Annotated in this window: 43 protein-coding genes and 1 pseudogene; 29 read left to right on the top strand and 15 right to left on the bottom strand. The window is 68.0% G+C overall.

Annotated elements, in window-relative coordinates:
- Together ACQKDV_RS04390 and ACQKDV_RS04385 are read left to right on the top strand one after the other, a co-directional pair.
- Positions 1 to 313, top strand: a 313-nt coding sequence (locus ACQKDV_RS04390) for an integrase core domain-containing protein (protein WP_427782568.1), incomplete at its 5' end; no start/stop codon positions are given.
- A 22-nt stretch (positions 314 to 335) separates the two neighbouring features.
- On the top strand, positions 336 to 581 hold the full coding sequence (locus tag ACQKDV_RS04385) for a hypothetical protein (RefSeq protein ID WP_427782567.1): 246 nt from the start codon (positions 336 to 338) through the stop codon (positions 579 to 581).
- 12 nt (positions 582 to 593) lie between these two features.
- Here the strand turns inward: ACQKDV_RS04385 and ACQKDV_RS04380 are convergent, their stop codons facing one another.
- Complete coding sequence (locus ACQKDV_RS04380; RefSeq protein WP_427782566.1) at positions 594 to 1,001, bottom strand: XVIPCD domain-containing protein; 408 nt, start codon at positions 999 to 1,001, stop codon at positions 594 to 596.
- Positions 1,002 to 1,157: 156 nt separating this feature from the next.
- Here ACQKDV_RS04380 and ACQKDV_RS04375 point away from each other — a divergent pair, with 156 nt between their 5' ends.
- From ACQKDV_RS04375 to ACQKDV_RS04365, 3 genes are all read left to right on the top strand, one after another.
- On the top strand, positions 1,158 to 1,613 hold the full coding sequence (locus tag ACQKDV_RS04375; protein WP_427782565.1) for a hypothetical protein: 456 nt from the start codon (positions 1,158 to 1,160) through the stop codon (positions 1,611 to 1,613).
- A 180-nt stretch (positions 1,614 to 1,793) separates the two neighbouring features.
- A complete protein-coding gene (locus tag ACQKDV_RS04370) occupies positions 1,794 to 2,606 on the top strand; it encodes an alpha/beta fold hydrolase (protein WP_427782564.1) in 813 nt (270 codons plus the stop codon).
- Positions 2,607 to 2,629: 23 nt separating this feature from the next.
- Positions 2,630 to 2,800, top strand: a complete 171-nt coding sequence (locus ACQKDV_RS04365) for a hypothetical protein (RefSeq protein WP_165835693.1) — start codon at positions 2,630 to 2,632, stop codon at positions 2,798 to 2,800.
- Between the two features lie 4 nt (positions 2,801 to 2,804).
- On the opposite strand, the gene ACQKDV_RS04360 is transcribed toward ACQKDV_RS04365, so the two are convergent.
- Positions 2,805 to 3,497 (bottom strand): hypothetical protein, encoded by a 693-nt coding sequence (locus ACQKDV_RS04360; protein ID WP_427782563.1) that lies wholly within the window; start codon positions 3,495 to 3,497, stop codon positions 2,805 to 2,807.
- A 129-nt stretch (positions 3,498 to 3,626) separates the two neighbouring features.
- Here ACQKDV_RS04360 and ACQKDV_RS04355 point away from each other — a divergent pair, with 129 nt between their 5' ends.
- From ACQKDV_RS04355 to ACQKDV_RS04345, 3 genes are all read left to right on the top strand, one after another.
- Positions 3,627 to 4,283, top strand: coding sequence for a hypothetical protein (locus ACQKDV_RS04355; protein WP_427782562.1), 657 nt, complete (start codon positions 3,627 to 3,629; stop codon positions 4,281 to 4,283).
- A gap of 51 nt (positions 4,284 to 4,334) precedes the next feature.
- Positions 4,335 to 4,880: an RNA 2'-phosphotransferase gene (locus ACQKDV_RS04350; protein ID WP_427782561.1), complete on the top strand. Its 546-nt coding sequence runs from the start codon at positions 4,335 to 4,337 to the stop codon at positions 4,878 to 4,880.
- A gap of 81 nt (positions 4,881 to 4,961) precedes the next feature.
- Entirely contained in the window at positions 4,962 to 5,930 is a 969-nt protein-coding gene (locus ACQKDV_RS04345) for a polysaccharide deacetylase family protein (protein ID WP_427782560.1), read from the top strand.
- A 15-nt stretch (positions 5,931 to 5,945) separates the two neighbouring features.
- Here ACQKDV_RS04345 and ACQKDV_RS04340 read toward each other — a convergent pair whose 3' ends face one another.
- The 3 genes from ACQKDV_RS04340 to ACQKDV_RS04330 all read right to left on the bottom strand — a co-directional run bounded on the left by ACQKDV_RS04340 (position 5,946) and on the right by ACQKDV_RS04330 (position 7,634).
- A complete protein-coding gene (locus ACQKDV_RS04340; protein ID WP_427782559.1) occupies positions 5,946 to 6,788 on the bottom strand; it encodes a class I SAM-dependent methyltransferase in 843 nt (280 codons plus the stop codon).
- A 39-nt stretch (positions 6,789 to 6,827) separates the two neighbouring features.
- Positions 6,828 to 7,151, bottom strand: coding sequence for a hypothetical protein (locus tag ACQKDV_RS04335; RefSeq protein ID WP_427782558.1), 324 nt, complete (start codon positions 7,149 to 7,151; stop codon positions 6,828 to 6,830).
- Positions 7,152 to 7,217: 66 nt separating this feature from the next.
- Positions 7,218 to 7,634, bottom strand: a complete 417-nt coding sequence (locus tag ACQKDV_RS04330; RefSeq protein ID WP_427782557.1) for a hypothetical protein — start codon at positions 7,632 to 7,634, stop codon at positions 7,218 to 7,220.
- 88 nt (positions 7,635 to 7,722) lie between these two features.
- On the opposite strand from ACQKDV_RS04330, the gene ACQKDV_RS04325 reads away from it, so the two are divergent.
- The gene (locus ACQKDV_RS04325) at positions 7,723 to 7,998 is read left to right on the top strand and encodes a hypothetical protein (RefSeq protein WP_427782556.1); all 276 of its coding nucleotides are present in this window, start codon (positions 7,723 to 7,725) and stop codon (positions 7,996 to 7,998) included.
- 139 nt (positions 7,999 to 8,137) lie between these two features.
- Here ACQKDV_RS04325 and dmeF read toward each other — a convergent pair whose 3' ends face one another.
- Positions 8,138 to 9,118: a CDF family Co(II)/Ni(II) efflux transporter DmeF gene (gene dmeF, locus ACQKDV_RS04320; protein ID WP_427782555.1), complete on the bottom strand. Its 981-nt coding sequence runs from the start codon at positions 9,116 to 9,118 to the stop codon at positions 8,138 to 8,140.
- Between the two features lie 50 nt (positions 9,119 to 9,168).
- On the opposite strand from dmeF, the gene ACQKDV_RS04315 reads away from it, so the two are divergent.
- Complete coding sequence (locus ACQKDV_RS04315; protein ID WP_079220449.1) at positions 9,169 to 9,453, top strand: metal-sensing transcriptional repressor; 285 nt, start codon at positions 9,169 to 9,171, stop codon at positions 9,451 to 9,453.
- Between the two features lie 103 nt (positions 9,454 to 9,556).
- Positions 9,557 to 10,882, top strand: coding sequence for a GTP-binding protein (locus tag ACQKDV_RS04310; RefSeq protein ID WP_427782554.1), 1,326 nt, complete (start codon positions 9,557 to 9,559; stop codon positions 10,880 to 10,882).
- Positions 10,883 to 11,032: 150 nt separating this feature from the next.
- Here the strand turns inward: ACQKDV_RS04310 and ACQKDV_RS04305 are convergent.
- Both ACQKDV_RS04305 and ACQKDV_RS04300 read right to left on the bottom strand, forming a co-directional pair.
- A pseudogene (locus tag ACQKDV_RS04305) lies at positions 11,033 to 12,677 on the bottom strand (ATP-binding cassette domain-containing protein).
- Between the two features lie 255 nt (positions 12,678 to 12,932).
- On the bottom strand, positions 12,933 to 13,829 hold the full coding sequence (locus tag ACQKDV_RS04300; RefSeq protein ID WP_427782553.1) for a LysR family transcriptional regulator: 897 nt from the start codon (positions 13,827 to 13,829) through the stop codon (positions 12,933 to 12,935).
- Between the two features lie 225 nt (positions 13,830 to 14,054).
- Here ACQKDV_RS04300 and ACQKDV_RS04295 point away from each other — a divergent pair, with 225 nt between their 5' ends.
- On the top strand, positions 14,055 to 15,233 hold the full coding sequence (locus ACQKDV_RS04295) for a serine hydrolase domain-containing protein (RefSeq protein WP_427782552.1): 1,179 nt from the start codon (positions 14,055 to 14,057) through the stop codon (positions 15,231 to 15,233).
- Complete coding sequence (locus ACQKDV_RS04290; RefSeq protein WP_427782551.1) at positions 15,230 to 16,414, top strand: MFS transporter; 1,185 nt, start codon at positions 15,230 to 15,232, stop codon at positions 16,412 to 16,414. Before ACQKDV_RS04295 ends, ACQKDV_RS04290 begins: the two co-directional genes overlap by 4 nt.
- A 169-nt stretch (positions 16,415 to 16,583) precedes the next feature.
- Here the strand turns inward: ACQKDV_RS04290 and ACQKDV_RS04285 are convergent, their stop codons facing one another.
- On the bottom strand, positions 16,584 to 18,203 hold the full coding sequence (locus ACQKDV_RS04285; protein ID WP_427782550.1) for an EAL domain-containing protein: 1,620 nt from the start codon (positions 18,201 to 18,203) through the stop codon (positions 16,584 to 16,586).
- A gap of 229 nt (positions 18,204 to 18,432) precedes the next feature.
- Here ACQKDV_RS04285 and cycA point away from each other — a divergent pair, with 229 nt between their 5' ends.
- Together cycA and ACQKDV_RS04275 are read left to right on the top strand one after the other, a co-directional pair.
- Positions 18,433 to 19,803: a D-serine/D-alanine/glycine transporter gene (gene cycA / locus ACQKDV_RS04280; RefSeq protein ID WP_427782549.1), complete on the top strand. Its 1,371-nt coding sequence runs from the start codon at positions 18,433 to 18,435 to the stop codon at positions 19,801 to 19,803.
- 212 nt (positions 19,804 to 20,015) lie between these two features.
- Positions 20,016 to 20,780 (top strand): lytic transglycosylase domain-containing protein, encoded by a 765-nt coding sequence (locus ACQKDV_RS04275; protein ID WP_427782548.1) that lies wholly within the window; start codon positions 20,016 to 20,018, stop codon positions 20,778 to 20,780.
- Positions 20,781 to 20,787: 7 nt separating this feature from the next.
- On the opposite strand, the gene ACQKDV_RS04270 is transcribed toward ACQKDV_RS04275, so the two are convergent.
- Entirely contained in the window at positions 20,788 to 22,305 is a 1,518-nt protein-coding gene (locus tag ACQKDV_RS04270) for a hypothetical protein (protein WP_427782547.1), read from the bottom strand.
- A 154-nt stretch (positions 22,306 to 22,459) separates the two neighbouring features.
- On the opposite strand from ACQKDV_RS04270, the gene ACQKDV_RS04265 reads away from it, so the two are divergent.
- Positions 22,460 to 24,544 carry a gluconolaconase gene (locus ACQKDV_RS04265; RefSeq protein ID WP_427782546.1) on the top strand — a complete coding sequence of 695 codons (2,085 nt, stop codon included), beginning with the start codon at positions 22,460 to 22,462 and terminating at the stop codon, positions 24,542 to 24,544.
- On the opposite strand, the gene ACQKDV_RS04260 is transcribed toward ACQKDV_RS04265, so the two are convergent.
- Positions 24,522 to 24,929, bottom strand: a complete 408-nt coding sequence (locus ACQKDV_RS04260) for a YciI family protein (protein ID WP_427782545.1) — start codon at positions 24,927 to 24,929, stop codon at positions 24,522 to 24,524. The two genes, ACQKDV_RS04265 and ACQKDV_RS04260, sit on opposite strands and share 23 nt — an antisense overlap.
- A gap of 710 nt (positions 24,930 to 25,639) precedes the next feature.
- Between ACQKDV_RS04260 and ACQKDV_RS04255 the strand changes: the two genes are divergently transcribed.
- The 7 genes from ACQKDV_RS04255 (at position 25,640) to ACQKDV_RS04225 (ending at position 32,358) form a co-directional block, all read left to right on the top strand.
- Complete coding sequence (locus ACQKDV_RS04255) at positions 25,640 to 26,053, top strand: YciI family protein (RefSeq protein ID WP_427782544.1); 414 nt, start codon at positions 25,640 to 25,642, stop codon at positions 26,051 to 26,053.
- 61 nt (positions 26,054 to 26,114) lie between these two features.
- The gene (locus tag ACQKDV_RS04250) at positions 26,115 to 26,537 is read left to right on the top strand and encodes a VOC family protein (RefSeq protein ID WP_427782543.1); all 423 of its coding nucleotides are present in this window, start codon (positions 26,115 to 26,117) and stop codon (positions 26,535 to 26,537) included.
- A 34-nt stretch (positions 26,538 to 26,571) separates the two neighbouring features.
- The gene (locus tag ACQKDV_RS04245; RefSeq protein WP_427782542.1) at positions 26,572 to 26,982 is read left to right on the top strand and encodes a VOC family protein; all 411 of its coding nucleotides are present in this window, start codon (positions 26,572 to 26,574) and stop codon (positions 26,980 to 26,982) included.
- Positions 26,983 to 27,040: 58 nt separating this feature from the next.
- Positions 27,041 to 28,288, top strand: coding sequence for an RNA polymerase sigma factor (locus tag ACQKDV_RS04240; protein WP_427782541.1), 1,248 nt, complete (start codon positions 27,041 to 27,043; stop codon positions 28,286 to 28,288).
- Positions 28,289 to 28,435: 147 nt separating this feature from the next.
- Complete coding sequence (locus ACQKDV_RS04235; RefSeq protein WP_427782540.1) at positions 28,436 to 30,085, top strand: M28 family metallopeptidase; 1,650 nt, start codon at positions 28,436 to 28,438, stop codon at positions 30,083 to 30,085.
- A gap of 253 nt (positions 30,086 to 30,338) precedes the next feature.
- The gene (locus ACQKDV_RS04230) at positions 30,339 to 31,598 is read left to right on the top strand and encodes a sensor histidine kinase (RefSeq protein ID WP_427782539.1); all 1,260 of its coding nucleotides are present in this window, start codon (positions 30,339 to 30,341) and stop codon (positions 31,596 to 31,598) included.
- Positions 31,588 to 32,358, top strand: a complete 771-nt coding sequence (locus ACQKDV_RS04225) for a LytR/AlgR family response regulator transcription factor (protein ID WP_427782538.1) — start codon at positions 31,588 to 31,590, stop codon at positions 32,356 to 32,358. Before ACQKDV_RS04230 ends, ACQKDV_RS04225 begins: the two co-directional genes overlap by 11 nt.
- Positions 32,359 to 32,432: 74 nt before the next feature.
- Here the strand turns inward: ACQKDV_RS04225 and ACQKDV_RS04220 are convergent, their stop codons facing one another.
- Positions 32,433 to 33,047 (bottom strand): hypothetical protein, encoded by a 615-nt coding sequence (locus ACQKDV_RS04220; RefSeq protein ID WP_427782537.1) that lies wholly within the window; start codon positions 33,045 to 33,047, stop codon positions 32,433 to 32,435.
- A gap of 309 nt (positions 33,048 to 33,356) precedes the next feature.
- On the opposite strand from ACQKDV_RS04220, the gene ACQKDV_RS04215 reads away from it, so the two are divergent.
- Positions 33,357 to 34,283, top strand: coding sequence for an oxygenase MpaB family protein (locus ACQKDV_RS04215; protein WP_427782536.1), 927 nt, complete (start codon positions 33,357 to 33,359; stop codon positions 34,281 to 34,283).
- 143 nt (positions 34,284 to 34,426) lie between these two features.
- On the opposite strand, the gene ACQKDV_RS04210 is transcribed toward ACQKDV_RS04215, so the two are convergent.
- The gene (locus tag ACQKDV_RS04210; protein ID WP_427782535.1) at positions 34,427 to 36,538 is read right to left on the bottom strand and encodes a M13 family metallopeptidase; all 2,112 of its coding nucleotides are present in this window, start codon (positions 36,536 to 36,538) and stop codon (positions 34,427 to 34,429) included.
- A gap of 288 nt (positions 36,539 to 36,826) precedes the next feature.
- Between ACQKDV_RS04210 and ACQKDV_RS04205 the strand changes: the two genes are divergently transcribed.
- Complete coding sequence (locus ACQKDV_RS04205; protein ID WP_427782534.1) at positions 36,827 to 39,778, top strand: bifunctional diguanylate cyclase/phosphodiesterase; 2,952 nt, start codon at positions 36,827 to 36,829, stop codon at positions 39,776 to 39,778.
- Between the two features lie 130 nt (positions 39,779 to 39,908).
- Here ACQKDV_RS04205 and ACQKDV_RS04200 read toward each other — a convergent pair whose 3' ends face one another.
- Entirely contained in the window at positions 39,909 to 40,790 is an 882-nt protein-coding gene (locus ACQKDV_RS04200; protein ID WP_427782533.1) for a LysR family transcriptional regulator, read from the bottom strand.
- 95 nt (positions 40,791 to 40,885) lie between these two features.
- Here ACQKDV_RS04200 and ACQKDV_RS04195 point away from each other — a divergent pair, with 95 nt between their 5' ends.
- The 4 genes from ACQKDV_RS04195 (at position 40,886) to ACQKDV_RS04180 (ending at position 44,544) form a co-directional block, all read left to right on the top strand.
- On the top strand, positions 40,886 to 41,296 hold the full coding sequence (locus tag ACQKDV_RS04195) for a DoxX family protein (RefSeq protein ID WP_427782532.1): 411 nt from the start codon (positions 40,886 to 40,888) through the stop codon (positions 41,294 to 41,296).
- 31 nt (positions 41,297 to 41,327) lie between these two features.
- Positions 41,328 to 42,134 (top strand): dioxygenase family protein, encoded by an 807-nt coding sequence (locus tag ACQKDV_RS04190; protein WP_427782531.1) that lies wholly within the window; start codon positions 41,328 to 41,330, stop codon positions 42,132 to 42,134.
- Positions 42,131 to 42,784, top strand: a complete 654-nt coding sequence (locus ACQKDV_RS04185; protein ID WP_427782530.1) for an alpha/beta hydrolase — start codon at positions 42,131 to 42,133, stop codon at positions 42,782 to 42,784. Before ACQKDV_RS04190 ends, ACQKDV_RS04185 begins: the two co-directional genes overlap by 4 nt.
- 110 nt (positions 42,785 to 42,894) lie before the next feature.
- Positions 42,895 to 44,544, top strand: a complete 1,650-nt coding sequence (locus ACQKDV_RS04180) for a Na+/H+ antiporter (RefSeq protein WP_427782529.1) — start codon at positions 42,895 to 42,897, stop codon at positions 44,542 to 44,544.
- A 148-nt stretch (positions 44,545 to 44,692) separates the two neighbouring features.
- On the opposite strand, the gene ACQKDV_RS04175 is transcribed toward ACQKDV_RS04180, so the two are convergent.
- Positions 44,693 to 44,917, bottom strand: a complete 225-nt coding sequence (locus ACQKDV_RS04175) for a DUF3297 family protein (protein ID WP_427782569.1) — start codon at positions 44,915 to 44,917, stop codon at positions 44,693 to 44,695.
- Positions 44,918 to 44,972 lie beyond the last annotated feature (55 nt).

Genomic DNA, 44,972 nt, shown 5'->3' with positions numbered 1-44,972 from the left:
TCGTCCCGAGTTCCCGAACAAGGGCTTTGCCGACCTGGAGGCGGCGCGCCACTGGACGGCCATCTTCGTGCATTGGTACAACCACGATCATCGCCATAGTGGCATCGGTTACGTCAGCCCAGCGCAACGACATGCCGGCCAGGACGTGGCCATCCTCCAGGCACGCCATGTGCTGTATCAGCAGGCCCGCCAGGCCCATCCATCACGCTGGAGCGGCCCGACCCGGAACTGGGAGCGGATCGAAGCGGTTGCCCTGAATCCGGAGAAAGACAGCATCGTGACGGCTGCGACCAAAACTCAAATAGCCGCATGAAACAGGCGACAACTACCTTGACATGCACCGGATCAACCAGGGCGTGGCCCGGCTGGATGCAGAGGCCGGCCGCACGCCGGATGCCGCCAGCGAGCGCAACGACCCCGCGCACCTGCGTGCCAGCATGGCCACCGCGGTGGCGGCGCAGACGCCGGCGGACACTTCGTTCGAACGTGCCGAACAGCTCACGCAGGCGGCGCAGGTGCGTACCCAGGAAGAGCAGCAGCACCGCCAGGTACAGGAGCAGTCCGGGCCGCGCATGGTGTAGCGGCCCGCACGATCAGCCCAGGCGGTGCGCGGGGTTCTGCTGCTGTTCCTGCTCGCGCGCCTGCTGTTCCGGCTGCAGGCCCATGGCCGGCTGCTGCGGGGCGATGCCCAGCTTCTGCAGCGACTGCTCGGCCGGGGTCTGTGCGGCTTCGGCGGTGGGCAGCATCGCGCGCAGGTGGGCCGGATTGGCCGGGTCGCCCTGCACCACGAAGATGTTGTGGCCGGCCGGATGCTGCGCGGTGGCGTTGCTGACCACCACGTGGTCGGCACGTTCCAGGCCCTGTTCGCGCGCCTTCACGGTGAGGCTGGCGGTCATGTTCTCGCTGGTCGTGTCGAAGGCACGGCCGTGCTTCTCGTCCAGCGCCGCCACGCCCTGGCGGATCTGCTGGTGGAGGCTGTATTCGGGATGGTCAGGGGTCATCGCTGTGCTCCGTGCGGCCACGCGTGGGGGCCCCAAGTGTAGAACGGGCGGCGGCTGCGCCGGAAATGCCTTTGTTGCTAGCCTGTAGGGCGGGGGACGCAGGGGATGGCGTCCGTAGTGACCATGAATGGACGAAGGCGGATTGGGGGAATGGGGATGAAACAGAAGGGCAGGACGCTGGCACCTTGGCTGGCGACGTTGCTGATGGCCTGCAGCCAGGGCGTGGCGGCTCAGGACGCGGCGCAAGGCCCGCCGGTGGGCGATGCCGATCCGAGTTGTCCTTCGCGGGATTTCGCGCGGTTCCTGCGCTATTTCACTGATCTGGCCGATGACCGCGTGCGCGTGCGCTACACGAGCGATCCGCTGGAATACGAGGCGCCGGCGTATGGCGCCAGTGGCGAAGGCGAGGCCGTAACCGAACTAAACCGGGAGGCGGGCCCTCGCCGCTTCAGGCGGCTGCGTGCGACCACGCTGCGTGCGACGCCAGCCATTACGCCGCTCGCCGACGGGGGGCAACAGGTGCGCCTGGGCGATGATGCGCAGGCCGAGCAGTACACCTTCGCGCACCGGTATGGCTGCTGGATGCTGACCCGGGTAAGCCGTTCCTGGTAGGTGCCAACCTTGGTTGGCACGAAACGGTCTCTGGCGCGCCATGCCAACCAAGGTTGGCATCTACCAAGGGCAACCTCCGCGCCGCCCGTGCACGCGGTGTCACGGCCGGGGCCGATTCCCTCACGGCGGCTATCGGTGGGCCTGCCCAGGATAGGTGCCTCCTTCCCCACAGGAGCTGCCATGACTGCCCCTTCCATCCGTCTGCACGTTGAAGACACCGGCGGTACCGGCCGCCCGGTCATCCTCATTCATGGCTGGCCGCTGTCGGCCGAAGCATGGAAGGCCCAGGTGCCGATCCTGCGTGATGCCGGTTACCGCGTGATCAGCTACGACCGACGCGGGTTCGGCCGCTCGGAAAAGCCGTCGTCCGGCTATGACTACGACACCCTGGCCGCCGATCTGGCCGCGGTGATCGAAGAGCGCGATCTGAAGGACGTCACCCTGGTTGGTTTCTCGATGGGCGGTGGCGAGGTGGCGCGCTACGTGGCCAACCACGGCGAGGGCCGCCTGCACAGCGTGGTGTTCGCCGCCGCGGTGCCGCCGTACCTGCTGCAGAGCCTGGACAACCCCGAAGGCCCGCTGACCCAGGACAAGGCCGACGAGATGCGCGGTGGCCTGGAAAAGGATCGCGAAGCGTTCTTCGATGGCTTCACCCGCGATTTTTTCAGCGCCAACGGCAAGCTGATGGTGACCGAGGACGAGCGCCAAGCGGCGATCGCGCTGTGCCACCAGTCCGACCAGACCGCCGCGCTGGGCTGCATGAAGGCCTTCGCCACGACGGACTTCCGCGCTGACCTGAAGAAGGTGAGCGTGCCGACCCTGGTGCTGCATGGCGACAGCGATGCCATCGTGCCGTTTGAGGGCTCGGGCGAGCGCACCCATCGCGCGGTGTCGGGCAGCGAGGTGGTGACGCTGAAGGGCGCGCCGCATGGCTGCAACACCAGCCACGCCGATGACTTCAACCTGGCGCTGCTGAACTTCCTGAAGAAGTAAGCCGGCACGGGCATACTGCCGCCATGGCCACCGTACGCACGCCCCCGTGGAAGAAGCCCAACCCGAAGGGGCAGAAGAAGCAGCCCCTGTCGGATGCGCAGAAGGCCGCCGCGCGGCAACGCGCGGAGGAGAACGGGCGGCGCTACCCGAACCTGGTCGACAACATGTGGGCGGCGAAACTGCCGCGCGGCTGAGCCATCACTCAGCCGCGTGCGCTGGTGCCAGCGCTTGCCAACCGGCTTCGCGCCAGGGCGCCACGTGGCGTTCGTGCAGGCTGATCGTCGCCGGTGGCAGCGGCATGCAGTCCTGCAGGGCTTGGCGTAGTGCGCCTGCGTCCAGCGGCTGGGCGGTAGCGATCTGCAGCACTGCTCCGCGCCGACGCACCTGCACCGGCAGCACGTCGCGTACCTCGGTCATGCCCGCCGTGCGCACCACGCGGTAGCGCATGACGATCGGCCGAGCGGTCTGCTGCAGCACCGGTGCCCAGGCCTGCAGCAGCGCCTGCTGGCGTGCTTCGGGTATCTGCACCTCCACGACGGTGGACGGGTAGCCGAGCAGGCTCTCCACCATCACCTGGAACCGCGCGCCGTTGGGCATCAGCAGCGTGCAGGCTACGACGCTGCCGATAAGCACCACGGCGGCCATGGCGACCCAGCTGCGTGGAATCGTTGGTTGCAGCTTGATGCTGCGCAGGTTGGGGCGGCGCTTGCGCAGGCGTCGGTAGCGCCGCTGCGCCGCAGGGCTGGGCAACAGGCTGTATTCGGGCAGCGGCACGTCGCGCGGCGGTAGACGCGAAAGGCGCGTGTTGATGACGCGGGCGACCAGCCAGCCGACGCCTGCAGCTACCAGCAGTGGCAGGGCAAGGTGCACGAACAGGTACAGCTCCAGCACTGGCGGCACTCCTGTGCGCGTTCCGATGGGCTGCACATGATCGCGCATCCACCCGGCGGTGTCGCATCTGCCTGCCGACAGCGCGGCGTGACATCGCTAGGATGCGCAACCTTTGCCGGGATGCACTGCATGACGCCCACGACCGCCCGCCTTCGGCGCTTCTTTGGCGCGGGACTGATGCTGTTCTTGCTGCACGGCCTGGCGCTGGCATCGGTGGCGCTGGCGGTGGGCTACTTCCACCACCGCCTGGACCTGCTGCTGGAGCCCATCGAACTGCCGCTGCTGCTGTCCTGCGGTGGCGGCGACCCGATGGCGCGCATGCAGGCGGCCGAACATCTGCTGGCCCGCGCCGGTGCGCTGGATGACTGGCAGCCGGTGTGCTGGGTCGTGGTGAGTGCACTGCTGTGCTCGCTGCTGGGCACGGTGGTGGTCAGCCTGCATTGGCTGCAGCAGGTGCGGGGCCTGTATCGGCGCAGCGTCTGGGGGCTGCTGGGCCTGCATCTGCTGGCGAGTGCGCTGGCCGTGTTGCTGCTGCGCCTGTACGAGCAGGTATGGGCGGGGCTGGTCAGTGCGTTGCCGACGGTGTGCATGGCCGAGCCAATGGCGCGGGAAGCGGCGGCGATGTTGCCGGCGCACCGCACGCTGCCGCAGATGCTGTCCGATGCCGGCCTGCTGGTACCGCAGGCGCCGGATGCACTGGCCATCGTGCTGTGTGGCGTGCTGCTGGCCGCGACGGTGATTGGCGTGTGGCTGTGGCGCGCGCTGCCGATGCCTGCGCCGGAGTGAGCTCGTGCGTGGGCGCTGGCGTAAGTGGCCCGCGTACGTCACGCTATGCCGATGGAAAAGGACATTTCATTCGTACGGGCCAGCAAGTTCCTGAGCCTGGTGCTGCGGCATGAACCGCAGAAGATCGGCCTGCCGCTGGATGCACAGGGATGGGCCGACATCGATGACCTGCTGGCGAGGTTGCCCGCGCATGGCGTGCGGCTGGACCGCGATGCGCTGCAGCAGCTGGTGCGTGACAACGACAAGCAGCGCTTTGCGATCAGCGACGATGGCCAGCGTATCCGCGCCAGCCAGGGCCACTCGATCGCGGTGGACCTCGGCCTGACGGTGCTGGAGCCGCCGCCGTGGCTGTACCACGGCACCGTGCCGCGTTTCCTCGAAGCGATTGCCAGCGAGGGCCTGCGCCCGGGTGAGCGCCAGCATGTGCACTTGTCGCCGGACCGCGCCACCGCCTTCCAGGTCGGCTCGCGCCGCGGCACGCCGGTGATCCTCAGCGTGGATGCGGGGCGCATGCATGCTGATGGCCTCAGCTTCTACCAGTCGGCCAACGGTGTGTGGCTGACCGCGCACGTGCCGCCGCGCTACATCGCGGGTTGAAGCGGCGCCGGTCGAGGCGGCTGGCTGCATCGGGCCACGGGCAGGTAGAGTGGCCGTTCCTGCCGGAACAAGGATCTGCCGATGCGTTCGTTGCTGCGTGCCGTGCCGCTGCTGCTGCTCTCGCTGGTGGCGCAGGCGGGTGAAGTGGACCGCCGTATTGCGGTGACCATCGATGACCTGCCGTGGGCGCGCCTGGACGAAATCGTGCCGGCCGACCTGCAGGCGCGCCACGAGGCGCTGCTGGCGCAGCTGCACCAGGCCGGTGTGCCGGTGGTCGGCTTCGTCAACGGCAACAAGCTGGAAGTGGACGGCGTGGTGCAGCCGGCGCGCGTGCAGATGCTGCGCGACTGGCGCGATGCCGGCTATGAGCTGGGCAACCACACCTGGTCGCACATGGACCTGAACGCCAAGGGCGTGCCCGCCTTCCAGCAGGATTTCCTGCGCGGCGAAGAAGTGCTGAAGCCGCTGCTGGCTGAGCGTGGCCAGGTGCCGCAGTGGATGCGCCACCCGTACCTGCGCGCCGGCCGCACGCCGCAGGATCGCGCGGTGATGGACGCGTTCTTCGCCGAACACGGCTACCGCATTGCGCCGGTGACCGTCGACAACGGCGAGTGGGTGTGGGCCTTCGCTTACGCCAACGTGATGAACGAGCAGCCGGATTCACCCGAACGCGATGTGACGCTGGCGCGCCTGCGCAAGGGCTATGTGCCGTACATGCTGAACAAGCTGGACTACTACGAACAGCAGTCGCAGGCGTTGCTGGGCTACGCGCTGCCGCAGGTGTGGCTGATGCATGCCAACGAGCTGAATGCAGCGACCTTCGCCGAGCTGGTGGCCGCGACCAAGCGGCGCGGCTACCGCTTCGTTTCGCTGGAGGAGGCAGTGCGCGACCCGGCGTATGCGCGTGGTACCGAGGGCTATGACGGGCGCTATGGCCCCAGCTGGCTGCACCGTTGGGCGATGGCCGAAAAGAAGCCGAAGGAATACTACGGTAAGGAGCCGGAAGTGCCGCAGTGGGTGAAGACGCTGGCCAAGGTGGATTACGAGTAGGCCAGCGCGTGTGCGTCAGCGCTTGACGGCCAGCACGCCGTCCAGCGCCAGCTCGGCCTTGAAGCCGGCCTTTTCCAGCCGCTTGGCTACTTCGCGCGGTACGTCGCGGCCGCTGGTCAGCTTGTTCGGCGCGCCGGTGTAGTGGAACAGGCGGCCGCCCTTACGGATGACGCGGGCCAGATGATCGTAGAACGCCTGCGAGTACAGTTCGCCGGCAATGCCGAAGCGCGGCGGGTCGTGCAGGATGGCATCGACGCTGTTGCTGGGCACCTGTTCGATCTGCTGGGAGACATCGCCCTGGCCGAAGTGCAGCCTGCCACCGGCGGCCGCCGAGTCCGGGTCGGGCGACCACGGGTTGAGCGTACGCAGCCACATCACGTCCGCATTCTTTTCAAAGGAACGGATCTGGCCGACACCCGCTTCCAGCGCGCAGGCAGCGAAGTAGCCCAGGCCGCCACAGGTATCGAGGATGGACTTGCCGGCCGGGGCGACCAGCTCGACCTTGCGGCGCGCGTCCTCGAAGGGTGACAGCTTGGAGGTCGGCAGCATCTTGATGCCATCGATCTCGAAGGTGGGTGCGCCCCATTCGGTAGGCACCAGCTTGATGAGCGAGCCGCTGTAGCGCGAGATCGGTGCGAAGTCCTCGCCGTCCCAGTAATACAGCGTGCGGTCCTTCAGCTTGCCCGGCCAAGGGTAGTGCTGGCTGCGGACGCTGAAGCCCTCGGCGTCCAGCGTGACCGCTTCCTCGCTGCGGCCCAGGTCGAGCGAGCCTTGCCAGTCGGTTGCGCCCTTGTCGTGCGCGCGGCGCAGGGCGTCGGCGCTGTCGCGGGTGAGCAGGGGGCCGGTGTAATGGGGCACGGCGGGTACCGGGGCTGGGCGGGGAAGGCATGGTACCCGCTAGGGCAGGCCGGTGCAGCCGAAGCCGTGCGTGGTGCCCGGGCCGGCCAGGAAACTGACGCCGGTGGAGGGCGTGCCCCCTGCCAGCGCACAGGCCCGGCGATGCACGGCCTGGGTGGCCGGCGGTTGCCGCGCGTACTCATACATCATGCTGCCGTCGTCCAGCAGCAGCCAGTGCACGGTTACCCGGGTGCGCTCCCCGTCCTCTGTTTCCCAGTCGATGGTGCGTAGCACCAGCGTGCGTCCATCGTCGGTCTGTTGGACTTCGTCATAGGCACCGATGGTGGTGACCGGCACAACGGCAAGCAGCAGCGACAGCAGCATGGCGAGGCCCCAAAAGTGGCCAGCCTCGGGTCAGCGGTGGCGCCAAGCAATGAGAAAACTTGCAGATCACTCGCACTTCACCGCATACACCGGCCCGGCGCCGATCAGCAGCAGGGCCATGTAGTCGCTGTCGCCGGCCTTGGCCTTCAACGAAGCGCCTGCCTTGGTGTGAAACAGGCCGAAGCCGCCGGCGCTGCGGATGAGCGCGCTGTCGATCTGGTCGGCATCGTCGCGGAAGTAGCGGGCGATGTCGCTGCGGCTGGCCTGGGTAAGCGCATTGGGTTCGCGCTGCCAACGGCCGTCACGTTCAAAGGAGACGACGTACTGGCCGCCTTCCTTGTCGATGCGGAACTCGGCCGGCTTGCGCGCGCTGGTGGCGAAGCAGCCCTGCAGGGGATCGGAGGAGAACGGCAGATGGGGGCCGCCGGAACAGGCCGCCAGCAGCAGAAGGACACCGGGCAACAGCAGGCGCAGCGCGTGCATGGGATGTCCCGATGGGGCAGGTGCGGCTAGTGTAGGACGCACGCGGGCATGGCCCGTACAGAAATTCGGCAAGAACCGGGGAGTCGGAATGGCACAGGGCAAAGCACCGTGGTGCGGGCTGGCAAGCTGGCTGGGGCTGCTGGCCGGGTGGGGCGCAGGCTGGCTGGCGGCGCTGGCGTCGGGTGGCAGCGCACCGGCCGCCGGGCTGAGCGTGGGGGCGCTGGCCTCGGCGGTGGTGGGGCTGGGACTGGCCGTGGCGGCGCGGGCGCGCGATGAGCGCTACGCGTGGCTGGGCATCGGCGGCGCGGTGTTGAGCGCGCTGCCGTTGAAGCTTTATCTGTTCGGGATGCTGTTGAAGCTGTAGGCGACCGCGGTTGTAGCGCCGAGCCCATGCTCGGCTGCCTGGGCTTTTGGTTTTGTAGAGTCGAGCCATGCTCGACTGCTTCGGCTTCGGGCAGGAGCAGTCGAGCAAGCTCGACTCTACAAAAGCCGGAGCAGCCGCATCACGCCGTTCGGTGAATCTCCAGCGTCACGTGCACCAGTTCCTCGTGCACGGCCAGGGCCTGGCGCAGCTGGTCGGCATCCAGTGCGGCATCGCTGGTGACCACGCTGGCGGCCACCGCGTACTTGCCGCGGCCCACCTGCCACACGTGCAGATCGGCCAGGCGCGCCGGCCACGGGCCCTGTTCGATCACTTCGCGGACCTCGGCCACCACCGGTGCATCCATCTGCGCATCCAGCAGCACGCGGCCACTGTCACGCAGCAGGCCGACCGCCCACACCGTCACCAGCACCGCACCAACCAGGCCCATCACCGGGTCCAGCCAGGCGGCACCCCACAGCTTGCCGCCCAGCAGGGCGACGATGGCCAGCACCGAGGTGGCAGCGTCGGCCAGCACGTGCATGTAGGCCGAGCGCAGATTGAGGTCGTGGCCATGGGAATGACCGTGGTCGTGGTGGTCGTGGTCATGGTCGTGTCCATGCCCATGGCCATGCTCATGGCCGTGATGGTGGTGGGCGTGGCCCGGGCTGTCGTGCAGCCACCAGGCGCACAGCAGGTTCACGCCCAGGCCGACCACGGCGATGAGGATGGCTTCGTCATAGTGGATGGGTGCGGGCACCCACAGCCGTTGCAGCGACTGCACAGCCATCAGCGCGGCCACGCCGAGCAGCGCGATGGCGCTGGTGTAACCGGCCAGGATCTCGATCTTCCAGGTGCCGAAGGCAAAGCGCGGGTCGCGCGCATAGCGCCGGGCGCAGCGGTAGGCGAACACCGAAAGGCCGAGCGCCAGTGCGTGCGAACTCATGTGCCAGCCATCGGCCAGCACCGCCATTGAGTTGAACCACCAGCCACCGAAGATCTCGATGAACATCATGCTGACGGTGAGCCACATGGCGCGGCGGGTATTGCGTTCGGCCAGCGGATTGCCGTCGTCGAAACGGTGGTCGTGGCGGCGCGAGGCGGCGAGGGCGTCCAGGTGCATGGGGGCATTCATGAGTGGAAGGATACCCCCGTAGGGTATACGATATGCCCATGGCACATGTACACAAGAACCGGAAACAGCTGCTGACCCGGGTACGCCGCATCGGCGGCCAGGTGGCGGCATTGGAACAGGCGCTGGACCGCCCCGAGGGCGCAGCGGGGGATTGCGCGGACGTGCTGGTGCAGGTGGCCGCCGTGCGCGGCGCAGCCCACAGCCTGCTGATGGAGCTGCTGCACGAGCACCTGCAGGAGCATGTGGTGGCTGCCGAGGACCCGCAGCAGCGGGCTGCCGAGGCCGAGGTGCTGGTGGAGCTGCTGCGCCGTTACGGCAAGTAACCCGGGCGGTGGTAGTGCCGGCCGCTGGCCGGCATCCCCGCCGCTGCGTCGCGACCGCAGAATGTTATATAGTAACATTTCCATCCGAAGCCCTTCGCCCCGCATGAACCCTGCTTTCCGCGCCGACCGCCGCTTGCCGGTCACTGTGCTGTCCGGCTTCCTCGGCGCCGGCAAGACCACCCTGCTCAACCAGATCCTGCGCAACCGCGAGGGCCTGCGTGTGGCGGTCATCGTCAACGACATGAGCGAGGTCAACATCGATGCGCAGCTGCTGCGCGACGGTGGTGCCGCGCTGCGCCGCACCGAAGAGACCCTGGTGGAGTTCAGCAACGGCTGCATCTGCTGCACGCTGCGCGATGATCTGCTGCAGGAGGTGCGCCGGCTGGCCGACGCCGGGCGCTATGACTACCTGCTGATCGAATCCACCGGGATCGGTGAACCCATGCCGGTGGCGGCGACCTTCGCGGTGCGTGACGAGCAGGGCTTCAGCCTGAGCGACATCGCGCGGTTGGACACCATGGTGACCGTGGTCGACGGCAGCGCGTTCCTGGCCGATTTCGGTTCGACCCTGCGCCTGGCCGAGCGCGGACAGCAGGCCGGCCCGGACGATGACCGCGGCGTGGTCGACCTGCTGTGCGAGCAGGTGGAATTTGCCGATGTGATCGTGGTGAGCAAGGCCGACCAGGCCAACGAGGACGTGCTGCAGGACACGCTGGCGGTGCTGCGTGGGTTGAACCGCGATGCGAAGCTGCTGCTGTCATCGTTTGGCGACGTGCCCCTGCGCGAGCTGCTGGATACCGGCCGCTTTGATTTTGAACGCGCGCAGCAGGCGCCGGGCTGGGTGAAGGAGCTGCGTGGCGAACACACGCCGGAAACCGAGGAATACGGCATCGGCAGCTTCGTCTATCGCTCGCGCCGACCGTTCCACCCGGGGCGATTTGCCCGCGCGCTGCAGCAGGGCATGCCCGGCGTGATACGCAGCAAGGGCTGGTTCTGGCTGGCCAACCGCATGGACTGGGTGGGCGAACTGAGCAGCGTGGGGGCCGCGACGCGTACCCAGGCGGCCGGCTTCTGGTACGCCGCGCGCGAGCGCGTGCGCGCCGGCGATGAGGACACCACGCCGCTGCTGCCGCCGACGCCGCTGCCGTACAGCGATCTGGGCTGGGCGCGGCAGCAGGCCGACTGCTGGAGTGCACCGCTGCCGGGGGTGGAGGAGTTCCCGGATGGTGAGGCGCATGAGGCGATGGCGCGGATCTGGCACCCGGTGTGGGGCGATCGCCGGCAGGAACTGGTGGTGATCGGCGTGCACATGGACGAGCGTGCGGTGCGCGCGACGCTGGATGCGTGCCTGCTCAACAACAGCGAGCTGCGGGCGGGGCCGTTGCTGTGGCAGCAGTTGCCGCAGGCGTTTCCCGTGTGGAAGCGTTGAAGGCAGAAGCATCCACGCGTGGCGTGGCTCTACTGCGCGCCCGTGTATCGCGCGGCTCGACCAGTAGATCCACGCCATGCGTGGATGGCGGGACCCACCTCAACCAGTAGATCCACGCCATGCGTGGATGGCGCGGTCATCGGGCCTGGGTCAGAACCCTTTTGCGTCGCAAAAGGGATCTGACCCCGAGGGTGAATCGCGCCACTGCCAACCGTCAGCACTCACCTGCAGCACCTGTGTCGGCCGCAATGCACGCAGCAGATGGGTGTCATGGCTGACCATCACCAGACCACCTTCCCACGCGCCCAGCAGTGCTTCCAGCGCCTGCAGCGCGCTCAGGTCCAGCGCATTGCCGGGCTCGTCCAGCAGCAACAACTGCGGTGCCGGGTGCGCGTAGAGCACGCTGGCCAGTGCGCCCTTCACCCGTTCGCCGTCGCTGAGGCTGCTGGCGGGCCGCTGGATGCGCTGTGCATCCAGCCCGAGCAGGGCCAGGCGTGTGCGCAGCTCAGCCGGGTCGGCGGTGGGGTTGGCGGCCTGCACGGTGTCGAGAATGCTGCGCTCGCCGGCCAGCGCCAGCAGCTGCTGGTCCAGCAGCGCCAGCGGCACATGCCGCTGTACCTCGCCCGCACGCGCCTGCAGCTGGCCCGCCAGTACGCGCAGCAGGGTGGATTTGCCTGTGCCATTGTCGCCGACCACGGCGATGCGCTGGCCGCGACGGATATCCAGCTGCAGCGGTGTGCTGCAGCCGTGTGGCAACACCAGATCGTGTGCCTGCAGCAGGCGTGCGCTGCCTCGCTCACCATCGCTGGCAAACAGCGCGAGTTCGGGCGTCACCCGCACGGCGGCCGCCGCACTGCGCAGCTGCTGCGCGCTGGCCTGCAGGCGGTCAGCCTGGATCTGCTGGGCGCGGCCCTGGGTGGCCTGCGCACGCTGCTTCTGCCCGCCCAGCAGGATCGGGGCCTGGTTGGCCTGCCTGGCATCGCGGTTGCCACGCGCCTGTCGCTGCTGCTGGCGCTCGTGCTGTTCGCGCGCGTTGCGCTGCTGCTGTCGGTGCTGCGCGCGGGCGTGGTCGAGCTGGTTGGCAGCGGCCTGGCGTTCGGCGGCGCGTGCGTCGGCATAGTGCTGCCACGGTCCGCCGTAACGATGCAGTCCGCGCGCATCCAGCTCCACGATCTGCTGCATGGCGGACAGCAGATCGCGGTCGTGGCTGATCACCAGCAGCCCGCCTGGCCACTGCTGCAGCTGCTGGTACAACTGCTGGCGGCTGCGTGCATCGAGGTGGTTGCTGGGCTCGTCGAGGATGAGCCAATCGGCACCGCTGGCCCATGCACCGGACAGCGCCACACGCATGGCCTGGCCACCACTGAGGCGTGCGGCCGGCTGTGTGGGATCGAGATCCTCTGGCAGGCGCAGTGCCTGCCATTGCTGTTGCAGGCGCTCGCGCAGATCCCAGCGGTCGCCGACGCAGGCGAAGTCCGCTTCGTCGATGCTGCCGGCTTCGATGCGCGCCAGCGCTGCCAGTTCGTCGCCGACGCCGGCCAGTTCGCCGACGGTGCCACGCGGAGGGGGTGCCGGGTGCAGGCAGCAGGAATACGCGGCCGCTGCTGCGCACCTGGCCGCTGTCGGGCGTCAGTCGCCCGGCCAGCAGGCGCGCGAGCACGCTCTTGCCGGCACCATTGGCACCGACCAGGCCGGTGGCCACGGGTTCAAAGGAAAACGACAGTTCGGAAAACAGCGATCGGCCATCGGCCAACCGATGGGAAACGCGATCGAGCGCGAGGGAATGCGTGGTCATGCGACCTCTGTGGGATGCCTGGTTCTCCCCTGCGCACAGGGGCGGGAAGAGTCGGGCCGTCTGGTGGAAAGACGGCGGCATCACTGGCGCATTGGACACGGGCCTCTTGGGGGAATGAGCGGGCAGTATAGCGTTGGTGGATGAAGGGATGCGGTGGTGGGCGCGACATCCACGCATGGCGTCGCGGAGGGTAGTGCCGGCCGCTGGCCGGCAACCAAGGTGATGGTTCATCCACGCATGGCGTGGATCCATGGGTCAGGGGACGGTATCCAGGCGCGCGCTGATGAAATCGATGAACACCCGCAGCTTGGGCAGCACGTGGCGGCCGGAGGGCCACAGCAGGTGGAAGGTGCCGCAGGAATGCACGTGCTCATCGAGCACGGTGACCAGGCGGCCATCGGCGATGGCATCGCGTACTGAATGCACCGGCACGAAGGCCAGGCCGATGTCGCGCAGGGCCAGTGCCACCCGCGCTTCGATGGTATTGGCGACCATGTGCACCGGCAGCTCGTGCACCTGCACGTCCGGCCACTGGATGGGCCAGGGCTCCAGCTTGCCGCTGCTGGGGAACCGGTAGTGCAGCAGCGTGTGCTGCAGCAGGTCGGCCGGGACTCTGGGGATACCACGCCGCTGCAGGTAGGCCGGGGAGGCAACGATGCGCCGCGGGAACACGCCCAGGCGGCGGGCGTTCATGCGCGAATCGCTGGGTTCGCCCACGCGCAGCACGGCATCGAAGCCTTCTTCGATGACATCGACCAGGCGGTCGCTGAAATCCAGATCGAGGCGGATGTCCGGGTAGGCGGCCATGAAATCGGCCAGCAGCGGCAGGGTCAGGTCACCCACCAGTGGCAGGCTGATGCGCAGCGTGCCGCTGGGGGCGGCGTGCGGCTGGGCCAGTTCGGTGCGGGCGGCATCGCGCTCGGCGAGGATGCGGCGGCAGCGCGCCAGCAACAGCTGGCCCTCGGCAGTGAGGGTGATGCTGCGCGTGCTGCGATGGAACAGGCGCACGCCCAGCGCGTGTTCCAGCCGTGCCACGCATTTGCCGGCGGCCGAGGCGGAGATGCCCTGCAGGCGGCCGGTTTCGACGAAGCTGCGGGTATCGGCGGCATGCACGAAGGTCTGCAGGTTGGCGAGGTTGTCGAGGACGGACATGGGGCGGCGCGGCAGCAAAAACGCAGGGTAGGGCCAGATGACGTGGCTGGCGAGGCGGCCGCTGCAACACTGCGGTTCACCTTGCTGGTCCCGCCAGCCGGCCCCTACAGTCCGTGGCGAACGGCCATTGCGGACCGGTGTGTCCACGAAGTGCGGAGCGCTGCCCCGCTTTTTGCCCCGGCGCCGGCTGCCTAAGGTGGCGACCCTCCCCCCGAGGATTGCCCAATGAATGCTCTTTCCGCCGATGCACCCACGCCCACCCTGCCCGATGTAGCCCGCGTGCTGCAGCAGGCCCACCCGCAGCACTTGGTAGGCGCGGTGGTACTGGTGCGCGAACACGGTGTGCTGCGCCATGCCAGCGCCACTGGCCTGGCCGACCGCGAGGCGGGTGCGCCGATGCAGCGCGACCAGTTGTTCCGGCTGGCATCGGTGAGCAAGCCGCTGCTGACCACGGTCATCCTGCGCCTGGTGGCCGATGGCGTGCTCGATCTGGATGCGCCGGTGCAGCGCTGGCTGCCGATGTTCCGCCCGGCGCTGGCCGATGGCAGCGTGCCGCCGATCAGCCTGCGGCAGCTGCTGAGCCATACCAGCGGCCTGGGCTACCGCTTCCTGGAAGCCGATGCGCACGGGCCGTATGCGCGTGCCGGTGTCAGCGATGGCATGGATGCGAACCCGGTGAGCCTGCAGGACAACGTGCAGCGCATCGGCCAGGTGCCGCTGCTGTTCGCGCCGGGCAGCCAGTGGCTGTATTCGCTGGGCGTGGATGTGGCCGGTGCGGTGGCCGAAGCGGCGAGCGGGCAGACGCTGCAGCAGCTGTTCGATGCGCTGCTGGCGCAGCCGCTGGGCCTGCGCGATACCGGCTTCAGCACGACGCAGGCCGCGCGCGTGGCCACGCCCTATGTGAGCGATGCGCCGCAGCCGCACCGGCTGCAGGAAGGCGAGATCGTCGCGCCCTTCGATGGCACCGTGGGCATCGAATACAGCCTGGCGCGAGCGACCGATGCGCGCCGCTATGCCTCGGCCGGTGCTGGCCTGATCGGCACGGCCGATGAGGTGATGACTGTGCTCGAAGCGCTGCGGGACGTGCAGGTGTCCGCCCTGCTGCCGCCCGCACTGGCCGCAGAAATGGGCCGCCTGCAGGCCGGCGAACAGGGGCCGGCCGATCCGCCGGGCTGGGGCTTCGGCCTGGGCTTTGCGGTGCTGCGTGATGCGGCCGCAGCGGGGACGCCGCAGGCGGTGGGCACCTGGCGCTGGGGCGGTGCCTACGGCCACAGCTGGTTTGTCGACCCGGCGCGTGCCCTCAGTGTGGTGGCCCTCACCAACACGCTTTACGAGGGCATGCACGGTGCCTTCGTCGATGCGCTGCGCGATGCGGTGTATCGCGATCTGGCGGCGGCGCGATGAGCGGCCATGCCATCGATGCGTCGTCGCCTGCGGGCGAGGCTACACGGCTGCCGTGGAATGGCCTGCTGGCTTTGGCCGGCGGCAGCTTCATCACGCTCCTCACCGAGACCCTGCCGGCCGGTGTGCTGCGGCCGATGGGGCAGAGCCTGGGCGTGAGCGATGCGGCGGTGGGCCAGTTGGTGAGCGTGTATGCGCTGGGCTCGTTGCTGGCCGCGCTGCCGATGACCGCGCTGACCCAGCGGCTGCCGCGACGACCGCTCCTGCTGGTAGCGATTGCTGGCTTCGTGGTCGCCAATGCGCTGACTGCGCTGACCAGCGACTACACCCTGCTGCTGGTGGTGCGTTTCCTGGCCGGCGTCGGTGCGGGGCTGCTGTGGTCGCTGGTGGCCGGTTATGCCGCGCGCCTGGTGGTGCCGGAACTGCAGGGGCGGGCGATTGCGGTGGCGATGGTGGGCTCGCCGTTGGCGCTGTCGCTGGGCGTGCCCGCAGGCACGCTGCTGGGACAGCAGATCGGCTGGCGCTGGGCGTTCGGCGTGATGGCTTTGCTTGCGATGCTGCTGCTGGCATGGATACGCCTGGCAGTTCCCTCGCTGCCGGCGGCCGGTGGCGGCCAGCGCACGCCGCTGCGAAGCGTCTGGCACCTGCCCGGGGTGCGCAGCGCGCTGCTGGTGATGGCGCTGTACGTGCTGGCGCACAACGTGCTGTACACCTACATCGAACCGCTGGCGATGGTGGCCAACGCACAACACTGGCTGGACCGTGTGCTGCTGGTCTTTGGCGTGGCCGCCATTGCGGGCATCGGCATTGCAGGCTGGGGTGTGGACCGCCATCTGCGCGCGCTGGTGTGGGCCGCGGTGGCCGGCTTCCTGCTGGCGGTGGTGGCGCTGCTGGTGTGGCCGGGCGCGCCGCAGGTGCTGCTGCTGGCCAGCGTGCTGTGGGGCGTGGCGTTTGGTGCGGTGCCTACGTTGTTCCAGGCCGCAGTGGCCCGGCGTGCGGGGTCTGCAGCCGATCTGGCGCAGTCGATGCTGGTGACTGGCTGGAATCTGGCGATTGCCGCCGGTGGCGTGGCCGGCGGCGTGGTGCTGCAGTCGGCAGGCGCGGGGCAGCTGGCGTGGTTGCCGTTGCTGCTGCTGGCGGTGTGCGCGGCGTGTTTGTGGGCGAGGCCGAAGGCGTGGGCGTAGCTGCGGTTGGGTGTGGATGCCGGCCAGCGGCCGGCACTACCTTGGCGGTGCCATCCACGCATGGCGTGGGTCTACCGGGATGGATTCACGGCGTCCCCTGCGCAGCCTACCCGCCCGGCCGACCCGCGGATTGACACCGGCCCACCACGAGGGGCTCCGCCGTTGGCTGTCATTCTTCTGTTGGGGCCTGCTCGACCGGCACGCTGCGCGGGTTCTGCATGTCCTCCCGCGCGGCGCCGTAACGCTGCTGTCGCTGGCGGTGGAAGGCGATGAATTCATCGCGCGGCAATGGCCGTGAGAACAGCCAGCCCTGGCCGAACTGCACCTGCTGGCTGTGCAGGTAGGCCAGCTGCGGTTCGGTTTCCACACCTTCGGCCACCACCCACAGGCCCAGCTCCTTGGCCATGTCGATGATGTGCGGCGTGACCGGGCTGGTCGCGCTTTCGGTGCCGATGGCATCGACGAATGACTTGTCGATCTTCAGGGCATCCAGCGGCAGCTGTTCCAGGTACTGCAGGCTGGAATACCCCACGCCGAAATCGTCGATGGCAATGCTGTGGCCGGCGCGCCGCGCTGCGGCCAGCATGGTGCGCGCGCGGTCGGCATCGAGGAAGCCGCGTTCGGTGGCTTCCAGCCAGATCTGCTGCGGCAGGATGCCACTGCCGGCCATGCGCTGGGTGATCGACTTCAACGCACGGCCACTGATGATGTCACCGGCATCGAGATTGATGGCGATGTGCGCGCTGCGGTCCCCCACCAGCAGTTCCCGCATGTCGGCCACGACGTTCTCGATCACCAGGTCGGTCAGTGCGGTGATCAGGCCATGTTCTTCCGCCAGCGGCACGAAGATGTCCGGCCGCACCTGGGTGCCGTCGGGGCGCTGCCAGCGCACCAGCGCTTCGGCGCCGACGCAGATGCCGGTGTCCAGCTCGATGATGGGCTGGTAGTGCAGGTACAGTTCGCGGCGGCGGATGGCGATGGCCAGCTCGCCCCGCAGCGACAGCCGGCGCCGCGACAGCCAGATGACCAGGCCGGCACCGGCGGCGGCCAGCAGCAGGCCCAGCGGCACGAACAGCCAGGCCTGCTGGCGGAACGTGGCAGCCAGAGCGGTGCGCGGCCCGGTGGCGATGGCCAGCCATTCGTCGTTGCGGGCGGTGGCGTACAGGGTGGTGTTGTCCAGGCCGTCGCCCGGTTGGCGCAGCAGCTGCATCAGCAGGGCCGGGTCGATGCCGCTCTGGCTGGACAGTAGGCGGCCATCGGGGCTGGCCAGGGCCAGGCGTACCTGCGGGTCGGCGATGACATCGACGAAGCGGCGCGGGTCGACCAGAGTGTCGTAGGCGCCGTACTGGATGGACAGTACCTTGCGCTGGTTGGTGGCCTGGGGGCGCACCCCCACTTTGATGCTGGCACCATCGCTGGTGACGTGGTCCGGGATGGGCTGGTCGACATCGCCCTCGAACGTACCCCAAGAGGTGCAGCGCAGCTTGCCGCCCTCGAAGTAGCCCATCTGGTCGACCGAGGGGGTGGTCATCACCAGGGTCTGCATGCGCCGCACGTGCTCGGCGCTGCAGGCGGGAAGGCGCGATGCTGCGGCCGACCTGAGCACGGCCAGCGACTCCTGGTAGGAGACGTCGGCACGGCGCAACGCACGCTCGGCGATCTCATGCAGGCGCTGCTGTTCCAGGCGGACGGCGCGGTCCCAGGTGGCGTAGACCATCACCGCGATCGGCACGATGGCGGCGAGGAGGGCCAGCAGGGTTGCGGTGATGATGACGCTCAGACGGCTCATGGCCGGGCTTCCAGGAGACGGGGCAGGGCGCTGCGCATGGCGGGCCGGTCCTTGGTCGGATGCGCTATCTGAGCATGCTGCGGGCCCGTGGGGAAATGGGCACGGGCGCAGCAGACGCCATCCTGGGGTGAAAGCGATCTGGATTGACGTGTCTACCAACCCTGGCGCTGGCGCTCGGCCCCGCAGAGGACTACCGTCGGGAACTTCACCCGCCCCCCCTTCCAGGCCCATGACCGAGCCCGCCACGCCCCCCGAACACCTGCGCCGCAGCCTGTCCAACCGCCACCTGCAACTGATCGCCATCGGCGGTGCCATCGGCACCGGCCTGTTCATGGGCTCGGGCAAGACCATCAGCCTGGCCGGTCCGTCCATCGTCTTGGTCTACCTCATCATCGGCGCGATGCTGTTCTTCGTGATGCGCGCGATGGGCGAGCTGCTGCTGTCCAACCTGCAGTACAAATCCTTCATCGACTTTTCCACCGATCTGCTCGGGCCCTGGGCTGGATTCTTCTGCGGTTGGACCTATTGGTTCTGCTGGATCGTCACTGCCATCGCCGATGTCATCGCCATCGCCGCGTATGCGCAGTTCTGGTTTCCCGAACTGCAGGCCTGGATACCGGCGCTGCTGTGCGTGATGCTGCTGCTGGGCCTGAACCTGGTGACGGTGAAGCTGTTCGGCGAGATGGAATTCTGGTTCGCGCTGATCAAGATCGTGGCCATCTGCGCGCTGATCATCACCGGCGCGGGGCTGGTGGCCTGGGGCTTCACTTCGCCCAGCGGCCATGCCGCTTCGCTGTCCAACCTGTGGAACGACGGCGGCCTGTTCCCGATGGGCCTGATGGGTTTCTTCGCGGGCTTCCAGATTGCGGTGTTCGCCTTCGTCGGCATCGAGCTGGTGGGCACTACCGCCGCTGAAACCGCCGACCCGGAGCGCAACCTGCCCAAGGCGATCAATTCGATCCCGGTGCGCATCATCATCTTCTACGTGCTGGCCCTGGTGGCGATCATGGCGGTGACGCCGTGGCGGCAGGTGGTGCCGGACAAGAGCCCGTTCGTGCAGTTGTTCGTGCTGGCAGGCATTCCGGCCGCCGCCAGCCTGATCAACTTCGTGGTGCTGACCTCGGCCACGTCCTCGGCCAACAGCGGCATCTTTTCCACCAGCCGCATGCTGTACGGCCTGGCCGAAGAAGGCCATGCACCGCGCGGGCTGTCGCGCCTGTCGCGCGCAGCGGTACCGGCACGAGGCCTGCTGTTCTCCTGCCTGTGCCTGCTGGGTGGCACCTTGTTGATCTACCTGATCCCCAACCTGGTGACCGCCTTCACCCTGGTGACGACGCTGGCCACGGTGCTGTTCATCTTCGTCTGGTCGCTGATCCTGGTCGCCTACATGGTCTACCGCCGCCGCTACCCCGAGCGACACGCCGCATCGATCTTCAAGATGCCCGGTGGCATCGCGATGTGCTGGGCCTGCCTGCTGTTCTTTGCCGGGGTGCTGGTGCTGCTGAGCCTGCAGGCCGACACCCGCCAGGCGCTGGTGGCCAGCCCGGCCTGGTTCGTGCTGCTGGGCGCGGGGTATTGGCTGCGCAGCCGGCGCCGGTAGCGTCGACCGTTGGTCGACCAACGCGCGCGATCTGGATGGTCGGTAGAGTCGACCGTTGGTCGACTATCGCGCGCGAAGCGCGGGGATTTCGCGATCTGGCCGCAGAGCAGTCGACCAACGGTCGACTCTACCCGTTCGCGACCGGGCCCCCGGCAGGTCCACCCCGCCCATTCACCCGGTTTTAGCAGACGCGGCTGGATCATCCGGCCGCCATGATCCTCCGCCTCGTCATCGCTGCGTTGTTGCTGCTGCCGGGCCTGAGCAGCGCCCGCACGGTGTACCGCTGCGTGCAGGGCAACACGGTCAGCCTGGCCACCGCCCCGGAGCCGGGCTCGCGCTGTACGCCGAAGGAAATCGACGACAACGCCATCCAGACCCCCAACCTGTGGGGCAACATGGGGGTGTTCATTGGCGTGCTGTACGAACGCGAGCAGGACGGCGTGCTGGTCTATTCCACCCGTAACCTGCCCGGTTCACGGGTGTTCCTGAAGTTCACCGTGGCCACCCCGCCGGGCGAACCGGCCCACGAGGGGCTGGGCAAGGTCGGCACGCCACAGCTGGCCCAGCACGCCAGGCAGTTCAAGGCGGCGGCCAAGGCAACGGGCGTGGATGACGCCTGGCTGCGCGCGATTGCCCATGCCGAAAGCAACTTCGATCCACAGGCGGTGTCGAGCAAGGGCGCGCAGGGGGTGATGCAGCTGATGCCCGATACCGCGCAGGAATGGGGTGTGCGTGATCCGTTTTCGCCGCAGCAGTCCATCGACGGCGGCGCCCGCTACATGCGCGCGCTGTTGCGTCGCTACAACGGCGACCGCGCGTTGGCAGCGGCGGCCTACAACGCCGGCATCGGCGCGGTCACCCGTTACCGGGGCGTGCCGCCGTATGCCGAAACCCTGGCCTATGTGGACAAGGTGATGGCCCTGTACGCCCGTTATCGGCAAGCACTGGGCGTGGGCGCCGAAGTGCCGGCGAAGTAGTGCGGCGTCAGCGCGAGGTTTCGGGGCTGAACAACGGGTACTGTTCGATGCGGCCGACCCGCGCGATCGCCGCGCGCACGTCGTCACGCTGTTTCAGCGCTCGCCAGTGCCGGTCGCTGGATGCATCGACCGGCAGCGAGGGATACACGCGCAGGTCCTGCAGGCTGAGCAGGGTCTCACCGCGTTCTTCGGGCGATTCCAACTGTGCGATGAGGACAGCGGCCGCGCCGTCCAGGTCACCCTCATCGGTAAGCATTTCGCGGTAGAACAGCGGCGCCTCATCACGCAGGCTGATGATCTTCGCCCGTGCCTGCTCAGCGGCGGCCGTGTCCGCGCTGTCCAGCGCCGTCGTGAACTGCAGGTAGGCGCGCAGCGCCTCGCCGTAGGGCAGAAGCCCTTCCAGGTCGGCAAGCAGCGCCTGTGCCTGCTGCGCGTGACCGGTGACCGAGAGCATCGAGGCCAGGGTCATGGTGTGCGTGACGCTGTCGGAGGTGAGCGTGCCGATCATCTGGGCCATCCGCGCAGCGGTCAGTGACTCGTCCATGCGGTCCAGGCGGCGCAGGGCCATCATGCGATGCTGCAGCAGCCACGCCACCCACTTGGCTTCGGCGGGCGAGGGGCGGTCGCCCTGGTCCACACTCTGCGCCAGCGCATCGGTGAACTGTACGATCTGCTCGTTTTCGCCGGCCAGCAGTTGCGCGAAGGAGAACGCGGCCAGCTCCGCATCGATGCTGCTGTCGAGCAGGCCCGCCAACCGCAGCACATCCCGTTCGCGGCGCGCCGAGGCTTCCGCATCGAAGCGTGCCGAGCTGCGATCGACGTAGCGATCGAAGCGCTTGTCGCTGCGCAGCGTGATCACTTCCAGCGGCGTGTCGATGCGGGCCAGCGTGGCCGGCACCCTGCTGCCCTGGCCATGATCGACCTGCAACCGGGCCAGGGTCAGCCAGAAGCGGGAGGGTTCGGGGCCGTCGCCCTTCCAGCCGTTGTCGAACAGCGCCTGCAGCAACGCCAGCCGCCGCGGTGGCTGTTCGCGCAGGGTCTGGTCCAGGAAACCTGCCGTGTCTTCATCCACCTCCACCGGGGTGCGTGAATGGGTGCAGGCCTGGATCAGCAGATCGATGGCCTGGTCCTGATGGTCGTCCGCCAGTTCCAGATACATCAGTTCCAGCAGGGTCTGGGCATTGTCCGGCTGGGCGGCCCGGCTGCGGTCCAGATAGCGGCGGGCCAGGACGGGCTCGCCCTGCATCCGTGCCACGGTCCCGGCCAACTGCGCGCTTTCGGACTGCTGGGCCGCGGTCAATCGTTCAAAGCGCGGGTCATCCATCAACCGCTCGACCTCGATCATTGCGCCCAGCAGGTTGCCGCTGGCAGCGGTGGAGATGGCCGATTGCCAAGCGGTTTCGTAGTCGGATCGGGCAACGCCTGAGGGGCCTTCGGTCGGCGGCGGCGCCGATGCGGCCCATGCCGGTGCGGTGGCCAGCATGGCCAGCAACAGGGCGGCGGACAGGGTGCAGATACGATGCATGATGAGCAGGTCCATCCATGGGAACACGCCGGATTGAACCCGCAAACGTGCGCGGGAACAAGCACCGGTGCCAAGGGCGTGACCTGCGGGCATGGCGGTATGCCGGGCCAGCGTCTATCGTCGTGCGTCTTTCATGGCACAGCGAACGCGAACGATGGCACGGTGGCAAAGGATGGCAGTGGGTGCAGTGGGGGTGGCAACGGCCGCTGCCTTGGCTGCCACCTGGTGGGAACGCCCCGCGCAGGCACCGGTCGCGCCCGCTGGCCCGCCACCCACGCCGCTGGCCTGGACCGCGCAGATCGAGCCGCTGGCCGGCGATGGCCACCCCGGCGACCGCGACGGTGCCTCGGCCCAGGCGCGCTTTGCCGAACCCTATGCGCTGCTGCGCGCGGCCGATGGCAGTGTGTATTTCACCGATGCCGGCGACAACAACCGCATCCGCCGCCGCCTGCCCGATGGCCAGATGGAAACGGTGGCCGGGCACGGCGAGGGCCTGGCCGATGGGCCGGGGCTGCAGGCGCGCTTCAATACGCCGTCGGGGATTGCCGCCGACGCCCAAGGCAACCTGTACGTGGCCGACACGGGCAACCACGCGATCCGCCGCATCGGCACTGATGGCCAGGTGACCACCGTAGCCGGGGGCATCCAGGGTTTCGCCGATGGGCCGGCGGCGCAGGCGCGCTTCGACGGGCCGATGGGTATTGCCGTGGACGCGCGGGGCCAGGTGTTCGTGGCCGATACCTGGAATGATCGCATCCGGGTGATTGGTACCGATGGCAACGTCCGCACGCTGGCGGGCGGTGATCGCCCCGGCTTCGCCGATGCCGTGGGCGGCGAGGCCCGCTTCGATACGCCGGTGGCGCTGGCCTTCGACGCGCACGGTGCGCTGCTGGTTGCGGATTTCTTCAACAACGCAGTGCGCCGGGTGGGGTCCGACGGCACCGTCAGCACGCTGGTCGGCAACGATGGGGTCATCAATGGGCCGCTGTCGCTGGCGACGACTCACGATGGCGTGCTGTACGTGGGCGACTTCGGCGGCCGCATCGTGCAGGTGACTCCGCAGGGCCACCAGATCGCGCTGCTCGGCAACGACCGGTTGCCCCGCTTGGCCCGACCCAGCGGCTTGGCCGTGGAGGATGACGGCGGCCTTCTGGTGGCCGACGCCGCCGGTTACCGCGTGCACCGCGTGCGGCCGCTGGCGGTGGGCGCGCTGCCTGCGCCGGCGCTGGTCGGGCCCGCTGCCGATGCCGCGCTGCCCGATACCGGCGGACGTTGGCCGCTGGCCCCGCAACAGGGCTGGCACGAAGTGGTCGGCACGCTGGGTGAAGTGCGTGGCACGTTCACCGGCGAGAGCCGGCATCACCTGCACGGCGGCTTCGATGTGCGCGGCGACGTGGGGCAGACCGTGCTGGCCATTGCAGAGGGCAAGATCAGCAGCCCGATCGCGGCCTGGAGCCTGCGCGGCCAGGCCGAGGGGTTGGGGGTGGGACGGCTGAACTACATCCACATGCGGGTAGGCCGCACGCCGAAGGGGGAGCCCTTCGATGCACGCTGGCAGCCGCTGTACGGCGATGACGGCACGCTGGAGCGCATCCGCGTGCGGCGTGGCACGCGCATCCACATCGGCGACCGTCTGGGCAGCATCAACAGCCAAGCGCACGTGCACCTGCAGGTGGGCACCAGCGGCTTCGAGACCAACGCCGTGGCGCTGGGCTTTACCGGCTATGCCGACCACTTCGCACCGCGCATCACCGACGTGAGCCTGCTGGACGACAACGACCAGCCGTTGGCCGCAGGCAGCGATGGCGTGGTGATGCTGGCGCGGCAGGGGCATGGCGTGCAGATCGTGGTGGAGGCCTGGGACCAGGTTGACAACAACCTGCCGCGCCGACGCCTCGGGCCGTATCAGGTGGGCTACCAGATCCTGGATGCGGGCGGGCAACCGCTGCAGGGTTACGAGCAGCCGCGCTGGAACATCGTCTTCAACCGCATGCCGCCGCAGAAGCAGGCGGTGAAGGTGGCCTACGCACCGGACAGCGGCATTACCGTCCACGGCAGCGCGGTCACCCGCTTCCGCTACCTGGCCACCAACACCGTGCGCGATGGCCTGATGGAAACCGGGCGCTGGCAACCGGCCGCTTTGCCGCCGGGCGAGTACATCATTCGTGGCAGCGCGCGCGATTACACCGGCAACGAAGGCATCGGCAAGCGCGATGTCAGGGTACGGCTGCTGCCATAGCGGCGGCCGGCGCACCGCAGCGTTCGCGCTCGGCATCCATGTCTTCCAGCGGCCGTACTTCGATGCTGCCAAAGCGCGCCCAGGGGAATTGGCGGGCGATACGCATGGCGTCGTCGCGGTCGCAGGCGCGGATGAGGTTGAAGCCGGCCAGCAGTTCGCGGGTTTCGGCGAAGGGGCCATCGAGCACGCGGTTGTGGCCATCGCGCACGCGCAGGGTCTGGGCGGTGTCGACCGGCTGCAGTTTCTGTGCGATGAGCAGGGTGCCTTCAGCCTGCAGCTGATCGGCATGGGCGAGGCAGTCGCGCATCAGTGCGTTGAACTCGTCGCTGGGCAGGGCCTGCAGCAGGGCGGGTTCGATGTAGATGAGGAGGAGGTACTGCTGCATGGCATGGTCCTGGCGGGGCGGGGGTTCCATGATGGCGCAGGTTGGCGTGGCTGCATGTTGCAGCGCGAAAGGCCGCCTGCGGCGGGCGATCGGCGAACGGCGGAGCCCCTCCGTGGTGGGGTTGGGTCGGTCGCCGAAAGCCGGGCTATCCGCGTTTGGCCGGGTGGGTAGACGGGGCGGGGGACGCCGTTAACCCATCCATGGGGGCTTGGCCGCGGCATCCATGCCGCGGACACCCCCGCCCCGCCTACCCACCCGGCCTCTGACAGTTTCCCGAGGCCTCCACCACGGAAAATCAACAGAAAAGAGCAAAAGCGGGTCGCTTCGCTCGCAAAGCCGAGGCTGCCAGTGCACTGCTTTGGCTGTTGCTTCTGCTTTTGCCTTTTCTCTTGATTTTCCGGGGTGGGCGCGCGGGAATGTGTCCGTGGCCGGGAGGGTGGGTTGGCTGGGGGCGTGAGCCGCATGGATGCGGCGACCGAGCCTACATGGACGTATTCACGGCGTCCCCCAGCCAACCCACCCTCCTGGCCAAACCCCAGTCCCAGGCTTTCAGCAGCCCACCACGGAGGGGCTCCGCCGTTCGCCGATCGCCCGCCGCAGGCGCGCTTTCCGCGCAGGAAAAAAAATTTCAGGGAACCTGTCGATTCCCGATCCCCCGGTTCGTCGTACCAGATGAAGGGCGCGCAGAACGCCGCCCACGGGAGACCGACATGAAAGTGATGGTGATCGTCAAAGCCAACGCCGATTCCGAAGCCGGCCGCATGCCCAGCGAACAGGACCTGGCCGACATGGGGGCCTACAACGAACAGCTCGTTGCCGCCGGTATCATGCTCGCCGGCGAAGGCCTGCACGCCACCGCCCGTGGCCGCCGCATTCATTTCGTTGGGGGCGCCCCGCAGGTGCAGCCCGGTCCGTTCGGCCCGCCCAGCGAACAGATCGCCGGCTTCTGGCTGTGGCACGTGCGCTCGCTGGACGAGGCCATCGAATGGGCCAGCCGCGCCCCGTTCTGCCCCGGTGGCATCCTCGAACTGCGCCCGCTGATCACTGCCGAGGATTTCGGCGAAGCCTTCACCCCCCCATTACAGCAGCAGGAACAGCGTCTGCGGGAACAGCTGGAAGCGTGATTGGAGTGCGGTGACCCTTCGCCGGGTGTGACCCGGCGCTACCAACCTACAGAGCACTGCCATGAAACTGATTCCCTTCCTCGGCTTCAGCGGCCAGGCCCACGATGCGATGGCCTTCTATGCCAGGGCGCTCGGCGGCCAGGTCACTTCGGAAATGAAGTACCGCGACATGCCGCCGTCCGATGGCTCACCGGGCTGCAATGAGATGCCCGCCGAAACCCTCGACCACGTGGCGCACAGCCAGCTGGAGATCGGTGGCGCCATCCTGATGGCTGCCGATGGCCCCGGCGGCGGCGAAGGCGGTACAACCACCCTTAATGTGGACGTGGACAGCATCGAGGAGGCCGAGCGCGTGTTCGCCGCACTGGCCGAAGGCGGCCAGGTGCAGATGCAGATCGCCGAAACCTTCTGGGCCCACCGCTGGGGCATGCTGATCGACCGCTACGGCAAGCCATGGATGGTCAACTGCATGAAGCGGCCCTGATTTCCTTTCATTACCCGCAGAGGACGCCGCAACGATGAGTGCACCGCAACCGCAGATGATCTTCGTCAACCTGCCCGTGCAGGACCTGCAGCAGTCCAAGGCGTTCTTCAGCGCGCTGGGCTACCGCTTCAACCCGGCTTACACCAATGACGATGCAGCCTGCATGGTCATCAGCGAAAGCATCTTCGTGATGCTGCTGGTCAAGCCGTTCTTCCAGCAGTTCACCAACAAGGGCATCGCCGATGCCCATGCGCACACCGAGGTGATCACCTGCCTGTCGGCGGCCAGCCGCAAGGCGGTGGACGTGCTGGTGGACAAGGCACTGGCGGCCGGTGGCAGCGAGCCGCAGCCCGCGCGTGACTACGGATTCATGTACCAGCGCGGCTTCCAGGACCTCGACGGCCATCTGTGGGAAATCGCGCATATGGACGGCGAGCCGGGTTGAGGGTGGATGCCACGCGGTGGCGCTTGTGCGTGCATGGCCTGCGTGCTGTGATCGGCGCATGACCGAGCCCGCCCTCAGCCAGCGCCTGGAAACCCTCTGGCGGATGGAATCGCCGGTGTTGATCGCGCGCCTGGCGCGGCTGCTCGGCGGTGATGTCGGCCGCGCCGAGGAACTGGCCCAGGACACCTGGTTGGCCGCGCTGGAGCGTTGGCCAGCGCAGGGCATCCCGGACAACCCCGGAGCCTGGCTGATGACCACCGCGCGCAACCGTGCCATTGATGTGCTGCGCCAACACCAGCGCGTGGCCCAGCAGCATGCGCAATGGGGCGAGGAACTGCACCCGGCGGCACTGCCTGCACCCGATGACAGCCAGGCGCTGGAGGATGACCTCGGCGATGACCTGCTGCGGCTGATGTTCGTGGCCTGCCACCCGGTGCTGCCGGCCGATGCACGGGTGGCGCTGACCCTGCGCCTGCTGGGCGGGCTGACCACCAGCGAGATCGCCCGCGCCTTCCTGCAGCCGGAACCGACCATCGCCCAGCGCATCGTGCGCGCCAAGCGCACCCTTGTGCAGAAGCAGGTGCCCTACGAAGTACCGCGCGCGGAGGCGCTGCCCGCGCGTCTGGCCTCGGTGCTGGAAGTGATCTACCTGGTCTTCAACGAAGGCTATGCGGCCAGTGCCGGCGAAGACTGGATGCGGCCGGCATTGTGCGAGGAGGCGTTGCGCCTGGCGCGCATCCTGGTCCATCGGCTGCCTGCCCCGCCGGTGCTGGGCCTGCTGGCATTGATGGAACTGCAGGCCTCGCGTGCCGCCGCGAGGGTCGATGCACAGGGCCAGCCGGTGCTGCTGGACGTGCAGAACCGCGCGCGCTGGGACTGGCTGCAGATCGAACACGGACAGCAGGTGCTGGCCCGCGCGCTGCAGGCCGGTGGCGGTGACGATGCCTATGTACTGCAGGCACGCATCGCGGCCTGCCATGCCCATGCGCGCCGCGCCGAGGACACCGACTGGGCGGCCATTGCCGCGTTGTATGCGCGGCTGCTGCAGGTGATGCCGTCGCCGGTGGTCGCCCTCAACCGGGTGGTGGCGGTGGCGCGCAGCGACGGCGCGTTCGCGGCCTGGGCACTGTTGCAGCCCCTGCTGGTGGACACGCGGGTGCAGGGCTACGCGCCGTTGCACGTGGTGCGTGGGGAGCTGCTGCAGCAGCTGGGGCGGGAACAGGATGCGCGGGAGGCGTTTGCTTCAGCGGCTGCGTTGACCGGCAATGCGCGGGAGCGGGCGTTGCTGCTGGCGCGCGCCCAGTGACCGGGGTCAAAGCCCTTTCCCGGCGGTAAAGGGATCTGACCGTGTTCTGCTCATCCACGCATGGCGGTGGATCTACTTGCGCCGTTGGTGTTTTCACCCGCACGAATCCCATTACACTCCGGAAGGATTTTCCTGCTGGAGAGAGCAATGAAACGAGCAGTACTGGGCATGCTGGCCCTGTCGGTGTCGAGCGCACTGATGGCGGGCACGCCGAAATTCGACGGCGCGCGGATCTCCGCCGACGTCAAGGAACTGGCCTCCGACGGCTACGAAGGCCGCTCGCCGGCCACCGCCGGCGAAGAAAAGACCATTGCCTACCTCAGCAAGCAGTTTGCCGCCGCCGGCCTGCAGCCGGGCGGCGACCTGCAGGACGGCAAGCGCCTGTGGACCCAGGCGGTGCCGCTGCGCAAGGGCGACATCGTTGGCACGCCGCAGCTGGCCCTGCACCAGGGCGGCAAGACCCTCACCCTCGACCAGGGCAAGCAGATCGCGGTGCGCGCGGCGATGAACGGGGCCACCGCCGTCGACATCAGCAAAGCCCCGCTGGTCTTCCTCGGCTATGGCGTAAAGGCGCCGGAGCGCAACTGGGACGACTTCAAGGGTGTGGACCTGAAGGGCAAGATCGCCGTCGTCCTGATCAACGATCCCGATTTCGAAACCGGCAAGGGCGATTTCGATGGCAAGGGCATGACCTGGTACGGGCGCTGGCCGTACAAGTACGAGGAAGGTGCGCGCCAGGGCGCGCTGGGTGTGCTGATCGTGCACGAGACCGCACCGGCGTCGTACGGCTGGGCCACCGTGGCCGGCTCCAACACCAACACCATGTTCGACGTGGTGCGCGACAACCCGGGCGAAACCCACCCGCTGCTGGAAGGCTGGATCCAGCGTGACCTGGCCGTGGAGCTGTTCCGCTCGGCCGGGCAGGATTTCGAGGCGCTGAAGAAGAAAGCGCAGCAGCGCGACTTCACCCCGGTACCGCTGACCGGTGCCAGCCTGGATGCGAAGTACGCGGTGAAGACCGAAGTGATCACTTCGCACAACGTGGCCGCGCGCCTGGAAGGCAGCAGCCACCCGGACGAGACCATCATCTACAGCGCGCACTGGGACCACATCGGCGTGGGCGAACCGGACGCGCGTGGCGACCGCATCTTCAACGGCGCACTGGACAACGCCAGCGGCACCGCCTCGCTGATCGAACTGGCGCGCGGCTTCGCCAAGGGCCCGCGTCCGCAGCGCTCGCTGCTGTTCCTGGCGGTCACCGCCGAGGAGAAGGGCCTGCTCGGTTCGGAGTATTACGCCACCCATCCGCTGTACCCGCTGGAAACCACGGTGGCTGCGATCAACATGGACGGCATGGCACCGTTTGGTCCGTCGCGTGACTTCGGCATCTACGGCACGGCGCGCTTCGAGCTGCTGGACCAGCTGAAGGACGTCGCCAAGGGCTGGGACATCCGCTACACCCCGGACCCGAAGCCGGAAGCCGGTCTGTTCTTCCGTTCCGATCACTTCTCGTTTGCCAAGCGCGGCGTGCCGGCATTGTCCTGGTCGGCCGGCGAGGACTGGGTGGACGGTGGCGTCGCCGCTGGCAAGAAGGCCTCGGCCGATTACACCGCCAAGCGCTACCACCAGCAGGGCGATGAATGGCAGCCGGACTGGGTGTTTGCCGGTGCCGCCCGCGACCTGGAAGTGCTCTACACGCTGGGCAACCAGCTGGCCAACTCGCGCAGCTGGCCGAACTGGAGCACCGACGAGTCGTTCCGTGCCGTGCGTGACAGCAGCGCCGACCAGCGCAGGTAAGAAGAACCGGTAGTGCCGGCCGCTGGCCGGCATTGCCTTGATGCTTGCGGAGGAACGGATATGCCGGCCAGCGGCCGGTACTACCGGGACCGATGGTGAGCCGGCCAGCAGCCGGCACTACCGGGATCTGTCGTAGCGGCCGGTACCATCAGATCGGCTTCCATCCCCGCTTTCCGGTGCTTTGTCGCAGGGCGCTTGTTTGCCTGGTGGGCCGGCCTATGCTCGGCTCACCCCTTTCCTCCAAGGCGCCGCCGTGATCGCCAGCCTCACCCTCATCGTCCGTCACCTGTTGGCCTGGGCCGTGGCACTGCTGGTGGCCGGCATGGTCTGGAGTGGCATCTTCAGTGGCATGAACGACGGCCCCGGCTGGATCTTCGGCCTGCTGGCGATGTTCCTGATGATCAGCGCGCTGGGCAGTGCCATCACCCATGTGCGCCGCGTGTGGCTGATCGCAGGACGGCTGGATGGCAGCACCCTGTCCGGGCACCAGCGGCGGCAGATCGAGGTGCCGTTGGACACCGGTCCGGCCTTCGCCCTGGTCGAGGCGGCGGTGGCCGAACTGCCGCGGGTGGAAGACGTGGAAAGCGCTGCCGGCAGCCTGCAGGTGCGCGCGTACGTGCGCCGCGTCGATCCTTGGAATGGCCGCCAGCCTTCGCGCTGGAACCTGCCGGCGCGGCTGGCGATCAAGCGCAACAGCGTGCAGGCCACGGTCACCCCGGGGCAGGGCACCAGCACCGTCACCCTGCTGTTCGAGCCCGATGCCGGCTGGTGGGCCGACCTGCTGGCGCTGGACGAGGGCAGCAACTTCGAGAATGCCGAGGCGGTCACCCGCGCGATCACGCGGCGGGTGGCTGACCAGCGCCGCGATGAACAGGCCGCGGCCGAACAGACCCAGGTGGAAAAGGAACTGTCGGTGGCCCGCCTGAACCTGCTGCACGCCCAGGTGGAACCGCACTTCCTCTACAACACCCTGGCCAACGCGCAGGTGCTCACCCGCACCGATCCGGGCCGCGCCGAGCAGATGCTCGGCCACCTCATCCAGTACCTGCGCAGTTCGCTGCCGCAGGTGGATGAATCGGTGTCCACGCTGGGCGTGGAACTGGAGCGCACCCGCGCCTACCTGGAAATCCTGCGCATCCGCATGGGCGCGCGGCTGGCGGTGGACGTGCAGGTGCCCAACGAACTGCACGGCGTGCACCTGCCCGCGATGGCCCTGCAGACGCTGGTGGAAAACGCGATCAAGCACGGCCTGGAACCCAAGCCCGGCGGTGGCACGATCTGGATCCTGGCGCGTGGCTTCGATGACCACGTGACGGTGACTGTGGCCGACGATGGCCTCGGCTTCGGCCAAGGTACCAGTGGCACCGGCATCGGCCTGAAGAACCTGCGCGAGCGCCTGCGCCTGACCTGCGGCGAGCAGGCCGGCGTGGCCATCGTCGCCAATTTTCCCAGCGGCGTGGCCGCCACCATGACCCTGCCGCAACCGGCCAAGGAGCGCAGCCATGCCGCTTGAAGCTTTGATTGCCGAAGACGAAGCGCTGCTGCGGCAGTCGCTGGTGGAACAGCTGGGCCGGCTGTGGCCGGACCTGAAGCTGGTGGCCGAGTGCGAGGATGGCGCCAGCGCGCTGGAGCAGCTGGCCGAGAAGCAGCCGGACATCGCGTTCCTGGATATCCGCCTGCCGGGCATCACGGGCATCGAGGTGGCGCGCGCGCTGTCCGAATTGAGCCCGCGCACCCAGGTGGTGTTTGTCACCGCCTATGACCAGTACGCCATCGATGCGTTCGAGCAGGGCGCGATGGACTACCTGTTGAAGCCGGTGAGCGACGAACGCCTGCTGGCCACGCGCGAGCGCATCCTTTCGCGGCTGCCTGCCACGCGCCAGGACGATGCGGTGCTGGAACGCCTGCTGCAGCGCCTGGGGCCATCACCGGCTGCCGCCGAGCGCCCGCCGCTGGCCTGGATCACCGCCAGCAACGGCCGCGATACGCAGCTGATCATGCTGGAGGACGTGGTCTATTTCCGCGCCGACAACAAGTACACCACGGTGGTCACCAGTGCCGGCGAAAGCCTGCTGCGCACACCGCTGCGCGAACTGCTGGAAGTGCTGGACCCGCAGCACTTCCGCCAGGTGCACCGCTCGACCATCGTCAACATGAAGGCGGTGGCGGCGGTCAGTCGCGACGACACCGGCCGTGGCGTGCTGCGGTTGCGCCAGCGGCCGGAGACGCTGGTGGTCAGCCAGCCGTTCATGAGCCTGTTTCGCGGCATGTAGAAAGAACAATGCCACCGTGATCGTGCACGGTGGCATTGTGGCTCCCCCCGCTTCCCTGGAACCGTGCGCCGGGCTCAATAAGCCGGCTGCAGGGTCAGATCGTGGTGGTGTTCGGTTTCGCCGACATGGTTGAGGCGGCCGACCAGTTCCGAGTGCTGCCGCATGCGCCCGATCTCGGTCATGATGCGGATGTCCTCGTGGCGCAGCTCACGCTTGGTGGTGACGGCCTGCTTGTAGTCCAGCACTTCCGGGTAATGCTCGGCCAGGTCCAGCGCTTCGGCCACGCATTCGACACTGTCGGCCTTGGAGGTGATGCGGGCGCGGCTGTTGAACGCCTTCATCCAGCGCTCGAAACCGGCCTGCCGATCGAACATGTTGGCCATGAACCAGATCACGAACAGGATCGACACCCACGAACCAAACACCACGACCACGCGGGTGAAGGTGATGTGGTAATCGTCGCGCCAGAGATAGTTGGCGATGAGGCCGAGGATGAGCAGCGACGCCGCCTGCCAGCCGATGATCGAAGCGATCAGCCATTGGCATTTGGCCTTGGCCAGCACCGCCACTTCATCGCGGATCTGCTGCTCGCTGAGGTTGCGCCAGTGTGCGACCTGTTTGTCGAACGGGCTGTGGTAGAGCTCGTTGTCGCGAAGCAGTAGTCCCAAACCCTTGAACAAAGCAATCATGGCTGGCTCCCGTGTGGAACGTGCGTCGATCAGCATTGGACGGTGTGGCGGGTTCAGTTCTAGCACTTCCAGCGGGCCGTGCAATGGGCGCATCGCCTACGGAGGCAAGGGTTCTGCGTGAACAGGTGAAGGTTGGTGCGGCGCAGCAACGCGCTGGGCGCCTGCGACAAGATGTCGCAGGGTGAAACATGCTGCGACCGCACATGAAACCGTCGCTGAGCCCACGGGCTCGCTGCATCCGCCCGCATCGGCCAGAATCGAAGCCGACCGCGCAGACTGCGGCCGATTCCGCCACCCACTGGACCGAAGATGCCGCCGTTGCTGCACCGCCTTTCCCGCCCCGTCACCGCGCCCATCCGGCGCTGGGTACTTGATGCCTTCCCGCGCGGCCAGAGCGGCATCGAGTATGACCATCCGCTGGGTGATCCGGGCTGGTTCGGGCCGGACAGCGTGACTTGGCGCATGCACGCCGAGCTGCCCTCGATGCTGGCTGGCGGCCTGTGCGCGCTGATGCTGCAGACCCTGCACCCGCGTGCGCTGGCCGGCGTGTACGACCACTCCAATTTCCGCCAGGACCTGGTGGGCCGCCTGCGCCGGACGACGGCGTTCGTGGCCGGCAGCAGCTATGCCCCGGCCGGGGAAGTGGAAACGCTGGTGGCCAAGGTGCGCCGCATCCATGCACGGATCCGCGGCCGCACCGCGCAGGGCGACGACTACGCCGCCGATGATCCGCAGCTGCTGACCTGGGTGCATGTGACCGAAGCGTTTGGTTTCCTGCAGGGCTTCCGCCGCTATGGGCGCGAGGTGCCGGCGCACATCGCCGATCGCTACTACGACGAGTACCGCCGTGTGGCCGAATCGTTGGGTGCGGTTGACGTTCCGCGCAGCGAAGCGGAAGTGGCGGCGTATTTCTGTGCGCGGCAACCGGAATTGCTGGCCGATGCGCGTTCGCGCGAGGTGCTTGAGGTGCTGTCCGCGGTCAACCTGCCCGTGCCGATTCCGGGGCTGTCGCGCGCGGTGTTCCTGGGAGCCGGTGCCGCGTTGCTGCCCGACTGGGCCGAAGCGATGCTGGGACGCACGGCTGGCCAGCGCACGCAGGCGGCCGCGTCGGCGCGGTTGATGCAGGGCATGGCGCCGTTGTTCCGCCGCGCCTTGCCCGATGGCCTGGCCACGCGCGCGTGTGCACGCGTGGGTGTGCCGGTGGAGGTGTTGCGGGAGTGGCCGGCGGCACGGTGATCCACCCACGCGTGGACGGCGCCCGGCGCACCGTCTTTGGTAGGTGCCAACCTTGGTTGGCACAGAGTAGATCCACGCCATGCGTGGATGACACCCGCGCGTACAAAAAAAACGGGCGCCTTTCGGCGCCCGTCTGCATCACATCACCACACCTTGACCCGCTTTTCCGGGGCCAGGTACAGCTTCTGGCCTTCCTTCACCTCGAACGCCGGGTACCAGGCGTCGATGTTGCGCACGGTCAGCGCACGGTACTGGCCCGGTGCATGCACATCGGTCAGCAGGCCGTTGCGCAGTGCCTGTTCGCGGCTCTTGCTGCGCCAGGCCTGGGCGAAGCCCAGGAAGAAGCGCTGGTCTGGGGTGAAGCCTTCCAGCGTCTGGCCAGGCTTGCCCTGCAGCGACAGCTGGTAGGCGTCGTAGGCAGTGCCCAGGCCGGCCACGTCGGCGATGTTCTCGCCCAGGGTCAGCTTGCCGTTGACGTGCACGCCGGGGAATGGCTCGTAGCTGCTGAACTGCGCAGCGAGCGCATCACCGGCGGCATTGAACTGCTTGAGGTCTTCAGCCGTCCACCAGTTGTGCAGCTTGCCGGTTTCATCGAACAGCGCGCCTGCATTGTCGAAACCGTGGCTGATCTCGTGGCCGATCACCGCGCCGATGGCTCCGTAGTTCACCGCATCGTCGGCGGCGCCGTCGAAGAACGGCGGCTGCAGGATCGCGGCCGGGAACACCAGGCGGTTTTCCAGCGGTACGTTCATCGCATTGATGGTCTGCGGCAGCATCGCCCACTCGCTGTGGTCCACTGGCTTGCCCAGCTTGGCGATGTTGCGCTCGTACTCGAAGCGTTCGGCACGCTGCGCATTGCCCAGCGGATCGTCACGGCGGATTTCCAAGCCGGTGTAGTCGCGCCACTTTTCCGGGTAGCCCATGCCCACGGTCAGGCCGGCCACCTTGGCCTTGGCATGCGCCTTGGTCTGCGGCGACATCCAGGCCAGGGCATCGATGCGCTTGGCGAAGGCGGCGATGATGTTCTTCGCCATCTCGTCAGCACGCTCCTTGGTCTTGGCGTCGAAGTGCTTTTCCACGTAGCGCTTGCCGATGGCCTCGCCGACGGCGTGGTTGGCATCGTCCACCGCCCGCTTCCAGCGGTCGCTCTGCTGCGGCGTGCCGCTCAGCGCGGTGCCGTGGAAGGCGAAGCGGGCGTCGGCGAACTTCTTCGGCAGGTAGGTGGCGGCGCGGTCCAGCGCGTGGAACGCGAGGTAGTCCTTCCACACGTCCAGCGGTTCGGTGGCCACCAGCCTGGACAGGCCGGCGACAGCCTTCGGCTGCCACACGATGAAGTCCTGCTGCTGGCCCAGCCTGGCTGCGTCCAGGAACGCCGCCCAGTCCATGCCCGGCGCCTTGGCGTTGAAATCCGCCTGCGTCCACGGGTTGGCACCCAGGGTCACGTTGTTGGTCTCTTCCTGGCTGGCGTGGGCCTGGGCGATCTTGGTTTCCAGCGCCAGGATGCGCTGCGCCTTGCCGGCCGGGTCGGCCACGCCTGCCAGCTGCAGCACCTGGGCGATGTAGGCCTGGTACTGCCTGCGCAGCTCGGCCATGCGGCCATCACCCAGGTAGAAATCGCGGTCGGGCATGCCCAGGCCGCCCTGCACCAGGTACGGCGCGGTGCGGTCCGGCTGCAGCATGTCCACCGACACCCACAGGCCGAACAGGCGGTCGGTGTAGAAGTTGGTGGCGTTGAGCAGGTCGACGTCGGCACGCATGTCCTCGCCCAGCGCACGCGCCAGGGCCGCCTTGTCGGCGATGCCGCCGATGGCGGCCAGCTGCGGTTGCACCGGGGCCAGGCCGCGCTTCTCGATGCCGGCCTCGTCCATGAACGCGGCGTAGTAGTCACCGATCAGCTTGTCATCGCCACTGGCCTGGGCGTTGCCGGCCGCACCTTCCAGGATCGCGCGGGTATCGGCCTGGGTCTTTTCGGCGATGACGTTGAAGCTGCCAAAGCGCGAGCGGTCGGCAGGAATCTCGGTGTTCTTCACCCAGGTGCCGTTGGCGAAGCCGAAGAAGTCGTCGCCGGCGGCGATGCTGCGGTCCATGCCGCTGGCATCGAAGCCGAAGCTGCCCAGCATCGGCTTGGCCGGGGCGGGGGGGGCATCGGCCGGCGCGGCGGCGCCCGCAGCCGGTTCGGCCGGGCGGTCGCAGGCGGCCAGGGACAGGCTGGCGAGGATGGCCAGTGCCAGTATGGGACGGCGCAGCTTGGACATGGACTTCTCTTGCAGCAGGAAAACCCCAAGTCTAATGCCCTGCAGGGGGAGCGGTCGCACTGTCATGGGGGCGGCGCTGTGCGCGATCTGGCTGAACACGCGCGGCCGATCTTCACGCCGTCATCGGGGTGGTGCATGCTGCGGGTTGGAGCCCGGTGCCGCCATGGGGATGTGGCCCAACCGGGCAGACACAGGCGTCAAGAATGCAGATCTGCGGCCGCTCTGGTCGGGGATGTGGAGGAATCGTTCACGCATGAAGCCAGTCGTCCGCACAGGGAACACCGACCGATGCCAGGGCTGAGGCGCGTACTGGCCGGGCCGCTGCGTGCCATCACCTGGGGCGGCATTGCCGTGGGCGTGCTGCTGGCGGTCGTGCTGGCGGTGATGCTGGCCAATGATTACCAGCGCCGCCTGGAAGCCGCGCAGCGGCAGAGCCGTGCCATGGCCGTTGGCACCGAGCGGCTGCTGGCGATGGAGCTGCGCAACCTGGAACGGGCCATGGGCGGTATCGCCGCGGATGCCGCCGAACTGTTCCGCAGCGTGCCGGCACAGGCCCCGGCGCTGCTGGATGCGGTCATCAGCGGCGTGCTGCAGCGCCATGCGGAACTGGAAAGCATCGTCATACTGGATGCCTATGGCCGTGCGCTGACCGCTGGCAAGGGCGACCTGCAGCTGCCGTTGTGGAGCGACCCGCAGCGGCGCGGGCAGGACAGTGCGCTGTACCTGGGCCCGCCACAGCAGGCCATCGATGGCCGCTGGGTGGTGCCGCTGGCATTGCCGATGGCAGGTGACCGCTGGCTGCTGGCGCGCCTGCATTGCGACGAACTGCAGCGCATCGTCAGTGGCCTGGACGTGGGCAGCCATGGGCTGGTGTCGATCAGTGACCGCGATGGCGCCATGCTGGCCCGCGTCCCCGACCCGAAGGGCACGGTCGGCCACCGCTACCGGCTGCCCGGCCGCGAGCTGCTGGGCCGCGCGACCGTGGTCGAACTGGGCAGCATTTCCGGTGAGGTGGACGGCATCCCGCGCATTTCCACCCTCAGCACGTTGCAGCGCAGCCCGCTGGCGGTGCAGGTGGGCCTGGCCGACCAGGATGTACTGGCACCGTGGTGGCCCTACCTGCAGGCCGCGGTGGTCATCATGCTGGCCTACACCGGCGTGCTGCTGGTGCTGCTGTATGCGGTGCGTCACAGTACCCGCAGCCAGCAGTCGATGGCCGAGGAACTGCGTACCGGTCATGCCGAACTGGGTCTGGCCCACCAGGCGGGCCGGGTCTGCACCTGGCATGTGGACGAAGATGCGGCGCTGCTGCACTGGTCGCCGCTGGGCCGCGAGATCTTCGCGGTGAATACCGATGCGATGCCCGTGGCGGACTTCTTCAACCGCGTGCACCATGAGGACAGCGAGCGCCTGCAGCACGCCTTCAACCAGGCGTTTGCCGGCGATGAAGTGCTGGACGAGGAGTTCCGGCTGGTGCTGCCGGGCGGCCAGGTGCGCTGGGTGGCCGCGCGCGGCCAGCGGATGGAAGTGGCCGATCGCCAGCGCCGCATGATCGGCGCGCTGACCGACCAGACCGAGCGCTACCGCGCACGGGAACAGATGAGCCGCGCGGAGAGCCGCTTCCGGCTGCTGTTTGACCGCAACCCCGCCCCCTTCTGGGTGTTCGATCCGGGCAGCCTGCGTTTTCTGGAGGTCAACCAGGCGGCCGTCGAACAGTATGGCTACAGCCGGGAAGAGTTCCTGGCGATGAGCATTCTCGACATCCGGCCCCGTGGTGGCTGGGATGAGGTGATGGGGGCCATCGCACGGGCGCGGGTGGACGGGCTGCCGGAAGCTACGGTACGCATGCACCGGCGCCGCGATGGCAGCGAGTTCGAGGTGCGCGCGCACCTGTCCATGCTGGACTTCGACGGTCGCCCGGCGTGCCTGGTGCTGGCCGAGGATGTCAGCGAGCGCTTGGCCTACGAACGCGACCTGGCCTACCGCGCGCGGCACAACCCGGACACGGGCCTGCTGACCGTGCGCGCGCTGACCGAGCAGCTGGATGCGCAGGACGGGGCGTATACCATCGCCTACGTGCAGCTGCGTGGCCTGCAGCTGGTGGCCGATACGCTGGGTCGCGAGATCGGCGATGCGGTGCTGCAGTCGATGGCGCAGCGTCTGGGTGGACTCGGTGCGCGCTTCGGAACGTTGGCCTTCCAGCCGGCGGAGGATTTCGTACTGGCCATCGGGGGCGAGCACACCGCACAGCGTGCGTTGGATGATCTGCTGCAGATCGTCTCGGCACCGATGCGCGGCAAGGATTCGCTGCACCAGTTCGAACCGCGCATCGGCGTGGCCGTGCACGCGGTGGGCGATGGCCATGGTGCCGAGCAGGTGATCGGCATGGCCGCGCAGGCCGCGCACGCCGCGCGCGCCGAAGGCAACGTGGTGGCCTGGTTCGATTCCGCAGTTACCACGCGCCTGGCCGACCGCCTGCGCCTGGCCGCGCGCATCCATGCCGCCATCGACACCGAGTTCCAGCTGTATTTCCAGCCGATCCGCCATGCCAGCGATGGCAGCCCGGCCGCGCTGGAAGCACTGCTGCGCTGGCCACAGGCCGATGGCAGCTTCATTCCGCCCAATGAGTTCATCCAGCTGTGCGAGGACACCGGCCTGATCCTGGCGCTCGGCCGCTGGGTGATCCGCGCGGCGGCACAGGCGCAGCGGCGGTTGGTGGATGCGGGCTGGGGCGGGTTGTCCATCGCGGTGAACGTGTCGGCGGTACAGTTCTTCAACAGCGACCTGGTGGTGGAGTTCACCCGTGCACAGAAGGATTTCGGCCTGGCCCGCGGTGCGCTGCACATGGAACTGACCGAGAGCAGCCTGATGCGCAAGCCGGCGCAGGCACTGCAGACCATGCAGCGCCTGCACGAGCAGGGCATCAGCGTATCGCTGGATGATTTCGGCACCGGCTATTCCAGCATGTCCTACCTGCAGCACCTGCCGCTGGACATCCTGAAGATCGACCGCAGCTTCGTGGCGGACGTGGAAACCAACCCACGCAATGCCTCGATCTGCCGCGCGTTGCTGTCGCTGGGCCACAGCATGGGGCTGACCATCATCGCCGAGGGGGTGGAGACTCCGGGCCAGCTGAACTGGCTGGCCGCGCACGGCTGCGACCAGGTGCAGGGCTACCTGCTGGGGCGTCCTGCGCCGCTGGAACAGATCATCGATTCGCTGGATGAGGTGGTGGCCTAGAAAGACGCGTTCAGGTGACGGCGGTAGAGTCGACTGTCAGTCGACTGCTCTTCGCATGGATCCACAACATCCGCACTGCGCGCGGAAGTCGACTGACAGTCGATTCTACCGTGACAGCACCTGCGGGGCGTCACACCCCCGCATCCACCAGGTAATCAATGAAGCTGCGCACCTTCGGTGCCAGGTGGCTGCGGCTGGTGTAGACGGCGAAGATGCCGATCACAGGCACGTCCCACTCCGGCAGCACGCGCACCAGGCGGCCATCGGCAAGGGCATCTTCCAGCAGGAAATCCGGCTGCAGGATCACGCCCATGCCGGCAATGGCCGCTTGCCGCAGCACGTCGCCGTTGTTGGCCTGCAGGATGTTGCTCACCGTCACCCGTGTTTCGCCACCCGGCCCCTGCAGAGACCACTGGTTGCCCGAGGCCCAGTAGCTGTAGCCGAGGCAATCGTGCTGTTCCAGCTCCTGGGGGGTGCGCGGCGTGCCACGTGCCGCCAGGTAGGATGGCGCGGCGCACAGACTGATGCGGGCCTGCCCCAGCCGCCGCGCGATCAGTGCTGGACTGGGTTCGCGGGTGATGCGGATGGCCACGTCATAGCCTTCTTCCACCATGTCCACGAGGCGGTCGGACAGCGCCAGGTCCAGTTCAACCTGCGGGTAGCGCTGGCGGTAGCCGGCCAGCAGCGGGCCAAGGCGGGCGATGCCCCAGCTGACCGGCGCGTTGATGCGCAGCGTGCCGGAGGGTTCCAGCGCCTGCGCGCCGATGCTGGCTTCCAGGGCGTCGAACTCGGCCAGCAGGCGCACGCATTGCGCGTAGTAAGCCGCGCCGGCGCTGGTCGGGCTGACCCGCCGGGTGGTGCGATGGAGCAGGCGGGTGGACAGGCGCTTTTCCAGCGCGGCCACCTGCCGGGTCACCCCGGCCGTGGACATGTCCAGTGCCTGGGCAGCGGCACTGAAACCATTGCGCTCGACCACTGCGGCGAACACGCGCATTGCGTCCAGGGTGTCCATTGTTTCTCCTTCTGCAACAAATACGGTCAGATCATCGTATTTATCGGGTCCAGTGAGCGCAATAAGCTGTGCCCACTCCCTCAGAGATGACTGCCATGTCCACCCCCTCCCGTTCACTGTCACCGCTCGCCCCCTATGCCGGCACCCTGCTGCGGCTGGCGCTGGGCGGCCTGTTCCTGGCCCACGGCCTGACCAAGCTGCTGGTGTTCACCCCGGCCGGCACCGCGGCCTACTTCCAGTCGCTGGGCCTGCCCGGCGTGCTGGGCTACTTCACCATCGTAGCCGAGCTTGGCATCGCTGCCGCCCTGCTGCTGGGCGTGTACGCGCGCTGGATCGGCCTGCTGGGCGTGCCGCTGCTGCTGGGCACCATCGTCACCGTGCACGGCGCCAATGGCTTCAGCTTCGCCAACGCCGGTGGCGGCTGGGAATACCCGGCGTTCTGGGCCGTGGCCCTGGTGGTGCTGTTCCTGCTGGGTGATGGCCGCTGGACCCTGCGTTCGCGCTGATCGCTCCCCGAAAGAACTCCTGGAGGTCTCCATGTCCCGCCTGCCCTCGCTGTACATCTCCCATGGTTCGCCGATGACCGCCCTGCATCCGGGCCAGGTCGGCGTGCGCCTGGCCGAGCTGGCCCGCGACCTGCCGACGCCGCGTGCGATCGTCATCGCGTCAGCGCACTGGCTCGCGCGCCAGCCGGTGGTCGGTGGTCATCCGCAGCCGCCCACCATCCACGATTTCGGCGGCTTCCCGCGCGAACTGTTCGAGCTGCAGTACCCGGCCCCGGGCGATCCTGCGCTGGCCGACGAAGTGGCTGGCCGCATCGCCGCCGCCGGCCTGCCGGTGGCCATCGATACGCAGCGTGGCCTCGACCATGGCGCATGGGTGCCGTTGCGCCTGCTGCGTCCGCAGGCCGACATCCCGGTGGTGCCGGTCTCCATCCAGCCGATGCTGGGCCCGCAGCACCAGTACGCGCTGGGCCGCGCGCTGGCACCGCTGCGCGAGCAGGGCGTGCTGCTGATCGGTTCAGGCAGCATCACCCACAACCTGCACGACTGGCGCGACTACCAGGACGGCAAGGAAGCGCCGTACGTGCGCCCCTTCATCGAATGGGTGGAACAACGCCTGTCTGCCGATGACCGCGATGCGTTGTTCGACTACCGCCGCCAGGCACCGTTTGCCGAACGCGCTCATCCCACCGATGAGCACCTGCTGCCGCTGTACTTTGCGATGGGCGCGGCGGGCGAAGGTGGGTTGGCTGCGCAGCGCATCGATGCGGGCATCGACGCGGGCATGCTGGCGATGGACATCTACCGCTTCGATGGCAGCGCGACGGCGGTGGCGGCATGAGCGCGGTGCTGACGATGCTGGAGCGGCCGGCGCAGGGCGCGACGCAGGGGCTGGTGGTCCTGCTGCACGGTGTGGGCAGCAACGAGCAGTCGCTGGCCGGCCTGGCGCAGACGCTGGACCCGCGCCTGCACGTGCTGCTGCCGCGTGCGCCGCTGGTGTTCGGACCGCAGGCGTTTGGCTGGTTCACCGTGCGCTTCGGCGCGCAGGGGCCGGTGATCGACCCGGCCCAGGCTGATCAGTCGCGCCTGCTGCTGGGGGAATGGCTGGCGGCGCAGCAGCAGCGGCTGGGCGTGGACGCGCGGCAGACCGTGCTGGCCGGCTTCAGCCAGGGCGGCATCATGAGTGCCAGTGTCGCCCTGACCCAGCCGCAGCGGGTGAAGTCCTTCGGTGTGCTGTGCGGGCGCATCCTGCCGGAGATCGCCCCGCAGGTGCCCGCCGATATCGCCACAGCCGGACTGGACGGCCTGCTGGTGCATGGCCTCGCCGACGACAAGCTGCCATACACGCTGGCCGAGTCCGCCGCGCAGCGCCTGCAGTCGCTGGGCGTGGCCCACCAGCTGCGTGGCTACCCGGTGGGCCACACGCTGTCGGCGGACATGCAGCAGGACTTCCGGCGCTGGATCGAAGAACGATTGCTGTCGCGGTCCTGACGCGCATTCACACAGCAGGCCGCAGCGACGGCCTGCTGTGTTATTTTTTTTTCCAGTCTCCGGCGCACACCGGTTTTTCCCGTCCCCACGCGCCGCTTCCTGGAAGAAGCATGCATACCATCGAAGTCGTCCTGGCGATGCTGGTAGCCGTTGTCGCCAGCGGTTACCTGGTTCGCGTCCTGCCATTCTCGTTACCCCTGCCGCTGGTGCAGATCGCGCTGGGCGCGGTCATCGCCGGCGTGTTCAACCGCGGGCACGCACTGGAACCGGAAGTGTTCTTCCTGCTGTTCCTGCCACCGCTGCTGTTCCTTGATGGCTGGCGCATTCCCAAGCAGGGTCTGTTCCGCGATAAAGGCGCGATCCTCGAACTGGCGTTCGGCCTGGTGGTGTTCACCGTCATCGGCGCCGGGTTCCTGATCCACTGGATGATTCCGGTGATGCCACTGGCGGTGTGCTTCGCACTGGCCGCCATCGTCTCGCCCACCGATCCGGTGGCGGTGGGTGCGATCGCCGCCAAGGCGCCCATTCCCAAGCGCCTGATGCACATCCTGGAAGGCGAATCGCTGCTCAACGATGCCTCCGGCCTGGTCTGCTTCCGCTTTGCCGTGGCCGCAGTGATGACCGGCAGTTTCTCGCTGGCCACTGCCTCGCTGACCTTCCTGTGGGTGGCCGTGGCCGGCCTGGCGGTGGGCGTGGCGGTCACCTTGGGCGTATCCACCTTCCAGCGCTGGCTGTGGCGCCGCTTTGGCGAAGAGCCCGGCGCGGCGATGCTGGTCAACCTGCTCATTCCGTTTGCGGCCTATCTGCTGGCCGAAGAAATCCATGCCTCGGGTATCCTTGCCGCCGTCGCCGCCGGCATCGCGATGAGCTATGTCGAGCTGACCGGCCGCGTTTCCGGCAGCATGCGCGTGCAGCGCGCCGGCGTCTGGAACATGCTGCAGTTCAGCTTCAACGGCATCATGTTCGTGCTGCTGGGCGAACAGCTGCCGGGCATCGTCGAGCGCGCCACCACCACCATGAACGAGACCGGCCACCAGAGCGCCTGGTGGCTGCTGGTGTATGTGCTGGTCATCAACGCGACGCTGATCGCACTGCGCCTGCTGTGGGTGTGGCTGTCGCTGCGCTGGAACCTGCTGCGCGCGCGTCGCCGCGGCCTGGAGCGGGGCGAAGCACCGAACTGGCGCATCGTGGTGGCGACCTCGGTGGCCGGTGTGCGCGGTGCCATCACCCTGGCCGGCGTGTTGACCCTGCCGCTGTTCCTGCCCGATGGCAGTGCCTTCCCGGCGCGTGACCTGGTGATCTTCCTGGCTGCAGCGGTCATCCTGTTCTCGCTGGTCGGTGCCAGCGTGGCACTGCCGCAACTGCTGAAGGGCCTGCAGCTGCCGGCCGATTCGGGTGAACGCAAGGAAGAGGATCTGGCCCGCAAGCTTTCCTCCAAAGCCGCGCTGGCCGGGGTGGAGCGCATGCGCCAGCAGCTTGTGATGAACCAGAACACCGAGAACGTGCAGCTGTACAACGATGCCGCCTCGCGGGTCAGCCTGCTGTACCAGCGCCATCTGGAAAAGGATAGCGACGGCCCCGACGTGGACCCGGAGAAGGTCAAGCGGATGGAGCAGGGCTACCGCCAGCTGCGCAGTGCCGGCCTGAACGCCGAGCGCGAGGAGCTGTTCCGCCTGACCCGGCGCGGGGTGATTTCCGATGAGATCTCGCGGCGGTTGATCCGCAACCTGGACCTGCTGGAATCGCGCAAGCGCGATTGATGCCCGGTGCCGGGCCGTGCTGGCGCCGATGCGGACCCGGCCTTGCAATGTAGAGCCGAGCCTATGCTCGGCTGCGTTTGCTTCAGGTGTCATGAACCGGGAACGAAAAGCAGCCGAGCATGGGCTCGGCTCTACATGCCGGTGCTGCTTACTCCGGCTTCTGCTCCAGGAAATACACTTCGACCTTGCCCTTGACCTTGATGGTCATCGGGTTGCCCCGGCGGTCGCGGGCCTTGCCGGCCTGCACGCGGATCCACCCTTCGCTGACCGAGTATTCCTCGACGTTGTCGCGCTCGACATCGTTGAAACGCACGCCGACGCCGCGCTCCAGGGCCTGTGCATCATGGAAGGGGCTGGCCGGGTTGATCGCCAGGGTACAGCCGCGGCAGCATCGACTCTTCCACGTAGCCGGCGCCGCCCAGGCACTC

The sequence above is a fragment of the Stenotrophomonas sp. NPDC077659 genome (genome assembly GCF_050268705.1).
Taxonomy (GTDB): domain Bacteria; phylum Pseudomonadota; class Gammaproteobacteria; order Xanthomonadales; family Xanthomonadaceae; genus Stenotrophomonas.
Note: the sequence above shows the minus strand (reverse complement) of the source record. Positions and strands in the feature narration are given on the sequence as shown.

Coding starts and splice junctions, on each gene's coding strand:
- ACQKDV_RS04385 (WP_427782567.1), top strand. CDS start 336: ATGCACCGGATCAACCAGGGCGTGGCCCGGCTGGATGCAGAGGCCGGC.
- ACQKDV_RS04380 (WP_427782566.1), bottom strand. CDS start 1,001: ATGACCCCTGACCATCCCGAATACAGCCTCCACCAGCAGATCCGCCAG.
- ACQKDV_RS04375 (WP_427782565.1), top strand. CDS start 1,158: ATGAAACAGAAGGGCAGGACGCTGGCACCTTGGCTGGCGACGTTGCTG.
- ACQKDV_RS04370 (WP_427782564.1), top strand. CDS start 1,794: ATGACTGCCCCTTCCATCCGTCTGCACGTTGAAGACACCGGCGGTACC.
- ACQKDV_RS04365 (WP_165835693.1), top strand. CDS start 2,630: ATGGCCACCGTACGCACGCCCCCGTGGAAGAAGCCCAACCCGAAGGGG.
- ACQKDV_RS04355 (WP_427782562.1), top strand. CDS start 3,627: ATGACGCCCACGACCGCCCGCCTTCGGCGCTTCTTTGGCGCGGGACTG.
- ACQKDV_RS04350 (WP_427782561.1), top strand. CDS start 4,335: ATGGAAAAGGACATTTCATTCGTACGGGCCAGCAAGTTCCTGAGCCTG.
- ACQKDV_RS04345 (WP_427782560.1), top strand. CDS start 4,962: ATGCGTTCGTTGCTGCGTGCCGTGCCGCTGCTGCTGCTCTCGCTGGTG.
- ACQKDV_RS04335 (WP_427782558.1), bottom strand. CDS start 7,151: ATGCTGCTGTCGCTGCTGCTTGCCGTTGTGCCGGTCACCACCATCGGT.
- ACQKDV_RS04330 (WP_427782557.1), bottom strand. CDS start 7,634: ATGCACGCGCTGCGCCTGCTGTTGCCCGGTGTCCTTCTGCTGCTGGCG.
- ACQKDV_RS04325 (WP_427782556.1), top strand. CDS start 7,723: ATGGCACAGGGCAAAGCACCGTGGTGCGGGCTGGCAAGCTGGCTGGGG.
- dmeF (WP_427782555.1), bottom strand. CDS start 9,118: ATGCACCTGGACGCCCTCGCCGCCTCGCGCCGCCACGACCACCGTTTC.
- ACQKDV_RS04315 (WP_079220449.1), top strand. CDS start 9,169: ATGGCACATGTACACAAGAACCGGAAACAGCTGCTGACCCGGGTACGC.
- ACQKDV_RS04310 (WP_427782554.1), top strand. CDS start 9,557: ATGAACCCTGCTTTCCGCGCCGACCGCCGCTTGCCGGTCACTGTGCTG.
- ACQKDV_RS04300 (WP_427782553.1), bottom strand. CDS start 13,829: ATGTCCGTCCTCGACAACCTCGCCAACCTGCAGACCTTCGTGCATGCC.
- ACQKDV_RS04295 (WP_427782552.1), top strand. CDS start 14,055: ATGAATGCTCTTTCCGCCGATGCACCCACGCCCACCCTGCCCGATGTA.
- ACQKDV_RS04290 (WP_427782551.1), top strand. CDS start 15,230: ATGAGCGGCCATGCCATCGATGCGTCGTCGCCTGCGGGCGAGGCTACA.
- ACQKDV_RS04285 (WP_427782550.1), bottom strand. CDS start 18,203: ATGAGCCGTCTGAGCGTCATCATCACCGCAACCCTGCTGGCCCTCCTC.
- cycA (WP_427782549.1), top strand. CDS start 18,433: ATGACCGAGCCCGCCACGCCCCCCGAACACCTGCGCCGCAGCCTGTCC.
- ACQKDV_RS04275 (WP_427782548.1), top strand. CDS start 20,016: ATGATCCTCCGCCTCGTCATCGCTGCGTTGTTGCTGCTGCCGGGCCTG.
- ACQKDV_RS04270 (WP_427782547.1), bottom strand. CDS start 22,305: ATGCATCGTATCTGCACCCTGTCCGCCGCCCTGTTGCTGGCCATGCTG.
- ACQKDV_RS04265 (WP_427782546.1), top strand. CDS start 22,460: ATGGCACGGTGGCAAAGGATGGCAGTGGGTGCAGTGGGGGTGGCAACG.
- ACQKDV_RS04260 (WP_427782545.1), bottom strand. CDS start 24,929: ATGCAGCAGTACCTCCTCCTCATCTACATCGAACCCGCCCTGCTGCAG.
- ACQKDV_RS04255 (WP_427782544.1), top strand. CDS start 25,640: ATGAAAGTGATGGTGATCGTCAAAGCCAACGCCGATTCCGAAGCCGGC.
- ACQKDV_RS04250 (WP_427782543.1), top strand. CDS start 26,115: ATGAAACTGATTCCCTTCCTCGGCTTCAGCGGCCAGGCCCACGATGCG.
- ACQKDV_RS04245 (WP_427782542.1), top strand. CDS start 26,572: ATGAGTGCACCGCAACCGCAGATGATCTTCGTCAACCTGCCCGTGCAG.
- ACQKDV_RS04240 (WP_427782541.1), top strand. CDS start 27,041: ATGACCGAGCCCGCCCTCAGCCAGCGCCTGGAAACCCTCTGGCGGATG.
- ACQKDV_RS04235 (WP_427782540.1), top strand. CDS start 28,436: ATGAAACGAGCAGTACTGGGCATGCTGGCCCTGTCGGTGTCGAGCGCA.
- ACQKDV_RS04225 (WP_427782538.1), top strand. CDS start 31,588: ATGCCGCTTGAAGCTTTGATTGCCGAAGACGAAGCGCTGCTGCGGCAG.
- ACQKDV_RS04220 (WP_427782537.1), bottom strand. CDS start 33,047: ATGATTGCTTTGTTCAAGGGTTTGGGACTACTGCTTCGCGACAACGAG.
- ACQKDV_RS04215 (WP_427782536.1), top strand. CDS start 33,357: ATGCCGCCGTTGCTGCACCGCCTTTCCCGCCCCGTCACCGCGCCCATC.
- ACQKDV_RS04210 (WP_427782535.1), bottom strand. CDS start 36,538: ATGTCCAAGCTGCGCCGTCCCATACTGGCACTGGCCATCCTCGCCAGC.
- ACQKDV_RS04205 (WP_427782534.1), top strand. CDS start 36,827: ATGCCAGGGCTGAGGCGCGTACTGGCCGGGCCGCTGCGTGCCATCACC.
- ACQKDV_RS04200 (WP_427782533.1), bottom strand. CDS start 40,790: ATGGACACCCTGGACGCAATGCGCGTGTTCGCCGCAGTGGTCGAGCGC.
- ACQKDV_RS04195 (WP_427782532.1), top strand. CDS start 40,886: ATGTCCACCCCCTCCCGTTCACTGTCACCGCTCGCCCCCTATGCCGGC.
- ACQKDV_RS04190 (WP_427782531.1), top strand. CDS start 41,328: ATGTCCCGCCTGCCCTCGCTGTACATCTCCCATGGTTCGCCGATGACC.
- ACQKDV_RS04185 (WP_427782530.1), top strand. CDS start 42,131: ATGAGCGCGGTGCTGACGATGCTGGAGCGGCCGGCGCAGGGCGCGACG.
- ACQKDV_RS04180 (WP_427782529.1), top strand. CDS start 42,895: ATGCATACCATCGAAGTCGTCCTGGCGATGCTGGTAGCCGTTGTCGCC.